At 70.9% G+C, this 57671-nt stretch carries 44 protein-coding genes, 3 pseudogenes and 1 riboswitch (1 of these 48 cut by a window edge); of the genes and pseudogenes, 24 read left to right on the plus strand and 23 right to left on the minus strand.

The window, feature by feature from the left end; genetic code table 11:
• The 5 genes from SH922_RS04100 to SH922_RS04120 all read right to left on the minus strand — a co-directional run.
• Nucleotides 1–192 carry the 5' portion of an FG-GAP repeat protein gene (locus SH922_RS04100; RefSeq protein ID WP_393054756.1) on the minus strand. The gene continues 1302 nt to the left of window position 1, outside the view, so the window shows 192 of its 1494 coding nt (coding positions 1–192); its start codon is at nt 190–192; the stop codon falls past the left edge of the window.
• Between the two features lie 239 nt (nt 193–431).
• Nucleotides 432–1310 (minus strand): transglycosylase SLT domain-containing protein, encoded by an 879-nt coding sequence (locus SH922_RS04105; protein WP_393054758.1) that lies wholly within the window; start codon nt 1308–1310, stop codon nt 432–434.
• Nucleotides 1311–1315: 5 nt separating this feature from the next.
• Nucleotides 1316–1498: riboswitch (cyclic di-AMP (ydaO/yuaA leader) on the minus strand.
• Nucleotides 1499–1794: 296 nt separating this feature from the next.
• Nucleotides 1795–2628, minus strand: coding sequence for an ABC transporter ATP-binding protein (locus SH922_RS04110; RefSeq protein ID WP_393054760.1), 834 nt, complete (start codon nt 2626–2628; stop codon nt 1795–1797).
• 7 nt (nt 2629–2635) lie between these two features.
• Entirely contained in the window at nt 2636–3685 is a 1050-nt protein-coding gene (locus SH922_RS04115; RefSeq protein WP_393054762.1) for a FecCD family ABC transporter permease, read from the minus strand.
• Nucleotides 3682–4764, minus strand: coding sequence for a FecCD family ABC transporter permease (locus tag SH922_RS04120; protein WP_393054764.1), 1083 nt, complete (start codon nt 4762–4764; stop codon nt 3682–3684). The genes SH922_RS04115 and SH922_RS04120 overlap by 4 nt, the downstream gene beginning before the upstream one ends.
• Nucleotides 4765–4924: 160 nt before the next feature.
• Between SH922_RS04120 and SH922_RS04125 the strand changes: the two genes are divergently transcribed.
• The 7 genes and pseudogenes from SH922_RS04125 (at nt 4925) to SH922_RS04155 (ending at nt 14520) form a co-directional block, all read left to right on the plus strand.
• Nucleotides 4925–5920: an ABC transporter substrate-binding protein gene (locus tag SH922_RS04125; protein WP_393054766.1), complete on the plus strand. Its 996-nt coding sequence runs from the start codon at nt 4925–4927 to the stop codon at nt 5918–5920.
• Entirely contained in the window at nt 5917–6714 is a 798-nt protein-coding gene (locus SH922_RS04130; protein ID WP_393054768.1) for a 2,3-dihydro-2,3-dihydroxybenzoate dehydrogenase, read from the plus strand. Before SH922_RS04125 ends, SH922_RS04130 begins: the two co-directional genes overlap by 4 nt.
• 61 nt (nt 6715–6775) lie before the next feature.
• Nucleotides 6776–7993: an isochorismate synthase DhbC gene (dhbC, locus tag SH922_RS04135; protein WP_393054770.1), complete on the plus strand. Its 1218-nt coding sequence runs from the start codon at nt 6776–6778 to the stop codon at nt 7991–7993.
• Nucleotides 7990–9719, plus strand: a pseudogene (locus SH922_RS04140) ((2,3-dihydroxybenzoyl)adenylate synthase). The gene dhbC and the pseudogene SH922_RS04140 overlap by 4 nt, the downstream one beginning before the upstream one ends.
• A 12-nt stretch (nt 9720–9731) precedes the next feature.
• The gene (locus SH922_RS04145) at nt 9732–10364 is read left to right on the plus strand and encodes an isochorismatase family protein (protein ID WP_393054772.1); all 633 of its coding nucleotides are present in this window, start codon (nt 9732–9734) and stop codon (nt 10362–10364) included.
• Nucleotides 10365–10369: 5 nt separating this feature from the next.
• Entirely contained in the window at nt 10370–10597 is a 228-nt protein-coding gene (locus tag SH922_RS04150) for a phosphopantetheine-binding protein (protein ID WP_393054774.1), read from the plus strand.
• Nucleotides 10594–14520, plus strand: a complete 3927-nt coding sequence (locus SH922_RS04155; protein ID WP_393054776.1) for an amino acid adenylation domain-containing protein — start codon at nt 10594–10596, stop codon at nt 14518–14520. Before SH922_RS04150 ends, SH922_RS04155 begins: the two co-directional genes overlap by 4 nt.
• Nucleotides 14521–14548: 28 nt before the next feature.
• Here the strand turns inward: SH922_RS04155 and fes are convergent, their stop codons facing one another.
• Nucleotides 14549–15817: an enterochelin esterase gene (gene fes, locus SH922_RS04160; RefSeq protein ID WP_393054778.1), complete on the minus strand. Its 1269-nt coding sequence runs from the start codon at nt 15815–15817 to the stop codon at nt 14549–14551.
• Between the two features lie 242 nt (nt 15818–16059).
• Between fes and SH922_RS04165 the strand changes: the two genes are divergently transcribed.
• Together SH922_RS04165 and SH922_RS04170 are read left to right on the plus strand one after the other, a co-directional pair.
• Nucleotides 16060–17835, plus strand: a complete 1776-nt coding sequence (locus SH922_RS04165; protein ID WP_393054780.1) for a hypothetical protein — start codon at nt 16060–16062, stop codon at nt 17833–17835.
• A 137-nt stretch (nt 17836–17972) separates the two neighbouring features.
• A complete protein-coding gene (locus SH922_RS04170) occupies nt 17973–19034 on the plus strand; it encodes a YncE family protein (protein WP_393054782.1) in 1062 nt (353 codons plus the stop codon).
• Between the two features lie 206 nt (nt 19035–19240).
• Here the strand turns inward: SH922_RS04170 and SH922_RS04175 are convergent, their stop codons facing one another.
• The 4 genes and pseudogenes from SH922_RS04175 to SH922_RS04190 form a co-directional block, all read right to left on the minus strand.
• Entirely contained in the window at nt 19241–20023 is a 783-nt protein-coding gene (locus tag SH922_RS04175; protein ID WP_393054784.1) for an SGNH/GDSL hydrolase family protein, read from the minus strand.
• A complete protein-coding gene (locus SH922_RS04180) occupies nt 20010–20579 on the minus strand; it encodes a PadR family transcriptional regulator (protein WP_393054786.1) in 570 nt (189 codons plus the stop codon). The genes SH922_RS04175 and SH922_RS04180 overlap by 14 nt, the downstream gene beginning before the upstream one ends.
• A gap of 229 nt (nt 20580–20808) precedes the next feature.
• Nucleotides 20809–20904 (minus strand): annotated as a pseudogene (locus SH922_RS04185) (VOC family protein); the annotation flags it as partial.
• 267 nt (nt 20905–21171) lie between these two features.
• The gene (locus SH922_RS04190) at nt 21172–22038 is read right to left on the minus strand and encodes a peptidoglycan DD-metalloendopeptidase family protein (protein ID WP_393054788.1); all 867 of its coding nucleotides are present in this window, start codon (nt 22036–22038) and stop codon (nt 21172–21174) included.
• 91 nt (nt 22039–22129) lie between these two features.
• Between SH922_RS04190 and SH922_RS04195 the strand changes: the two genes are divergently transcribed.
• Nucleotides 22130–23275 carry a GH25 family lysozyme gene (locus SH922_RS04195; RefSeq protein ID WP_393054790.1) on the plus strand — a complete coding sequence of 382 codons (1146 nt, stop codon included), beginning with the start codon at nt 22130–22132 and terminating at the stop codon, nt 23273–23275.
• Between the two features lie 193 nt (nt 23276–23468).
• A complete protein-coding gene (locus tag SH922_RS04200) occupies nt 23469–25679 on the plus strand; it encodes a HelD family protein (RefSeq protein WP_393063461.1) in 2211 nt (736 codons plus the stop codon).
• Here SH922_RS04200 and SH922_RS04205 read toward each other — a convergent pair.
• Nucleotides 25642–26742, minus strand: coding sequence for an alpha/beta hydrolase (locus SH922_RS04205; RefSeq protein ID WP_393054792.1), 1101 nt, complete (start codon nt 26740–26742; stop codon nt 25642–25644). The two genes, SH922_RS04200 and SH922_RS04205, sit on opposite strands and share 38 nt — an antisense overlap.
• Before the next feature lie 83 nt (nt 26743–26825).
• On the opposite strand from SH922_RS04205, the gene SH922_RS04210 reads away from it, so the two are divergent.
• On the plus strand, nt 26826–27371 hold the full coding sequence (locus SH922_RS04210) for a MarR family winged helix-turn-helix transcriptional regulator (protein WP_393054794.1): 546 nt from the start codon (nt 26826–26828) through the stop codon (nt 27369–27371).
• Between the two features lie 229 nt (nt 27372–27600).
• Here SH922_RS04210 and SH922_RS04215 read toward each other — a convergent pair whose 3' ends face one another.
• The 4 genes from SH922_RS04215 to katG form a co-directional block, all read right to left on the minus strand.
• Nucleotides 27601–28041 (minus strand): hypothetical protein, encoded by a 441-nt coding sequence (locus SH922_RS04215; RefSeq protein ID WP_393054796.1) that lies wholly within the window; start codon nt 28039–28041, stop codon nt 27601–27603.
• A gap of 260 nt (nt 28042–28301) precedes the next feature.
• Nucleotides 28302–28850, minus strand: coding sequence for an FABP family protein (locus SH922_RS04220; protein ID WP_393054798.1), 549 nt, complete (start codon nt 28848–28850; stop codon nt 28302–28304).
• Between the two features lie 282 nt (nt 28851–29132).
• The gene (locus SH922_RS04225) at nt 29133–29627 is read right to left on the minus strand and encodes a DUF6882 domain-containing protein (protein ID WP_393054800.1); all 495 of its coding nucleotides are present in this window, start codon (nt 29625–29627) and stop codon (nt 29133–29135) included.
• A gap of 319 nt (nt 29628–29946) precedes the next feature.
• Nucleotides 29947–32178: a catalase/peroxidase HPI gene (katG, locus tag SH922_RS04230; protein ID WP_393054802.1), complete on the minus strand. Its 2232-nt coding sequence runs from the start codon at nt 32176–32178 to the stop codon at nt 29947–29949.
• 240 nt (nt 32179–32418) lie between these two features.
• Between katG and SH922_RS04235 the strand changes: the two genes are divergently transcribed.
• From SH922_RS04235 to SH922_RS04245, 3 genes are all read left to right on the plus strand, one after another.
• Nucleotides 32419–32835, plus strand: coding sequence for a Fur family transcriptional regulator (locus tag SH922_RS04235; RefSeq protein ID WP_393054804.1), 417 nt, complete (start codon nt 32419–32421; stop codon nt 32833–32835).
• 68 nt (nt 32836–32903) lie between these two features.
• Nucleotides 32904–34955: a DUF4139 domain-containing protein gene (locus tag SH922_RS04240; protein ID WP_393054806.1), complete on the plus strand. Its 2052-nt coding sequence runs from the start codon at nt 32904–32906 to the stop codon at nt 34953–34955.
• A gap of 8 nt (nt 34956–34963) precedes the next feature.
• Nucleotides 34964–36526 carry a mucoidy inhibitor MuiA family protein gene (locus SH922_RS04245; RefSeq protein WP_393054808.1) on the plus strand — a complete coding sequence of 521 codons (1563 nt, stop codon included), beginning with the start codon at nt 34964–34966 and terminating at the stop codon, nt 36524–36526.
• 123 nt (nt 36527–36649) lie between these two features.
• On the opposite strand, the gene SH922_RS04250 is transcribed toward SH922_RS04245, so the two are convergent.
• Nucleotides 36650–37036, minus strand: coding sequence for a VOC family protein (locus SH922_RS04250; protein WP_393054810.1), 387 nt, complete (start codon nt 37034–37036; stop codon nt 36650–36652).
• Nucleotides 37037–37327: 291 nt separating this feature from the next.
• On the opposite strand from SH922_RS04250, the gene SH922_RS04255 reads away from it, so the two are divergent.
• Both SH922_RS04255 and SH922_RS04260 read left to right on the plus strand, forming a co-directional pair.
• The gene (locus SH922_RS04255; RefSeq protein WP_393054812.1) at nt 37328–38566 is read left to right on the plus strand and encodes a cysteine desulfurase-like protein; all 1239 of its coding nucleotides are present in this window, start codon (nt 37328–37330) and stop codon (nt 38564–38566) included.
• 132 nt (nt 38567–38698) lie between these two features.
• On the plus strand, nt 38699–40546 hold the full coding sequence (locus tag SH922_RS04260; protein WP_393054814.1) for a WD40 repeat domain-containing serine/threonine protein kinase: 1848 nt from the start codon (nt 38699–38701) through the stop codon (nt 40544–40546).
• 76 nt (nt 40547–40622) lie between these two features.
• On the opposite strand, the gene SH922_RS04265 is transcribed toward SH922_RS04260, so the two are convergent.
• The 3 genes from SH922_RS04265 to SH922_RS04275 all read right to left on the minus strand — a co-directional run bounded on the left by SH922_RS04265 (nt 40623) and on the right by SH922_RS04275 (nt 44858).
• Nucleotides 40623–42497: a CocE/NonD family hydrolase gene (locus tag SH922_RS04265; RefSeq protein ID WP_393054816.1), complete on the minus strand. Its 1875-nt coding sequence runs from the start codon at nt 42495–42497 to the stop codon at nt 40623–40625.
• 377 nt (nt 42498–42874) lie between these two features.
• The gene (locus tag SH922_RS04270; RefSeq protein ID WP_393054818.1) at nt 42875–43879 is read right to left on the minus strand and encodes an NADP-dependent oxidoreductase; all 1005 of its coding nucleotides are present in this window, start codon (nt 43877–43879) and stop codon (nt 42875–42877) included.
• Between the two features lie 292 nt (nt 43880–44171).
• Nucleotides 44172–44858: an SDR family oxidoreductase gene (locus SH922_RS04275; RefSeq protein WP_393054820.1), complete on the minus strand. Its 687-nt coding sequence runs from the start codon at nt 44856–44858 to the stop codon at nt 44172–44174.
• A gap of 111 nt (nt 44859–44969) precedes the next feature.
• Here SH922_RS04275 and SH922_RS04280 point away from each other — a divergent pair, with 111 nt between their 5' ends.
• The 7 genes and pseudogenes from SH922_RS04280 (at nt 44970) to SH922_RS04310 (ending at nt 54144) form a co-directional block, all read left to right on the plus strand.
• Nucleotides 44970–45530: a TetR/AcrR family transcriptional regulator gene (locus tag SH922_RS04280; protein WP_393054822.1), complete on the plus strand. Its 561-nt coding sequence runs from the start codon at nt 44970–44972 to the stop codon at nt 45528–45530.
• Nucleotides 45531–45616: 86 nt separating this feature from the next.
• A pseudogene (locus tag SH922_RS04285) lies at nt 45617–45822 on the plus strand (helix-turn-helix domain-containing protein); the annotation flags it as partial.
• 458 nt (nt 45823–46280) lie between these two features.
• Nucleotides 46281–47108 (plus strand): molybdate ABC transporter substrate-binding protein, encoded by an 828-nt coding sequence (gene modA / locus SH922_RS04290; protein ID WP_393054824.1) that lies wholly within the window; start codon nt 46281–46283, stop codon nt 47106–47108.
• Nucleotides 47105–47965, plus strand: a complete 861-nt coding sequence (modB, locus tag SH922_RS04295; protein ID WP_393054826.1) for a molybdate ABC transporter permease subunit — start codon at nt 47105–47107, stop codon at nt 47963–47965. Before modA ends, modB begins: the two co-directional genes overlap by 4 nt.
• Nucleotides 47962–49050, plus strand: coding sequence for an ABC transporter ATP-binding protein (locus tag SH922_RS04300; RefSeq protein WP_393054828.1), 1089 nt, complete (start codon nt 47962–47964; stop codon nt 49048–49050). The genes modB and SH922_RS04300 overlap by 4 nt, the downstream gene beginning before the upstream one ends.
• Before the next feature lie 161 nt (nt 49051–49211).
• Nucleotides 49212–49631 (plus strand): molybdopterin-binding protein, encoded by a 420-nt coding sequence (locus tag SH922_RS04305; protein WP_393054830.1) that lies wholly within the window; start codon nt 49212–49214, stop codon nt 49629–49631.
• A gap of 346 nt (nt 49632–49977) precedes the next feature.
• Complete coding sequence (locus SH922_RS04310; RefSeq protein WP_393063462.1) at nt 49978–54144, plus strand: molybdopterin-dependent oxidoreductase; 4167 nt, start codon at nt 49978–49980, stop codon at nt 54142–54144.
• A gap of 123 nt (nt 54145–54267) precedes the next feature.
• Here SH922_RS04310 and SH922_RS04315 read toward each other — a convergent pair whose 3' ends face one another.
• From SH922_RS04315 to SH922_RS04330, 4 genes are all read right to left on the minus strand, one after another.
• Nucleotides 54268–55842 carry a DUF2207 family protein gene (locus SH922_RS04315; protein WP_393054832.1) on the minus strand — a complete coding sequence of 525 codons (1575 nt, stop codon included), beginning with the start codon at nt 55840–55842 and terminating at the stop codon, nt 54268–54270.
• Nucleotides 55839–56462 carry a LemA family protein gene (locus tag SH922_RS04320; protein WP_393054834.1) on the minus strand — a complete coding sequence of 208 codons (624 nt, stop codon included), beginning with the start codon at nt 56460–56462 and terminating at the stop codon, nt 55839–55841. Before SH922_RS04320 ends, SH922_RS04315 begins: the two co-directional genes overlap by 4 nt.
• A 172-nt stretch (nt 56463–56634) precedes the next feature.
• Complete coding sequence (locus tag SH922_RS04325) at nt 56635–57015, minus strand: hypothetical protein (RefSeq protein ID WP_393054836.1); 381 nt, start codon at nt 57013–57015, stop codon at nt 56635–56637.
• A gap of 128 nt (nt 57016–57143) precedes the next feature.
• Entirely contained in the window at nt 57144–57602 is a 459-nt protein-coding gene (locus tag SH922_RS04330; protein ID WP_393054838.1) for an ATP-binding protein, read from the minus strand.
• Nucleotides 57603–57671: the final 69 nt, after the last annotated feature.

Here is a 57671-nt window from a genome sequence, read left to right on the forward strand (position 1 = left end):
CTGGCCGCCGATGGTCCCACCGGGCGCGCCGATGAGCACGTCCTCGTAGCCGTCACCGTTGAAGTCGGTGTTGCGGTCGTCTGCGTGCGTTCCGCCGGGGGTGCCGGCGTAGGCGGAGGGCGCGACGACTGCGGCCCCTGCCATCAGGAGAAATGAGGCCGCGACAACGGCGGCCGAACGGTGGGTGCGCACGAGCGGCTCCTCGGTTCAAGGATGACCGGGCTAGGGCCTGGCGGACCATGATCCGCCGAGCAGGCCCCTGATCTGATCCGGGGGGACGCCGGGAAGAGCCCGTTGTCCTCCTGGCGCCCTGTTGGACCGGCTTCGCGGCGCAAGGGTTGTACGGCATGGCAAAAGGGGTGGAAGGGAGCAGCTCAGCTCCCTTCCACCCCTGTTCACGACTCCGCCCCGGGGGCGGGAACCGCGGTGGGTCAGTAGGCCCCGAAGACGTTGTCGATCGAGCCGTACGTGGCGGCGGCGTAGTTGCACGCCGCGGTGATGTTGGCGACGGGGTCCAGGATGTCCAGCGAGGTGCCGGGCACGTGGTACGCGTCGAACGTGGGCTGGATGACCTGGAGGAGGCCCTTGGACGGAGTGCCGGCGGCGGCGTTCGAGTCCCAGTTGTTGACGATCTGCGGGTTGCCCGAGGACTCGCGGATGACGTTGCGGTAGATGCCGTCGTAGCTGCCGGGGATGCCGTTCTCGGCCATGACGGCGAGGGACTCCTTGATCCAGCCGTCGAGGTCGTCGGTGTACGCCGTCGCGCTCTGCGCGGGGGTGGTCTCGGCGGTCTCCGCGGCGACGGGCGTCGCCGTCCGCTGGGAACGGTCGGCGCGGTCGGTGCTCTCGGCCCGGTCGGCCGACGGCTGCGAGGCGCTGCCGGACGTGTTCTCCGCCTTGAACTCGCTCTTGGTCGCGGCCTTGGGTGCGGCGGCCGCGGACTTGGCGCCGATGGTCAGCTTCAGGCCCGGGTGAATGAGGTCGGGGTTGCCGCCAACCGCACTCCGGTTGTCCTGGTACAGCCGCTCCCAGCCGCCACTGAGGGAATGCCCCCGGGCGATCTTGGAAAGCGAATCACCGGAGACCACGGAATAGGTGGTGGACTCGGCCTTCTGTACGGCAATTTCCTTGCCGGACACGGAAGTCGGGGCCGCGGCCTTTTCCGCTACGACCGCCTGGGCGGGTGCGGCAGAAGCCGATCCGGCAGCGATCAGGGGGAGCGCGAGAACGACTCCGCCCGCGCTCACGGCGATGAAACCGCGGGTCAGGGAGGTGGACTTGGAACGACGGTGCTGACCCTTGAAGGGCATGGCGCTTTTCCTCTCCGCCGCCTGCGAGGTGAGCTGTCGGGTTCGGACTGGAGATGTCCGGCCGCACATGGCGACTTCACCCCTAGCCGCTCCGGATTCCGGACCGGCGGCAAACCTGGGTCCCCCGCTCCTGCCGTACGTGAGTGGTCGGGTTACCGGACGGCGGCAGGATTCGGCGTTCCATCCGGATTGACGGTGACCGTAAGCGAGAAAGGGCAGGCGAAACAAGCCCGGAATTCTTGATCGCAATTAATTCGCAAGATCAATCAAAGGAAATGTGGGACGCCGGTCACATGCGAGCGGGGCAACTTTCTTGGCGCAACAGGGAACCGAAGCCTCCGGTTGTGCGTCAGGAGCGGGAAACGTGACGCTGACCACTGCGCCCGAAAGGGGCGATTTGCTGGATATTCAGAGGTTCTGACCCACGGAAAAGCGACCCCCGTGAGCATTCTTTGCAATTCCGATTTTTCGTACAATTAGGACATTACGGTGCAGGGGTCGGCTGTGCGGCCACGTCTGTACGGCTGCGCGCCACCACGACCGGTGAGCCGTCGCCCGGGGCGCGGAGTATGTCCGCGTCGAGCGCATAGAGCTCCTTCACCAAGGCCTCGTCGACCGTCTCGCGGGGAGCACCCTGCGCGATGACGCGGCCGCCCTTCATCGCGACGAGCAGATCGGCGTAACGGGCCGCGGCGGCGAGGTCGTGCTGGACCATGACGACGGTGCGGCCGGTGGCCGCGACCTCGCGGACGAGTTCCAGGACTTCGACGGCATGCCCGAGGTCGAGGGCGCTGGTCGGTTCGTCGAGCAGGACGACCGGGGTCTGCTGGGCCAGGACCATCGCGAGCCAGCAGCGCTGGCGCTGACCGCCGGACAGCCGGTCGATGCGCTCCCCGGCCAGTGCGGTGGTGCCGGTGGCGTCGAGTGCATCGCGTACCGCCTGCTCGTCTTCGCGCGACCACTGGCGCAGCAGCCCCTGGTGCGGGCTGCGGCCGTAGCGCACCAGACCGGCCACGGTGACCGCCTCGGGGGCGCGCGGCGACTGCGGCAGCAGGGCGACATGGTGGGCGGCCAGGCGCCGGCCGGTCCGCCAGATGTCCGTCCCGCCGATCAGTACCGTGCCGGACTCGGGCCGGTGGAGCCGGGCGACGGTCCGCAGCAGGGTCGACTTCCCGCAGCCGTTGGGGCCCACGATCGCGACGACCTGTCCGGCGGGGACCGTGAGGTGGACGTTCTCGACGACGGGGCGGCCCGGGTATCCGGCGTGCAGGCCACGGACTTCGAGTCCCGCCTTCGCACCGGTCGGATTCTCGGTCATGTGCGGCTCACGCCTTTCCGGCGGCCGGGTCGGGCCGCAGCAGTACCCACAGGAGGAAGGGGCCGCCGAGGACGCTGGTGACGACCCCGACGGGAAGTTCGACCGGAGCGGCGACGCGTCCGATCGCATCGGCCGCGGCGATCAGTGCGGCTCCGGTCAGCGCCGAGCCGGTGACCGGCACGCGGGTGGGACCGGTCAGCCGCTGGGCGAGGATCGGCGCCGCCAGTGCCACGAAGGCGATGGGGCCGCCGACCCCGACCGCCGTGCCCGCCAGCAGCACCGCGAGGACGAGAGCGACGGTACGCACCCGGCGCAGATCGACTCCGAGGGAACTCGCCACCTCGTCGCCGAAGCGCAGCAGTTGGAGGCGGTGCCCGGCCGCCAGCGACAGCGGGACGAGGAACAGCAGGGCCACGGCCAGCGGCACGCCGGCATCCCAGTCGCGCCCGTTGAGGCTGCCGACGGCCCAGAGGAACACGCCGCCCGCCGTGTTGTCGTTCTCGCGCGACATGATCAGATCGCTCACCGCGCCGATGAAGGTGGAGACGCCGATCCCGGCCACCAGCAGCCGGTAGCCGGCACTCCCCGCTCCCCCGGCGCACAGGACGACCAGGGCCGCGGCGGCCACGGCACCGAGCGGCCCGAGCCACCAGTTGCCGACCATGCCGGTGGCGGACCCCGCGGCGGCGGCGACCACGGCAGCGGTGGCGCCCTCGTTGACGCCGACCAGGTCCGGCGTGGCGAGCCGGTTGCCGGCCAGAGTCTGGGTGAGACAGCCCGCGATGCCGAGGGCGGCACCGACCAGCAGGCCGGTGAAGATGCGGGGCAGCCGGAAGTCCCGCACGATCATGACGGTGCCGGCATCGCCCGATCCCAGCAGTCCCGAGAGGGTCTCCGACAGGCTCATGCCGGTCGAACTCGCCATCACCGCCAGGGTGATGAGAAGGGCCAGCAGCGGAAGGAGCAGCGCGGCGGCGAGCGCGCTGCGCCTCGGGAGGAGCCAGGACAGCGTTCCGGTGCGCAGCACGACGCTGTCGGGCGGGGTCACGTCCGTCATGCCGGGACCCCTGCGGTGGACAGCCGGGAGGAGCGGGCGATCCACACGAGCAGGGGGCCGCCGACGAAGGCGAGCAGCACACTGACCGGGGTCTCCCAGGGCCGGATGACGATCCGGGCGAGAACGTCAGCGACGACCATGATGTCGGCCGCGATCAGGGCGGACAGGACGAGCTGGGCGGTCATGCGCGCCCCTGCCAGCGCCCGGGCGGCGTAGGGCGCGAACAGTCCGAGGAAGGCGATGGGCCCGGCCACGGCGACGGCGCATCCGGCGAGCAGGGAGACGGCCCCGGCGACGACGAGGCGGATCCGGCCGGGGTGGTGCCCCAGGGAGCGGGCGCCGTCGTCCCCGAGCCCGAGCGCCGCCAGCGGGCGGGCGCAGCCGAGTGCGGTGAGCAGGCCCACCGCGATGAGGGGCAGCAGGGGCAGCAGGTCGGAGATCTCGATGCCGGCGAGCGAGCCGATCGTCCAGTAGCGGTAGGTGTCGAAGGTGGACTGAGTACCCAGCAGGACGTACGAGGTGAGGCCGTGGAAGGTGGCGCCGAGCGCCGATCCGGCCAGGACGAGCCGCAGCGGGGAGCCGCCGCCGCGTCCGGAAGCGGCGAACAGGAGGACGGCCGCACTGGCGACCATGCCTCCGGCCAGGGCCCACACCAGCAACGAGGCGGGCGAGTCCGCGCCGAAGTAGGTGAGCCCCAGCACCACGGCGAAGGCGGCCCCCGAGTTGACGCCGAGCAGCCCCGTCTCGGCGAGGGGGTTGCGGGTGGCGGCCTGCAGGAGGCACCCGGCCGTCCCCAGACACGCCCCGACCAGCACCGCGGCGAGCGTGCGCGGCAGGCGCACGTCCACGACGGCCAGGCGCAGTTGTGCGTCCGCCCGGGCGGCCGGGTCACCGACGAGGTAGTCCCAGGCGCCGCCCGCCGAACTGGACCCGGTGCCGATGAGCAGGGACAGCAGGACGAGGGCGGGCAGCAGGAGCACGAGACCGGCGGCCGCCCACACGGCCGCGCGTCCCTCCCGTGGCGGGGCTTCGGTGGGGCGGGTTCCGGTTGCGGGCCGTCCCCCTTGCACGATCGACATATGGTTAGCCTAACCTAAGTAAGCCGGGCGGCTGTCGGCGGCCCCAGGGCTCCCCCATGCCCTGAAACGGCGTCAATCGCCCTGCCCTGTCCCCTTTCGGTGCGGCGGAGCAGCCACCCGGACCGACCTCATCACTCGAACGCAACGGAGATTCCAGGCCATGGCCCCGAATTCGACCTTCTCTTCCCGCGGCCTCGTCCGCCCCTCGGTGGCGGCCTCCCTGATCGGCATCTGTGCCCTGGCGCTGACCGCCTGCGGGTCCTCCGAGGCTTCGGAGGGTTCTGGCGATTCGGGCGGGTCCGAGTCCGCGACGACGACTCAGGTGACGGACGCGACCGGGACGTCGGTGAAGGTCCCCTCGGCGCCCGAGCGTGTGGTCGTCCTCAGTGAGATGGACCTGGACGCGGCTCTCGCACTGGGCGTGAAGCCGGTGGGTCTGACCGCCGGCCGCGGACAGAAGGGCGCGCCCGCCTACCTCGCGGACCAGGCGAAGGGCATCCCCGTGGTGGGTGCGGTCACCGGACCGGACATCGAGAAGGTCGTCCAGGCCAAGCCGGACGTGATCCTCGCCGGCCAGCTCGCCGACGAGCAGGTCCTCCAGCAGCTGCGCAAGGTCGCGCCCACGGTCGTCACGATCGACGGCACCAAGGACTGGAAGAAGGCGCTCTCGCTCACCGGGAAGACACTCGGCAAGGGCAACCGGGCCGAGGCGTTCCTCGCCGACTACGGCACCCGGGCCGCCGCCCTGAAGAAGGACCTGGGCGCGGAGGCCGGCAAGAGCGTGTCCGTCGCCCGCTACTCGGCCAAGGGCTCGGCCGTCATGCAGCAGGGCGTGTTCATCAGCGACGTCCTGAAGGACCTGGGCTTCACCCGCCCCGGTATCCAGAACGAGAAGGGCGAGGGCCACTCCACCCCGATCAGTGACGAGAACCTCAAGGAGATCGACGGGGACTGGCTCTTCATCGGCACCCTCACCTCCACCGGATCGGACCAGGACCTCGTGGGCGAGCTGTCCAAGAAGCCTGCGTACAAGCAGCTCAAGGCCGTGAGCAACGATCGTGCGACCGTGATCGACGGCACCAAGTGGACGAGCCTGGGCGGCGCGCAGGCGGCCGTCTCGGTGCTCGACGACATCCGCAAGGCCATGGTCAAGTGAATCCTGCCCCGGAACTCACCGGCCGGATCGCCCTCGTGACGGGGGCGGGCCGCGGGATCGGCGAGGCGGTGGTGCACGCCCTCGTCGAGCGCGGCGCCCGTGTCCTGGCCACCGACGTCACCCCCGACGGCGTCCACGCGCTCGCCCGGAAGTACGGCGAGCAGGTCGCGGCCCGCACTCTCGACGTCACGGACTCCGCAGCCGTGGAGGCACTCGTCGCGGAGGCCGAGGACACGCTCGGCCCGCTGGACATCGCGGTCAACGTCGCCGGAGTACTGCGGTGTTCGGCCGTCGCCGAGCTGACGGACGAGGACTGGGCGGCCACCTTCGCCGTCAACACCAACGGGGTGTTCCACGTCTCGCGGTCCGTCTCGCGCCGGATGGCCGGCCGCGGGACGGGAAGCATCGTCACCGTCGCGTCCAACGCCGCGGGCATCCCCCGCACGGACATGGCCGCGTACGCGGCCTCGAAGGCCGCCGCCGTCATGTTCACCAAGTGCCTCGGCCTCGAACTGGCGCCCCTGGGCATCCGCTGCAACACCGTCTCGCCCGGTTCGACCCTCACCGACATGCAGCGCGGCATGTGGCCGTCCGGCGACGCGCAGGACGAGGAGGCCGCCGCCCGGCGGGTCATCGAAGGGGACGGGGCGAGCTATCGCACGGGCATACCGCTCGGACGGATCGCCGATCCGTCCGACATCGCCGACGCGGTCGCCTTCCTCGTGTCCGACCGTGCGCGCCACATCACCCTGCACGACCTCTACGTCGACGGCGGCGCCACGCTGCGGGCCTGACCCGCCCGCCCGGCACCTTCGACAGCGGATCGCAGCCCTCCCCCACTGGAGACAAGAAGACATGTCTGCCTCACTGCGCGTACCCACCGCCCCGCACCGGGCCGCGCCCCACACCTCCCCTCCCCCCTCCCCCGGTGCGGCCACCGCACTGCTGGACGCCTACCGGCCCGGTACGGACCGCTTCCTGGCCTCGGCGCACCGGACCCTGCTCGCATCCGGCATCGCAGCCGAAGTCCCCTACGACACAAGGCCGTTGGCCTCCCGGGTGCGCGAGGTGCTCGATGCCCGGCGGCGCGCCGGGGACCCGGCACCGATCGTCGTGGGCGCGCTGCCCTTCACTCCGGGCGCCCCCCACTCACTGGCGGTCCCGCAGTCCGTCCGCCGGACATCGGCGCTGTGCGAGGACCCGCTCATCGCACTCCCCGGCCCTCCGGCTGAGCCCGGCACCTGGCAGACCCGGGAGGTCCCCGAGGCCGGCGCGTACACCGCGGCGGTCGCCGCGGCGGTGCGACGGATGCGCGCCGGGGAGTTCGACAAGGTCGTCCTCGCCCGCACCCTGGAACTGACTTCCTCGCACGAACTCGATCTGCCCGCCATGCTGCGCCGGCTCGCGCAGCACGACCCGAAGGGCTACACCTTCGCCGTCCCCAGCGGGCCGGGCCGCACCCTCATAGGCGCCAGTCCCGAACTCCTGGTAGCCCGCGCCGGGAACGTACTCACGGCCAATCCACTGGCCGGCTCCGCTCCGCGCAGCGACGATCTGGCCGAGGACGTACGGCGCGCGGCCGCGCTGCTGGAATCCCCCAAGGACCTGCACGAACACGCCGTCGTCGTCGCCGCCGTGCGGGAGGCCCTCGCCCCGTTCTGCGTGAGCCTCGACGTCCCCGAACACCCCACTCTCGTACGGACTGCGGCCATGTGGCACCTGTCGACGACCGTCACCGGAACGCTCGCGGACCCTGCCACCTCCTCCCTCGACCTCGCTTCGGCTCTGCACCCCACGCCCGCGGTGTGCGGCACCCCGACCGAGACGGCCCGCGCCGTCATCGCGGAGTCGGAACCCTTCGACCGCGGCGCCTACACCGGCATGGTCGGCTGGCAGGACGCGGACGGCGACGGCGAGTGGGTCGTGACGATCCGCTGTGCCGAGGCCGAGGGCCGCTCGCTGCGACTGTTCGCCGGCGCCGGTGTGGTGGCCGCCTCCTCGCCCGAGGCGGAGACCGCGGAGACCGCTGCCAAGTTCCGCACCTTCCTCAGCGCCGTGGGGGCCGCGCTGTGAGCGCCGCCCCGCAGGACGACGCCCCCACCTGGCCCGCCGGCTTCGCCGAGCGATACCGCGCGGCCGGCCACTGGCGCGGCGAGACGTTCACCGGCGTGCTCGGGCGCGCGCCGCTGCTCACCGCGACCGAGTGGCGGTCGTCGACCCCGCGGACGGGCGCCGCGCCTGGACGTACGGCGAACTCGACGAGCGCGCGGCCCGGCTGGCGGCGGGGTTCGTGGCCCGGGGCATCGCCAGGGGCGACCGCGTCGTCGTCCAGCTGCCCAACGTCGCCGAGTTCATCGAGGTCGTCTTCGCCCTCTTCCGGATCGGTGCGCTGCCCGTCTTCGCGCTGCCCGCCCACCGGGAGACGGAGATCGGCTACTTCTGCTCGTTCACCGAGGCCGTCGCCTACGTGATCCCGGACCGGCACGCCGGCTTCGACCACCGTGCGCTGGCGACCTCGGTGAAGGCGCGGACTCCCGGGCTGAAGCATGTGTTCGTCGTCGGTGACCCGGGTGAGCACACCGCGCTGTCCGACGTGCCTTGCGAGGACTCCGGTCCGCTCGACGGTCCCGAACCGCACGATCTGGCCTTCCTCCAGCTTTCGGGCGGAACGACCGGGGTACCGAAACTCATTCCGCGCACGCACGACGACTACATCTACTCGCTGCGCGGCTCCAACGAGATCTGCGGCGTCGACGAGACCACCCGCTTCCTCGTGGTGCTGCCGGCCGCGCACAACTTCCCGATGAGTTCACCGGGCTGGCTCGGCGCGCTGTACGCGGGCGGCACCGTCGTCCTGTGTCCACGACCCGATCCGGCGACGGCTTTCCCGATCGTCGAGCAGGAGCGGGTGACGATGACGGGAATGGTGCCGCCACTCGCCCTGGTGTGGACCGAGGCCGCGGCGGACGCGGCACAGGACCTGTCCGGTCTGGAGCTGGTCCTCGTCGGAGGCGCCAAGTACAGCGAGGCGGCGGCCCGTCGGCTGGAGCCCGCGCTGGGCTGCCGGCTCATGCAGGTCTTCGGCATGGCCGAGGGCCTCGTCAACTACACGCGGCTGGACGACGACCCGGAGACCGTGGTCACCACGCAGGGCCGGCCGATCTCCGAGGACGACGAGATCCGGATCGTGGACGACGCCGGACAGGAGGTCGCCGAGGGGGACTTCGGACATCTGCTCACCCGCGGCCCGTACACGATCCGCGGCTACTGGCGCGCCCCCGAGCACAACCGGACGGCGTTCACCGAGGACGGCTTCTACCGCACGGGCGACATCGTGCGCCGCACCGCGAACGGCAGTCTCGTCGTCGAGGGACGGGCGAAGGACCAGATCAACCGGGGCGGCGAGAAGGTCGCGCCTGAGGAGATCGAGAACATCATCCTCGCCCACCCCTGCGTGCACGACGTTTCGGTGGTCGGTGTCGCCGACGCGTACCTGGGCGAACGCACGCTCGCGTACGTGATCCTGCGCGACGGCGCCGAACCGCTCAAGCCGGTTGCGGTGAAACGGCACGTGCGCGAGCGCGGAGTCGCCGCTTACAAGGTCCCCGACCTCGTCGAGTTCGTCGATGCCTTCCCGCAGACCGGGATCGGCAAGGTCAGCAAGAACGGGCTGCGCTCCGATTCCTCCCCCGGCTCCGGTTCCTCCCCCGGCTCCGGTTCCGCTCCCGGCTCGGGCTCCGCCTCCCACTCCAGCTCCGCTCCCGCCGAACAGCACCGAGTCCGCTCCGCGCGGCACTGAAAGGCCCTCCCCATGGCACTTCCCGCCATCGCCCCCTATCCCCTGCCCGGCGCGGACGAGATTCCCGTGAACCGGGTCGCGTGGACCGTCGACCCTGCGCGCGCCGTGCTGCTCGTCCACGATCTCCAGAACCACTTCCTCGGTGCGTACCGCTCCGGCGAACAGCCGCTGACCGGCATGCTCGGCAACACGGCCCGCATCATCGAGGAGTGCCGCGGCGCCGGCGTCCCGGTGGTCTACTCGGCGCAGCGCGGCGGCCAGACCGCTGAGGAGCGCGGGCTCCAGCTCGACTTCTGGGGCCCCGGCGCGTCCGACGACGCCGAGGCCCTCGCCATGCCGGACTCCGTCGCGCCCGCGGCCGGTGACACGGTGCTCACCAAGTGGAAGTACAGCGCGTTCGTCCGTACCGAACTCGAGTCCCTGATCCGGGAGTCGGGCCGCGACCAGCTGGTGCTCACCGGTGTGTACGCACACATCGGTGTACTCATGAGCGCCGCAGACGCGTGGATGCGGGACATCCAGGCGTTCGTCGTGGCCGATGCCGTCGCCGACTTCTCGCGCGAGGACCACGACATGGCGCTGCGCTGGGCAGCGGGCCGCTGCGCGGTCGTGACCACCACCGACGCCCTCCTGAAGGAGATCTGAGCACCGTGGCCCTCACCCTGGAACAGATCCGCAACGACGTCGCCGAGTCCCTGGGCGAGGACCCCGCGGACATCCCCCTCGACGAGAACCTCCTCGACCACGGCCTCGACTCGGTCCGCATCATGGCGCTGCTCGGACGCTGGCGTCGCGACCACGACGTGCGGGCCGACTTCGCCGACCTCGCCGAACAGCCCTCCATCGAGGCCTGGTGCCCGCTGCTGGGGGTCTCATGACGGTCCTGCTCACCGATGCGACCGGCACCACGACGGACAAGCCGGGCACCGTACTGCCGTTGACGTCTGCACAGTCGGGCATGTGGTACGCGCAGTCGCTGGATCCGCTCAGCCCGGCGCAGAACACCGCGGAGTGCCTGGAGATCGCCGGGCCGCTCGACCCCGAGGTGTTCGCGGCGGCTCTGCGCCGGGTCACCGCGGAGGCGGACGCGCTGCGCGTCCGGATCGAGGAAGGGCCGGAGGGTCCGCGCCAGACCGTCGCGGCCTCGGTCGTCCTCCCGTTCACCGTGCACGACCTGCGGGGCGTGCCCGACGGGGACCGGGAGGCAGAGGCATGGATGTGCGCCGACCTCGCCGAGCCCTGCGATCCGGCGGCCGGACCGCTGTTCCGGCATGCGCTCTTCCGCGTCGGGCAGGAGCGCTGGCTCTGGTACCAGCGGATCCATCACCTCGTCATGGACGGCTTCGGCTACTCGCTGCTCGTCCGGCGCACGGCCGAGATCTACTCGGCACTCGTCCGGGGCGGGGATCCCGGGCCCCGGGCCTTCGGAACGCTCACCGACCTCGTCGCGCAGGACGCCGACTACCGGGCGTCGGAGGCGTTCGCGGCAGACCGCGCCCACTGGTCCGAGGCCTTCGCCGACCGGCCGGAGGTGCCGAGGCTCGCGGGCCGTGGCGCTCTGCCGTCGCGTACGTTCCTGCGCCGCACTGCCCACCTCGGTCCGCAGGCCACGGAGCGGATGCGGGAGCTCGCGACGCAGCTTCGCGCGACCTGGCCCGAGGTGCTGATCGCCGCGCAGGCGCTCTACACCTCCCGGGCCACCGCCCGCTCCGAAGTGGTGCTCGGGCTGCCCATGATGGGCCGGGTGGGATCGGTCGCGCTTCGCGTGCCGGGCATGGTGATGAACGTGCTCCCGCTGCGGCTGACCGTCACTCCGGGCGCAGGTTTCGCCGAGTTGGTGCGCCAGGTCGTTGTGGGCATCCGCGAGGTCCGCCGCCATCAGCGCTACCGCTACGAGGACATCCGCCGCGATCTGCGACTGCTCGCCGAGAGCCGCGGTCTGGTGGGCCCGCTCGTCAATGTGATGCCCTTCGACTACGACGTGGACTTCGCGGGTGTGCCTGCCCGGGCCCGCAACCTGTCCGCGGGCCCGGTGGACGACCTGACCGTCAACATCTACGACCGGGCGGACGGCCGCGGGCTGCGCATCGACCACGACGGCAATCCGGCCCTGTACGACGAGGACACGCTCGCCGCCCATCAGGAGCGCTTCCTGCACCTCGTGGAACGGCTGACCGCGGCGGACCCGCACGCCCCGCTCTCCGCACACGGCATCGCGACCCCTGCCGAGCACGACCTGGTCGTCGAGCGGTTCAACCGCACGGACCGCGTGCTGCCTCCGACGACGCTGATCGGACCGATCGAGGCGCAGGCCGCCCGCACCCCGGGCGCGACCGCGCTGGTGTACGGGAACGTCTCCCTCACGTACGCGGAGCTGAACACCCGCGCCAACCGGCTGGCCCGGCACCTGCGGACCCTCGGCGCCCGGCCGGGTGCCGTGGTGGCGGTGGCGGTGCCGCGCTCGGTGGAGCTGATCGTCTCGCTGCTCGCCGTGCTGAAGGCGGGAGCCGCGTATCTGCCGCTCGACCCGGAGTACCCGGCGGAGCGGATCACGTACATGCTGCGGGACGCGGCACCCGTCTGTGCCGTCACCGACCGTGCCGGCCGCCTCCCCGACGACGCGATGACAACACAGGTGGTCCTGGACGGCCTCGACGTCTCCGGATACCCGTGGTGCGATCCGTCGCGCCCGCTGACGCCCGCGCACCCCGCGTACGTCATCTACACCTCGGGATCCACCGGCCGCCCCAAGGGCGTCGTCGTTTCGCACGGCGCGATCGACAACCGGCTGCGCTGGATGCAGGACGCCTACGGGCTGACGGCGGACGACCGGGTACTGCAGAAGACGCCCTCGTCGTTCGACGTGTCCGTGTGGGAGTTCTTCTGGCCGCTGCGCGAGGGTGCGGCACTGGTCGTCGCAGAGCCGGGCGGCCACAAGGACCCCGCCTGTCTGGCCCGGCTGATCCGCGAACGAACCGTCACCACCTGCCATTTCGTGCCGTCGATGCTCCAGGTCTTCCTCGCGGAGGCCGACCTCGGCGCGTGCGCCGGACTGCGTCGGGTGTTCTGCAGCGGGGAGGCTCTCCCCCGGGAGACCGCGCACGCCTTCGGGCGCAGGCTGCCGCACGTCGAGCTGCACAATCTGTACGGGCCTACGGAGGCCGCCGTCGACGTCACGTTCCACGCGTGCGCGGCGCACGACACCGGGCCCGTGCCGATCGGGCAGCCCGTGTGGAACACCCGCCTGTATGTGCTCGACGCGGCACTGCGGCCCTGTCCCCCGGGGGTTCCCGGCGAGCTGTACCTGGCGGGCCGCCAGCTCGCCGACGGCTATCTGAACCGCCCGGCGCTGACCGCCGCCCGGTTCGTCGCCGACCCCTTCGGGGCCCCGGCTCAGCGGATGTACCGCACGGGGGATCTGGCGCGCTGGACGGAACAGGGCGAGGTCGAGTACCTCGGACGTACGGACCACCAGGTCAAGCTGCGCGGGCAGCGCATCGAGCTGGGCGAGATCGAGGCCGCGCTGGCCGCCCTGCCGCAGGTGGACGGGGCCTGCGCCCTGGTGCGTGAGGACCGGCCCGGCGAACAGCGGCTCGTCGGTTACGTGACGGGAGCCGCCGACCCCTCGGCCGTGCGGGCCGCACTGGCCCGTGAGCTTCCGGAGCACATGGTGCCGTCGGCGGTGGTGGCGCTCGACGCGTTCCCACTGAGCCCCAACGGAAAGCTGGACCGCCGCGAACTGCCCGCCCCCGTCTTCACCGGCGGCGGAGGCCAGCAGCGGGCGATGAGCGCCCGCGAGGAGGCACTGACGCGGCTGTTCGCGGAGGTGCTCGGGGCTGCCGCGGTGGGCCCCGACGACGCGTTCTTCGATCTGGGCGGGACCTCGCTGCTCGCGGTCCGGCTCGTGGGGCGGGTGCGGGAGGAGTTCGGCACCGAGCTGACGATCGGTTCTCTGTTCGAGGCGTCCACCCCTGCCGCGCTCGCCACCCGGATCGACGCTGCGGGAACCACGTCCGGGGACGCCCTGGACGTCGTCCTGCGACTGCGTGGCGGGAACGCGCGGACGCCGCTGTTCGCCATCCACCCGGCGGGAGGCATCGCCTGGTGCTACGCCGGGCTGGCCGCCCGGCTGGGCGCGGATCAGCCGTTGTACGGAATCCAGGCACGCGGCCTGGTCCGCGACGAACCGCTGCCGCGAACGCTGGAGGACGAGGCCGCCGACTACGTCCTGCGCATCCGGGAGGTGCAGGCGCACGGCCCGTACCGTCTGACGGGCTGGTCGGTGGGCGGGGTCCTCGCGCACACGGTGGCGGTGCTGCTCCAGAAGAGCGGCGAGGAAGTCGAACTCCTCGCGCTGCTCGACGCGTTCCCCGCCGAGCAGTGGCGGGAGCGCCCGGCGCCCGAGGAGGGCGACGCTCTCACCGCGGTGCTGCGCATGGCGGGCTTCGAGCGCACCGGCGAACGCACCCGCGAGGACGTGCTCGCCACGCTGCGCCGGGCGGGCAGTCCACTCGCCGGGCTCGAGGACCGGACGCTGTCGAAGATCGTCGACATCGTGCCCAACCATGCCCGCATGATGCGTGAGCACGTGCACGGGGGTTACGACGGCGACCTGTTGTTCTTCACCGCGGCCGCGCCCCGGGCGGAGGACTGGCTCACCCGTGAGGCGTGGCGCGCCCATGTGACGGGCGCCGTCATCAACCACGATCTGGACTGCACACACCCGCAGTTGATGCAGGACCGCTTCCTCGACACCATCGCGGCGGTGCTCGCGGACCGGCTGAAGGAGCTGGACGCCTGACCTGCGCACCGCCTCCGCCCCGCGCAGGTCAGGCGGAGGCGGTGCCCGGCGTCAGCAGGTCCACCAGACCGTCCGCGAGTTCCGTACGCCAGCAGAGGTAGTCGTGGCCGCCGTTGAACTCCCGGTAGGAGGCGTCCTCGTAGCCGGCGGACGCGAGCGTTTCACGCAGTCGGCGCGCAGCGGGAAGAGCGACCCACTCCTGCTCACCGAAGGAGAGCCAGAACCTGACCGGCAGGCGCGGGGATTCAGCGATCCGCGCCGTGAGCCACTCGGCTTCCGGGCCGTCCGGCCACCAGAACGAACCCGACTGCGCCAGCACGTTGCCGAACCGGCCGGGCGCTGTGAGCGCCGCATAGGCGGCGGTGAGCCCGCCCAGGCTCTGGCCGGCGACCACGGTGCGCGCGGGGTCGTCCGTGACCGGCAGGCGCGCAGCCGTCCAGGGCAGCAGTTCGTCGTTGAGGAACGCGACGAAGTCGGGGCTGCAGGCCAGGTCCGACCAGCGGGTGGCCGCATCGACGGACTCCGGCAGCAGGGCCACGAGCGGGGGGATGCGCCCGTCGGCGATGAGGTTGTCCAGCGCATGGGCGAGACCGAGGTGCGGTTGCCAGTGCTCCCCGTCCAGGAGGACGAGCACCGGCAGTTCCGTCGCCCCGCCGGCGCCGGCGGGCCGGTACGTCCACACGCGCCGGCTGCCGCCCAGGCGCTCGGAGGGAACCTCGTGCGTGGAGACCTCTCCCCGGGCGACGCCCGGTCGCGGCAGCCAGTCCCGGGCGCTCGGCGCGGCCGGGAGCTCGGCGTAGGAGACCGGGTCACCAGCCCAACGGCGGGGAAGCGAAAGCCGGTTCAGTGGATCGTGACGGCGCTGGGTGCGCAGCCGTTGCCAGTAGTCGGCCGCCTCGGGGCCGGGGCCCTCGCCCTCGTCGACGTAGAAGTCGTACGTGCCCCTCCAGTCGTGCCGCAGGCGCAGCGTCCAGTGCCAGACATCCGTGCCGGGTACGTGCTCCATCAGGTTGCCCTCGGGGGCCCGGGGGTCACCGAGCTTGTTGGGCAGCACCTGTACGGCGCGGGTGCCGGGGGCGCCGCGCCAGAGGAACGTCACGGCGACGTGGTCGTCGCCGCCCAACGGGTCCGGCCCGACGAGCGGCGTGCCGGATCCGGCCACCCGGGCCCAGAACTCCTCGGCACCGTCCGGGCCCGGCAGGGCGCACACGGGGTCCATGAGCCGGGTCAGGGGGTCCGGCCGCACCGACCTGGGCGGTCGCTTCGGGGCGTCCTGGGGCGGCACAGACGTGATCATGAAAAGTGGCTCCGAATGACGAGGCGTTCGACTTAGGGTCACCTTACCTTCCGGCACCACAGGCCCGCCGCCGGTACGCACCGCCTCGCGACCGCACGCGGACCCCTCAATCCTTTTCTCATATTTTTAGGTTAGGCTCACCTAACTAGACGTCCAACGCGGGCTCGCCCCGCCGTCGTTGACTCCGCCCCCTCAGTCACCCCCTTCCTCCTTCACTCTCCGCCTGCCAGGAGCAGCCCGTCATGAACCCCGACAGACCCTCCCGCACCCCCATGCCCGCGGCCGCTTCCCGCGCCTCTCGCACCGGAATCAGGCGCATGGCCGCGCTGGCCGCCGGTGCGACGCTCGGCCTCGGTGCCCTGGCCGTCCCCCTGGCCACCGCGAGCAGCAGTACGCAGACCGGGAGCGCACTCGCCCTCGTGGACGACACGACCGCACCCACGGTCGTCCTGGGCACGGCCACCGTGAAGCCGGGCGGCGAAGTACCGTTCACCGCCTCCGGATTCCCCTCCGGCGCCACGCTCAGCGTCAAGTTCGACGACAAGACGCTCCTCAAGCAGTTCCCCGTGGGCGACGACGGCACCGTCGTGGGCGCCGTGACCGTGCCGGTCGACGCCGCGGTGGGCGGCGAGCACTGGCTGCGGTTCCTGGCACCGCAGACGAGCGTCAGAAGCGAGAACCTGTCGGTGACGGGCGATGCGCCGTCACCCACACCCACACCGACTTCCACAGCGACGACGAAACCCACACCGAAGCCCACGGCGACCGTGACTCCGCCGGCCGCGAAGCCCACGGTCCGGCTGAGCGGTTCCGAAGCCACGGCGGGCGGCAAGGTCTCCTTCACCCTCTCCGGGTTCGCCGGGGGCCAGAGCGTCACGGTGAAGCTGGACGACAACGAGATCATCGGGCAGTGGACGGGCGCGGTGAGTGCCGCGGGCACGTTCTCCGGCACCGTCACCCTGCCGAAGTCGACTTCGGCAGGGGCGCACTGGCTGCGCTTCCTCGCCCCGAACCCGTCCACGAGCCTGCGCGCCGACCTCTCGGTGAAGACCGCGGGCACGGGCGGCACCGGCAGTTCGGGCGCGGGCGGTGGATCCGGCGGGACGACGGACACCGGCGGCACGACGGGCGGCTCCGGCACCACGGGCGGCTCCGGGAGCAGCGCCTCAGCGTTCGCCTCGATCACGGCGGGCTCACAGGTCGCCACCGGCGGCAAGGTCTCCTTCCGGGTGACCGGCTTTCCGGCCGGCCAACAACTCACCGTCAAGCTCGACGACTCCGAGATCATCGGGCAGTGGCCGGACGGCATCGGCGCCGACGGCACCCTCTCCGGCACCGTGACGGTCCCGGCCTCGGCGACGAAGGGCGCCCACTGGCTGCGCTTCCTCGCCCCGAATCCGTCGACGAGCGTCCGGGCGGACTTCACCGTCACCACCGGTACCTCCGCAGGCTCTTCGGCCACGGACGCCACCAACCCATCCGGCGGCGCGCCCACCCCGGTACCGGCGGCGTCGGGCGCACCGGCGGCCGCCTCCGACTCCCGCGGCGCCAAGGCCGGGATCACCGCCGACCAGGTACAGGCGGGCGGAACACTGCACTTCGCGGTGACGAAGTTCCCGGCCGGCCGGACGGTCACCGTCAAGCTCGACGACGACGCGATCCTGGGCCAGTGGAAGACCGATGCGAAGGGTTCGTACGAGGGTGACGTGACCGTCCCGGCCGGCACCCCGACAGGGGCGCACTGGCTGCGCTTCCTTGCACCGGAGCCGGCCACCACGCTCAAGGTCGACTTCGAGGTGACCGGAGCGGACGGAACCCCCGGCAGCGACCCGGCATCGGCCGATGCCGTACCGGACACCGCGCCCCTCACCACCGCGGCCGCGTCGCTGGAGAGTCCCGTCTCGTACGCGACCATCGCCTGGTCGGCCGCGGCCGCGGCGGTGGGCGGAGCGGCCGGCGCCGCGGGAACCACACTGTTCGTGGTCCGCCGCCGGCGCCCCGTCTCCGACCAGGGCTGACGCCGCCCGAACACCCCTCGCATTCCGTCGAGTTGTTAGCCAGATCACACACCTGAAAGAGCGTTACTTAGGTAAGGCTAAGCTAAGTTTCAGGTGTACGAATCCCCATGAAACACCCCCAGGGAGTTGACCCCAGCATGACCTCACCCACCCGCAGCCTGCGTCGCACCGGAACCAGTGCGGCCATCGCCGTCGTGCTCGCCGCAGGCAGCACCGCGGCACTGACGGGCACCGCGACCGCGCAGAGCCGGCCGGCTACTTCGGCGGTCACCACCGCACCTGTCGCCACCGGCCTCTACCAGTCCTCCTACTCGGAGCGGAACCACGTCCTGTGGACCACCTCTTCGGTGGGACGGCCCCCGGTGACGAACTCCGCCCTGACGAAGGTGGACCCGCTGACGCTCAAGGTGAAGGCGACCTACACGCCGCCGGTCACCGACGCGGCCACCGGCGCGGTCGAGGCGGTCTACGGGGTGGCGGTCGACGACGAGCACAACACCGTCTGGACCACCAACACCCGCAACAACTCGGTCGCCGTGTACAGCCAGCGCACCGGCGAGCACCTCGCCACGCTCCCCAACGTGGCCCACGCCCGGGAGATCGTCGTCGACGAGCGCCACGACACCGTGTGGGCGAGCTCCTACGGGGACGGCACGCTCGTCGCCTTCGACAGCCGCACCCTCAAGGAGAAGAAGCGCGTCACGGTCGAGGGTTCGGGCCCGGCCGGTCTGGCCGTGGACGAGAAGTCCGGCACCGTCTACGCCGCCGACCTCACCAACGACCAGATCATCCAGGTCACCACCCGCTCCACGACGCCGCGGCTCATCCCCACCGGTGACGGCCCGATCTCCGTCTCCCTGTCCAAGGACGGCCGCACCGCCTACACCGCCAACCAGACCGGCGGGGACGTCTCGGTCGTGGACCTCCGCAAGGGCCTCGTCACCAAGTCCGTCGCCACCGGCTCGGGTCCGCTGTCCGTGGCCACGGACTCCCGCTCGGGCAACGTGCTCGTGGCCAACCGCACGGACGCCACCGTCTCGGTCGTCGACCCCCGCAAGGGCAGCGTCGTGAAGACCGTCGCCACCGGCGCCAACCCCAACCACATCGAGGTCGCCGGCGGCTCCGCGTACGTCGTCGACAAGTCCGGCGCGGGCGCCGACGGCAAGGACCAGCTGCACCGCATCCGCCTCGCACGCTGATACCTCCGCACCCTCCGAAGGGGTCCGGCCCACCGTGTCACGCGGTGGGCCGGACCCCTTCGGCGCCATCGGGCGTCACCTCCGGCCCTCAGTCGGCCGGCAGCGCTTCCGGAGCCGGCGCGGCGTCCGGGTGCCCGCACCGGCAGAGCCATGAACCTGGCGGACGGACGGCTTCCGCCTCACCCGCGGTTACGCGCCCCGGGCCATCAGGAACCGACGCTCAGGGGCAGGAGCTGCGGGCGCTTGGCGGCACGCCCGTCGCCGGACGACCGACCGCGCAGCCGGCGTCCGAGCCAGGGGCCGAGGAAGGCGGCCGCCCACCGCAGTTCGGCTCCTGCTGACCGCAGCCCCTTGGGGAGCGCCTGGGGCGGAAGGGGGTGTGTCCAGGCGTCGTCGCTTCCTGGCAGGCCGACGGCCTGGGCGACGGCAGCAGCGATCCGAGCGTGACCGACAGGGCTGGTGTGGAGCCGGTCCACGCTCCACAGGCGCGCATCGGTGGCCACCGGGTGCAGGTCGATCTCGGCGACCGCGACCCCGTGGCGGGCCGCCGCGGCACGGATATGGGTGTTGAGGTCCGCCACCCGGGACCTGAGGGGCCGGGCCGCAGGCGCGACCTTCCCCACATCGGGGAAGGTCAGGGTTGCCACCTGGGCCCCGGCGGCCGTCAGCGCGGCGAACATCTCCTCCATGTGCCCGACCACCTCCCCGGCGTCGAACCGCGGCCGGAGCACGTCATTGACCCCGGCGACGACGGTGGCCAGGTCGGGGCGCAGGGCCAGCGCAGGTCCCAGCTGCTCCCTGTGGACCTGACCGGCGACACGTCCTCGAACGGCCAGATTCGCGTACTGAAGACCGGGGCTGGACACCGCGACATGCTCGGCGAACCGATCCGCCCAGCCCCGCAGGCCCACGATGTCGTCCCCGTCACCGATCCCTTCGGTCTGGCTGTCGCCCAGCGCGACGTACCGCAGGTACTCACCGCTCGGCATGGGTTGCCTGCCTCTCCCGCAGCACGGCCGTGGTCCGCAGGCACCAGTCCCGGTGGCCCTGCTCGAAGGCCACGCCGCGCAGACACGTCAGGTACGGCCCGATCCGATCGCCGTGGCGGAGGAACTCCGCCTCGTCCGCATCCCCGCGCATCTGCCGCAGCAGCTTGTCGAGAAGCTCGATCTTCGCCTCGGCCGCGGACACGCGCTCTTCGAGCTGTTCGATCACCTGCGCGGTGCCGATGCGGTCGGCGGACTGGACCTTGACGAGGAGGTCGTCGCGGATGAACGACGGCTTCGACGGAGTTGCGGCGAACTTCTCCAGCTCGTCACGACCGGCGTCGGTGACGTGGAAGAGCCGTTTGTTGGGCCGGGTCTCCTGAACCACCTGCCGCCCCGCGACCAGCCCTTCCTTCTCCAGCCTGGCCAGCTCCGTGTACAGCTGCTGGGGCAGGGCATGCCAGAAGTTCGCGACGCCGACGTCGAAGGCCTTCGCCAGTTGGTAGCCGCTGTACTCGCCGTCCAGCAGCGCCGCCAGCACGGCATGTCGCAAGGCCATCGAAGCAGCCCCTCCTTCTCCTCGCCGGTCAGCCCGGTGGCACAGGGCACGGTGCACCGTGCTCAAGAATATGACTAGTCAACTCGTTGAGTACCCGTTTCGCAAACTTGGCTCTTGACGGAATGCGGGGAACGGCACGTCACGGCTGCTGCGCACCGGCGGAGCCGCAGCAGCCTGCGGCAGGGGACACGGGCCGCGCGAGGGCGGTGAGAGGGGAGCGGAAGTGGCCCTACGACTCCGTGGAAGTCACTTCGTGACTTCCGTACGGGCGCGTGATGATTTCCATGCCGTGACCAGCGGGATCCATGAAGTACAGCCCGCGCCCGTGAAGGGGTCCCGCGCGCACCATCGACCGCGGTTCGCCAGGTCCAGCCGATAGTGGGCGGGATGCGCTGAATGACCGCCAGGACTGCGCGAGTCCGCTCCCCTGCCCCCAAGGACCTGAACGTCAGAACGGCGTCGTTCTCACCGACGCCGCTCTGACATCACATGAGGATCGCACCCCACCTCCAGGTCACCGCCCGCACCCATGCGGCGGCAACGACCGGGCGAGGAAAGGGGCGTTCATGGAGCGGCGTGCTGTGGGTCGGTCTCAGTCCCATTGGTCCTGGTTGATGAAGTGGCTGAAGCCTCGCCATGAGTTGGGGCCCATCACACCGTCGATGGGTCCGGTGTAGCCGTGGGCTGCGGCCAGTCGTTGGACCGCGGCCCAGGTGTTGGTTCCGGGTACGCCGTCGAGGGGTCCGGTGTAGCCCCAGTTGCGCATGTTCAGCTGGAGCGCGGCGTACGTGTTCGGGCCCGGGACGCCGTCGATGGGTCCGGTGTACCCGGACTGGATCCGCAGCCAGTTCTGCGTCCGTTGCCACATCACCGGCCCCGGAACACCGTCCTGCTCCGTCGACGTCTTCGGCAACCCACCACCGCCCCCCAGGTAGTTCAGCGGGTTGACGCGCGTGCCGCCCGGGGTGATCAGATGCCAGTGCACGTGCGGTCCGGTGGAGCTTCCGGAACCGGGCGCGCCGACGGCGCCTCCGGAGCGGCCGACGATTCCGCCCTTGCCGACCGAGGTGCCGTTGGCCAGCAGGAACTGCGACAGATGCATGTACTGCGTCCGGTACCCGTCGCTGTGGGTGATGGTCACCGTGTGTCCGCCGGTGCCGTTGTCCGGAATGTTGGTGACGACTCCGGCGCCCGCCGCCGGCAGTGCGGTGCCGACTCCCATCCCGTAGTCGATTCCACCCAGGGAGCCGTCGTTGAGGTGGTCCTGCCAGGTGCCGGTGATCTGATAGCCGCTGAACGGGTTGTAGATGTCCAGCGCCTGGGCGGGGTTGCCCGAGAAGAGCACGCCACCGGCCGCCAGGCCGAGCGTGGTGACCGAGCCCCGCAGTAGGGTGCGCCTGCTTATCTCGAGCCGCGACCGAATCTCCCGGCCGTCTTCGGATCCATGCTTCTCACTCACGTCAACTCCCTTGTGAATGCTGCGACTTGACCTGGCAGAGGGGTGCGGGGCCAAGGTAACCTACGCGCATAGATTTTGATAAGCACATGACATGTCCACCCCCTGGCGCATCCGCGCCAGGGCCCAGGATCCCCGCCCCACCGGAGGAGACATGCGCAGGAGAACGCTGATTCGAGGAGCCGTGGCGACGGCGCTGACCCCGGCCGGAATCGTCCTGGCCACCGGCGCCGCGGGTGCCGACGGTCCGGCCCGCACCCGGGCGGCGGACCTGGAAGGCGTGGACGTCTCGAACTACCAGCAGGGCATCGACTACGCCCGGGCTGCCGCGGAGGGCCGGCGCTTCGCCATCGCCAAGGCCGGGGGCTGCCAGCTCAGCGAGGGCCCCTACACCTCGTCCTCCTACCCCGGCCATGTCGACGGAGCCCGCGCCGCCGGACTGCGGGTGGGGCACTACTGGTTGTCGGGGGACTTCCTCGCCCCGGCCGCCGCCGCCGACTACTTCGTGGACCATCTGCACGACTACCGGGTCGGCGACGTGCTCGCGCTGGATGTCGAGGTGCTGGACGACTCGACCCGCCTGTGGGGCGACACGGATGTGTCCGCCTGGTTCAACCGCGTACGGGAGCGGGTCGGCAGCTACGTGCCCTGGTTCTACATCAGCACCGGCGCGCTGCGGTCCGGCACCTGGAGCCGCACCATCGCCGCCGGCGCCCACCTGTGGGCAGCCTCGTGGGGGCCGAACGACGGCACCTGGCCCGGTGCGCCCGACCTCGGCGGCCGCTACCCCGACTGGGCGGCCCACCAGTACACCTCCGTGGGATCTGCCGGCGGCGCCTCCCCGGTCGACCTCAACCTCGCCCGCTCCTGGGCGTTCGACCTCACCGAGGCGACCGACCCGCCGCCGACCGGTGGTGGGTTGCCGAAGACGTCGACGGAGCAGGACGGTGTTCCGGGGCCGGTGATGTGGCAACGGACGCAGAACTGGCTGCGGATCCAGTCCGGGTACACCGGACCCATCGACGGCGTTCCGGGCCCGAACACGTACGCCGCGCTCCAGCTGAACATGCGCAACTGGGGCTACACCGGACCCCTCGACGGCGTACCCGGAACCAACACCTGGGCCGCGGTCCAACGACTGGCCGCAGCCCACGGCTACACCGGACCCATCGACGGTGTGATGGGCCCCAACTCATGGCGAGGCTTCAGCCACTTCATCAACCAGGACCAATGGGACTGAGACCGACCCACAGCACGGTCGACTTCTCCCGACAAGCGGCACAGAAAACCCCCGGCCCACAATTGTGGACCGGGGGTTTTCCCGGGTATATTGATTCTTTCTGTGCGCCCACAGAAAAGGCCCCTCAATGGGGGCCACTAAGCAACACCATATCTGGCAGGGAGCGACTTTGTCAACTCGGGAAATCGATGAATTGCAGAAGGAGCAGGAATTCATCGACCGGCTCTACGACCGTATCGACGTGCTGCGCGGAGTCGCCGCTCAGCACGTCGAGGACGCGGTGACGCCGGTCGGCAACGGGCTGCAGGCCCGTCTCGAGCGCGATGTGCTCGTCGCCGAACGCTCGGGTCTGCTGGCTGCCCTGAATGCGGTGGACGGCTCGCTGTGTTTCGGTCGCATCGATCTCTCCGACGGCACCGCGCACCATATCGGCCGCATCGGAATCCGCGAGGACGACACCGCGCATACACCGCTGCTGATCGACTGGCGTGCGCCGGTCGCCCGCCCCTTCTACCTCGCCACCGGTCACACACCCATGGGGCTGCGCCGGCGCAGGCACATCACCACCGAGGGCCGCGCCGTCACCGAGCTGCACGACGAGATCCTCGACGTCGGGGACCGGCAGCGCACCGGATTCGAGGACCCGAGCGGCGACACCGTGCTCCTCGCCGCGGTGAACTCGGCCCGGACCGGCCGCATGGGCGACATCGTGCGGACCATCCAGGCGGAGCAGGACCGCATCATCCGTGCCCCGCACCGCGGTGTGCTCGTCGTCGAGGGCGGGCCCGGTACCGGAAAGACGGCGGTGGCACTGCACCGGGCGGCCTTCCTCCTGTACGAACACCGTGAGCTGCTCGCCAAGCGCGCCGTCCTGATCGTGGGGCCCAACTCGGCCTTCCTGAGCTACATCGGCGAGGTGCTGCCCGCACTCGGCGAGACCGGGGTGCTGCTCGCCACGCAGTCCGAGCTCTTCCCCGGTGTTCACGCCCACGGGACCGACACGCCCCGCGCCGCCGCCGTCAAGGGCGGTGAGCCGATGGCGGAGGCGCTCGCCATGGCCGTACGCGACAGGCAACTGCTGCCCGAGCCCGGGGCCCCGGTGATCATCCAGCACGACGACGGGGACCTGATCCTCGACTGGGAGATCGCCTACGAGGCCCGGCAGGCGGCCCGCGAGACCCTGTTGCCGCACAACCTCGCCCGCCCGCACTTCGCGTTCCGGATCATCGACGCCCTCACCGCACAGCTCACGGAGCGCATCGGGGCCGACCCGTACGGCGGTCCCAACTTCCTGGGCGCCGACGACATCGCCCAGCTCGGCAAGGGTGTCGCCGTGAGCAAGGCGGTGCACGGCGCCATCGACGAGCTGTGGCCGCCGCTCACTCCGGAGGGGTTCCTCAGCGACTACCTGGCCGACCCCGTCTACGTCCCGGCCGAGGACGCCGAGGCGATCCGGCGCGCGCCCGGCGACGGACGGTGGACCCCCGCCGACGTGCCGCTGCTCGACGAGGCGGCGGAGCTGCTCGGGGTCGACGACAGCGCCGAGCGGGCGGCCGCGGAGGCCGAGCGTCAGGAGCGGATCGCGTACGCGCAGGGCGTACTGGAGCTGTCGAGGGGCTCGGAGTCGTTCGAGTTCGAGGACGAGGAGTCCGAGGTCCTGGCCGCCCACGACATCATCGACGCCGAGCGGATGGCGGAGCGGCAGGAGGAGGCCGATCACCGCAGCGCGGCCGAGCGCGCCGCCGCCGACCGCACCTGGGCTTTCGGGCACATCATCGTCGACGAGGCCCAGGAGCTGTCGCCGATGGCGTGGCGGCTGCTGATGCGCCGCTCGCCGACCCGCGCGATGACCCTGGTGGGCGACCCCGCGCAGACCTCGGAGGAGGCCGGCGTCGGCTCGTGGGAGAAGATCCTCCAGCCGTACGTCGGCGACCGCTTCGAGCACGTCGCGCTCAAGGTCAACTACCGTACGCCCGCCGAGATCATGGAGCTGGCAGCCAGGGTGCTGCGCGCCGACGCCCCCTCCTTCGAGCCGCCCGCCTCGGTGCGGTCCACCGGCGAGGTGCCGTGGGTGCGCGAGGCCGGGGACGACCTGGCGGGCGCGGTGGCCCGGGCGGTCCTGGAGCTGACGCCCGAGGAGGGACGCCTCGCCGTGATCGCGCCGCGGGCACTCCACGAGGAGATCAGTGCCCCGCTGGAGGGAGTCACGGCCGGCACCGAGCCCGATCTGACCCACCCGGTGGTCCTGCTCGATCCGCGGCAGGCCAAGGGGCTCGAATTCGACCATGTGCTGGTCGTGGAACCCGCTCTGTTCGGGACCAGTGACCTGTACGTGGCGCTGACCCGGGCCACGCAGCGCCTGGGCATCATCCACCGGAAGGAACTGCCCGAGGCATTGCGCTGAAACCACCAGGGCGGCAGGCCGGGGCGTCCCGGACCGGTTCGGCCATCCGCCGGGAGAGCCAGGCGAGCGCGGGCGGCATCCTGTACTCCACGGCGTGGTGACCCGCGTCGAACAGTTCGAAGCGTATGACGTCCTCGTCGACCCCTGCCTCGACGAGGACGTCACGGAAGGCCTGCGCACCCAGGTCGAGGAACCATTCGTCACGGGTGCCCGCGTCGATCCAGATCGCCCGCTGGGACCTCAGCGCCCCGGCGTACCGCGGGGCCATCCGCACCGGGTCCCACTCCAGCCAGCGCTGCCAGATCTCCGGCAGCAGGGCGCCGGTGCGCGGGTCGAAGGGCAGTTGGGGCGTGCCGTCCGGTGCGGGCGAGAAACAGGCCGAGACACCGAGCAGTTCGAGCAGCCGCAGGTCCTCGTCCTTGGTGAAGGCCACCCGTGAGCGGAAGTCGTCCCACCAGCGGCGGATGTCGCCGTCGTATGCCCTCAAGTGGCGTGCAGCCATGAGGAAGTGCGGGATGTACTGGGCCTCCGACAGGGAGTCGCCCGAGTGCGTCGCGAACGCTCCGAACAGATCGGGCCTGAGCATGGGCGTGATCATCGCCCCGAGTCCGCCGCTCGACTTCCCGGCCAGCGCCCGGTGGTCGCGGTCGGCGAGCGTCCGGTAGTGGGCGTCGACCCACGGCACGATCTCCTCGCAGAGGTAGGAGTGGTAGCGGCCGGTTCCCGGTGAGTCGACGAACTGGCTGCCGCCGTAGGTGGTCCAGGCGTCGACGAACACCAGGAGCATCGGGGGCGCCTCGCCCCGGGCGAAGATTCCGTCGGCCGTTTCGGGTACGGGCCGGCGGTAGGGCGTGCGGTTGCGCCAGACCGGAAGCGTGCCGGCGTAGCCCAGCAGGAGATAGGTGACGGGGTAGCGGCATGAGCGGTCGGCGTCGTAACCGGGCGGGGTGTAGACCCACAACGGCCTTGCCGCCGGGTCCCCCAACGGGTTGTCGCGCAGCAGGGCGCTTTCGATGACGTGCTCGTCGATGCGGCCTGCGAGCGCGGTGGGCCATGCGTCCATCGGAACCTCCTCGGAAGCGGGGCCCCGACAGTACTACGATTTCAAAATATATGAATCGAGAATGTTGCGCGTATGCTGACGGGATGGACACGACGCACGATCCGGCTCCGGCAGGGGACTCGATCGACCGGCACATCGCCCGCTGGGAGCAGGAGGTACCCGGCCTGGACCCGAGGGTCGAGGGTGCCGTCACCCGGATGCAGATGCTCGTGCGGCACCTGCAGCGCCGCAAGGAGGCCGGGCTCGCCCGGCGCAGGCTGAAGATGTGGGAATACGAGATCCTCTGGCGGCTGCGCTCGGCCGGCGAGCCGTACCGGATGACGCCGACTCGGCTGGCGGAGGGCCTGGACACCCACCCGGCGACGCTGACGAACCGTCTGGACCGACTGGCGAAGGCGGGATACGTGACTCGGGAGCACGACCCGGCGGACCGCCGCAGCCTGCTCGTGGCCTTGACCAGGAAGGGACACGAGGCATGGTCGTCCACGATCGGCGACCAGATGGCGACCGAACACGCCCTGTTGGCCCCGCTGTCCGAGGCCGAGCGGGAGCAGCTCGTGGTCCTGCTGCGCAAGGTCGCACGTGCGGCGGAGTCGGAAGGCTCCCCTCTGATGCCTTCCGTCGACTGATCCTGGAGTGAGCTCCCATGTGCAGCCGACTCGTCGTTCCAGCCGTCCGGATCTGCGTCCGGATCTGCGTCCGGATCTCGCCATGACTCAGGCGTTCGTCAGGAAGCGGTGACGGAACACCGGCGGGACGAGCCGGCGGCGGGAAGTTGGTCCGAAGCCTCCGCTCCCTCCGGTGACCCGTTTCGACCACGCCACGCCGCGTCGGTGGCGGACGCAGCAGCCTGCGGGGTCAGGCCAGAGCAGGATCGGTCAGGTCGAGGCGCAGCTGGTTTCTCCAGTCATTGGTGAAAACGGCGCTCGCTCCCTCAAAGCGCACCCCCACGAAGGGGTTGGAGTTCCACATGACAGCCACCCACCGCAAGGAACGGTCGATGCCGAGACGGGCGAGGTAGCCGACGTTGCCCATCCCGCTGCCGCCGCCGCACATCCATCCCGATCCGTCCGGCAGCAGGCTCTCGAAGTGGGGGTTCACCTCGGTGGTACCGCTCACCTCGATGAGCCGGGCCACATCGACCGGCCCTCCGAGGCGGAACGGGATCGACTGGCCGGCGTCCGGGTGGTAGGCCCCGGGGCCATCCACATGCACCTCCAAGCCGGTGTCGTCCGGCCGGTACAGCGCGTCCTCGTAGGGCATCTCTCCAGCCGCCCACAGCCGCACGACCAATCCCACGGGCCCGCCCCCTCCGACTTCGTACTCCCGTGCACACGCCACGAGTCCGTTGAGTCCCAACAGCACATCAGGTGCCCGAACAGCGGCACTCCAGCCATCCGGCGGTTGTTCACCGCGTCGTCCGGAGCACAGCCATCGCTGAGGAAGCAACACTGATGCGTCCCCGCTGCGGACACGACTCGGCGGCCAGCCAGCCGGATGCCGTCCTGAGAAGCGCAGGGTGATTCCGACGAACGCAGCCGAGCAGCCGAAAAGACAGGCTACTCGCGGCCTGCGCGGCGGAGCTGAGCCGAGAGGTGGTGCTGGAGCGGCCGGCCGACCGCCGCGAGGTCGTGCACGAAGTCGAGCGTGTCGTCGTCCGTCAGCGTGTAGCGCCGGCGGGTGGCGTCGACCTTCTTGGCAGTGGGCGCGAGGGCGACTTGGTGGGTGGCGAGGTCCGCCGCGCCGTCGACCGCACGGCCGGTCATGATCTCCGCGACACCGGTGGGCTGAGTGATCAGCGCCTCCACGCGCCCTTCCGACTGCATCCGCCACCAGCCGCTCTCGCGCGCCGAGGGCCGCAGCGGCTCGCCGTCCGCGTCCAGCAGCCAGGCGCGCGCCTCGTAGTGGAGGAACGGCCGCCCGTCATGGCTGAAGGTGACTTCCTGACCATAGTCGAATTCCTCGGCAAGGGTCGGATACCCACCACGCCCCCCGCCGGTCCAGCTGCCCAGGAAACCGAGCAGGGGCTCCAACAGGGGGTGCGGTGCGGGCAATTCGTCCGGCCGAAGGGCATCGCGATACGGGTGCTTCCGGGCGGGGTCGAACATGAGGTGCACTCCTGGGTCGGGGCCGTTGCCGGTTGGCAGCCTAAGGGCTTTCCACGTAATCCCTCGTGGATCAGCGCGCGGCATCAGATGCGGGCATCGCAAGGCGGAGGAGCGTCCGAATAGGTGAGCAACACCAACAAGAACGGAAGGCGGCCTCGCAGGGGCGTCCGGCCGCCAGTTCATGGACCGGCGGCTGTCCTGTTGAAGGCGAGGCACCGGTCCTTGACGACTCCGCGTCGTCGATTCCGCCAAGGGCTGTCCCGCAATTCCTGGCGGGCGCTCTTAGTCGGTATTGATACTGAAGGTGGACGTACTGCCATCGGCATCGGCCAAGGTGACCGGCCCGAACGTGATGACCGCGACGGAGTTGGCTCCCGGGCCCCGATAGAAGCCGGTGGCCTTGGTGATCCGGACGGCCAGAGCCGCGAGGGTCGCCGCCGCCTGCTCGTCGACATCGGCCTTCGGCCGGGTCAGCGAGTGGTGGCCATGTGCTTCTGCCCAGTCCCGAACGCCCCGGGCGTCGCGACTCATCTCCGGAAGGATGCTCTCGTTCGCCCAGGCCCACAGCCACGAGCCCGACGACGGGCTGAAGCTGGCCAGGATCTGCGCGGGCGCCGTCGCGGTCTTGTCGGGGAAGGACCATGTGATGAGACCGGTCCTCTGATCCAGGCCCCAGCGGTCCGCCGAGCCCAGCCCCCAGGACGTGTGAGCGCGAGCCAGCTGGTCGATCATGTCTTCGCCCTGCAGCAACAGTGTGCTCAGGTCAGCCGGATCCACACCCTGAGCAGGGCTCTCCGGCCTACCGGCCCGCTTGAACAATCCCATGCGGTGAAGTCTGCCAGAGGCTGCTGACCAGCTGACAGCACCTATATGCCCAGACACCGTGCCGACCGACACATGGGGGAACTGCGTGAACGTACGCCTGGAGAAGTGCAGCCTCTGTCCGCTCCCAGGCGATGGCGTCCACCCCGCAGGCGCCGGGCAGCGCGCAGCACGCACCGCGAACGGTTCCCTGCGATCCGGCGAAGCACCCGCCGGGAGCCGGTGGCCCGGCGGCGGTCCGGGCCGGCCCTCGCGGGCCGGCCCGGACTCACGCTCAGACGAGGTCGAAACGGTCCAGGTTCATCACCTTGTCCCACGCGGCGACGAAGTCCTTGACGAACTTCTCCTTCGCGTCGTCGCTCGCGTAGACCTCCGCGACCGCGCGCAGTTCGGAGTTCGAACCGAAGACGAGGTCGGCGCGACTGCCGGTCCACTTGACCTGCCCGGTGGCGGCGTCGCGGCCCTCGAACGTGCTCGCGTCGTCGGACGTGGCCTTCCACGTCGTGCCCAGGTCGAGCAGGTTGACGAAGAAGTCGTTGGTCAGGGCCCCAGGGGTCTCGGTGAGGACACCGAGCGAGGACTGCTGGTAGTTGGCGCCCAGGACACGCAGACCACCGACGAGGACCGTCAGCTCGGGGGCGCTCAGGTTCAGCAGGTTCGCCCGGTCGAGCAGCAGGTACTCGGCGGGCAGCCGGTTGCCCTTGCCGAGGTAGTTGCGGAATCCGTCGGAGGACGGCTCCAGCTCGACGAACGACTCCACGTCCGTCTGCTCCTGCGACGCGTCGACGCGGCCCGGGGCGACGGGGACCTCGATGTCGAAGCCGGCGTCCCCGGCCGCCTTCTCGACGGCCGCGGCGCCGGCGATCACGATGAGGTCGGCGAGCGAGACCTGCTTCCCGCCCGACTGGGCGGAGTTGAAGGCCTCCTGGATGCCCTGGAGGGTGCGCAGCACCGTCGCCAGCCGGTCCGGGTCGTTGACCTCCCAGCCGTTCTGCGGTTCGAGGCGGATGCGTGCGCCGTTGGCGCCGCCCCTCTTGTCACTGCCGCGGAAGGACGAGGCGGACGCCCACGCGGTGGAGACGAGCTCGGACACGGACAGGTCCGAGGCGAGGATCTGCGCCTTGAGGGCGGCGATGTCCCCCGCCTCGACGAGCTCGTACGTCCGGGCGGGAAGCGGGTCCTGCCACACCAGGGTCTCCGCCGGGACCTCCGGACCGAGGTAGCGGACGACCGGGCCCATGTCACGGTGCGTCAGCTTGAACCACGCGCGGGCGAAGGCGTCGGCGAACTGGTCCGGGTTCTGGTGGAAGCGCCGCGAGATCTCCTCGTAGGCGGGGTCGATCCGGAGCGAGAGGTCCGTCGTCAGCATCGTCGGCGCGTGGGTCTTCGACGGGTCGTGCGCGTCGGGGACCGTACCTGCGCCGGCGCCCTCCTTCGGCCGCCACTGGTGGGCGCCCGCAGGGCTCTTGAACAGCTCCCACTCGTAGCCGAAGAGGATGTCGAAGAAGCTGTTGTCCCAGGTGGTCGGGGTGTCGGTCCAGATGCCCTCGAGACCGCTGGTGATGGTGTCGGCGCCCTTCCCGGTGCCGTACGTGCTCTGCCAGCCGAGGCCCTGCTGCTCCATCGGGGCGGCCTCGGGGTCGGGGCCGACGTTGTCCGCCGGTCCCGCACCGTGGGTCTTGCCGAAGGTGTGGCCGCCCGCGATCAGGGCGACCGTCTCCTCGTCGTTCATCGCCATGCGGCGGAACGTCTCACGGATGTCGCGGGCTGCGGCGATCGGGTCCGGAGTGCCGTTGGGGCCCTCGGGATTGACGTAGATGAGGCCCATCTGCACCGCACCGAGAGGGTTCTCGAGCTCCCGGTCACCGGTGTAACGCTCATCGCCCAGCCAGGTGGTCTCGGGGCCCCAGTAGACGTCCTCGTCGGGCTCCCACACATCCGCCCGGCCCCCGCCGAAGCCGAAGGTCTTGAAGCCCATCGTCTCCAGGGCGACGTTCCCGGTGAGGACGATCAGGTCGGCCCACGAGAGGTTCTTGCCGTACTTCTTCTTGACCGGCCACAGCAGTCGGCGGGCCTTGTCGAGACTCGCGTTGTCCGGCCAGCTGTTGAGCGGGGCGAAGCGCTGCTGACCGGCTCCGGCGCCGCCGCGCCCGTCGCTGATCCGGTAGGTGCCGGCGCTGTGCCAGGCCATCCGGACCATGAACGGGCCGTAGTTGCCGAAGTCGGCGGGCCACCAGTCCTGCGATGTCGTCAGCACCTCGGCGATGTCCCGCTTCACGGCCGGAAGGTCGAGGCTATTGAACGCCTCGGCGTAGTCGAACTCCTCACCGAGCGGATTGGCCACGGCAGGGTTCTTGGCGAGGATCTTCAGGTTGAGCCGCTCCGGCCACCACTGGCGGTTGCCGCCGCCCTGGGTCGGGTGCGGCGCGCGACCGTGCGCGACCGGGCAGCCACCGGCCTCCTCTGCCTTCGGGTCGGTGACGATCGCGTCGTGGTTCTCAGTCATGGAAATCCTTCCGGACGGGGCGGATCACGGTGCTGAGGAACTACGGACGGTGGAAAGGCCGGGCCCGGGTGGCGGGGCGAGCGGGCCCCGTCTCCTGAAGTCACCTGCTTTTCCGCGCTGCTGTCCTGTCCCTTGGCTGTTAGCCGGAACCGATCCTACGATGGACATAGTCCAAGTCAATACGAACGACAGGCGTGTACGGTTCCATTCGTCCGACAATGCACAGTTAGGCTGGTGGGCATGAGTGACCTGCTGCAACGGCTTCGCGCACGTGGCTGGCGGATGACAGCTCAGCGCAGGGTGGTCGCCGAGGTACTCGCCGGTGAACACGTCCACTTCACCGCGGACGAGGTGCTCGCACGCGCCGTTTCCCGGCTGCCGGAGATATCCCGCGCCACCGTCTACAACACCCTCGGCGAGCTCGTCGCGCTGGGCGAGGTGATCGAGTTGGCCACCGACGGCCGCGCCAAGCGCTACGACCCGAACGCCCACCACCCCCACCAGCACCTGATGTGCTCAGGCTGCGGCGCCATCCGGGACGTCCACCCCGTCGGCGATCTCCTGGCGGAACTCCCGGAGTCGGAACGGTTCGGCTTCACCGTCTCCAAGGCCGAGGTGACCTACCGGGGCCTGTGCCCGGGCTGCGGCCCCGCCTGACCCACCCGGACAAGCAGACCCCCCGGGCGTAAGATTCGTTCACCATGGACGCGGCGGGGGCGGAGCGCATGACGGCTGAGTCGGCACAGAGGTGGGGATCGACCCTCGATTCCGTCGTGGTGTACGCGCAGGGCGCGCTGTGCCGCCGCCTGGCCCGGGGCAGTGCGCCGTCCGACGGCCGGGTGCGGGTGACGGGGCTGCCTCGCTCACTGGACCCGGGATCGTTGCGGGTCAGGGTCCTGGGCACTCCCGGGGCACGTGTCACCGAGGCCAGGGTGGAAGTCGAGGCCGAGTTGCCGGAGGCGGACGCGCCGGACACGTTGCGGCGCGAGTACGAGCGGCTGAGCGACGCGTACGCCGCGGCGCGGGGGCGCCGGGACCGGCAGCTGAGCGTGATCGAGGAGGTCAGGGCTCTTCACCCGGTCCCGCCTGCGCGCAAGCGCGAGGACCCGCACCGCCGCACCCCGGTCGACGCGTGGCTGGAGCTCGCCGACTTCGTCGACGAGCGGCTGACGGGGCTGCACGACCGCCTCGCCGAGCTGGAGGAGTCGCTGCGCAACGTCGAGCACGATCTCGCGGTCGCCACGGAGAAGCTCGAGCGCCGATCCACCGACGCACCGTCAGCACACGTGGAGGCCACGGTCTGTGCGCTCCTGACCCTCGACGGCGCGGGCGACGCCGACGTGGAGCTGGAGCTGGAGTACGGGGTGCCAGGCGCTGTCTGGGTGCCGGCATACCGCCTCACTTACCGTCAGGGCGACGGCAGCGGGAACCTGGTGCTGCGCGCCTCGGTCGCCCAGCGGACCGGCGAGGACTGGACCGGCGTACGCATCGCCCTGGCCACCGCCGACCTTCGGCGCCGCACCGACCTGCCGAGGCTCCGTTCGGTGCGGATCGGACGCAGTCAGCCCGCCCCCGCGCCCTCCGGCTGGCGCGAACCCCCGGCCGGACTCGTCGACCTGTTCAACGGATACGACGCGGCAGGCCCCGGCCCGGAGAGGACCACCGGACCCGTGGCTGTCGGGGCCGGAGCCGCACCCATGGGCGCTGCGGGCGAATCCGCGTACCGCCCCGTTCCGCCGCCTCCCCCGCCGTCGCCGGCGGCACCGGGCAGCGCGGGCGGCGCTCCCCCGGAGACATTCGGCAGCGGGATGCCCGCTCTCGCGCAGCCGGTGACGGGCCTGCCGCGCAACAGGACACGATCCGGCGGCAGGCCCGTCGGGGCCGCCCCCGCACCCCCAGCTCCCGGTATGGCCGCGCCGCCTCCGGCGCCGGTGGCCGGTCCGCCGCAGCCGAGCGGCGCCGAGCTCGACTATGCCGCCCTCGCACTGTGCGGCGCGGACGAGCAGGGCGGTCGCAGGGGCCGGCTGTTCCCCGGCACCGCCTTCGACCCGGTGGCGGCCGAGTACCGCCGCCGCGCCGAAGCCGTGGCCGCACTGCCGTTGCCCGGACAGGCCGTGCGGCCCCGCGAGTCGGCAGGATCCTTCGACCACCGCTTCGATGCCACCGCCCGCGCCGACATTCCGTCGGACGGCACCTGGCACACCGTCACCGTCGGCGAGATCCCGGTCGGGCTGCGCACCGAGTACCTCTGCGTGCCCTCCGTGGAGCAGGTCGTGTACGCCACGCTGCTGCTCTCCAACGCCACCGACCAGGCTCTGCTGGCCGGCCCGGTGGAGGTCACCGTCGACGACGAGTTCCTGCTGACCGCCGCGCTGCCCACACTGGCCCCCGGCGGGGTCCGCCGGGTGGGGCTCGGGCCTGCCGAGGGCATCCGGGTGACGCACCGTACGAACGTGCACGAGTCGACCTCGGGTCTGCGCAACAACACCACCGTGCTCGACCACCGCGTCCACGTGGAGCTGTCCAACCGGCTCGCGAGGCCAGTCACCGTGGAAGTCCACGAGCGGGTGCCGGTCACCTCCGAACCGGACGTCAGGATCGAGGAACGGGCGGACTGGACGGCACCCGACGACGGCGCGGGACCGGATCGGCACACCCCTGGCACCCGGGTCTGGCGACTGGTTCTGCCCGCAGGCGCCACCACCGCTCTCGACGGCGGCTACGAGATCCGCATCCCGACCGGCAAGGCCCTGGCCGGCGGCAACCGCAGGAGCTGACACACCCCATGTCCACGGACCCGAAGCCGAACCCGGTCGCCCTTCCCGTCACCGCCGTCACCTGCCTCGAGGATCGCGCCCACATCGAGCGTGCCGTCGTACTCGACCTGAAGGCCGGCGTCCAGCGGCTGCGTCTGGGGCCGGTCAGTGCGCTGGCAGTCGACCGGACCCTCCATACCGAGCTGACCTCCGATCACCCCGCGACGGTGCTCGACGTGCGGATCGTCCGCAGTTGGACGCCGCGTGAGCCGTCCACGGCCGACGACTCCGCCCTGCGCCACCGCGTGCACACCCTCGAAGAGGAGCAACTGGCCCTGGGACAGCGTCGCGACCGGCTCCACGCCCGCCTCGGCCTGCTCGGTCGCCTCGCCACCGATCTACTGCGGGAGATCGGCGAAGGCGCCGGCTCCGGGGAGACGGAGCGGGTCCGCTGGGCCCGCGAGCTGGACCGGGTCGATACCGAGCGCGACACGCACGGTGAGGAACTCCGGACCGTGGAGGCCCGGTTGGCCTCACTCATTGCCGAACTCACCGACCTCCAGCGAGCGCTGCACCTCTCGGAGGAGGAACCAGCCGAGCTGGTAGGCCATGTCGAGCTGACCGTGGATGCCGCAGTCGCCGGGCCCGTCGGGCTGCGCCTGAGTCACCTCACCCCGTGCGCGCTGTGGCGCCCCGCCTACCGGGCCGTGCTCGACGGCGACTCGCTGACGCTGGAGACCGACGCGATGGTCTGGCAGCGCACCGGTGAGGACTGGTCCGGCGTACGGCTGACCTTGTCAACGGCCCGCTCGGCACTGGCCACCGAACCGCCCCGGCTGGACGAGGACCGGCTGACGCTCAAGGACCGCTCCGCAGCGGAGCGCCGCACAGTCGACGTCGAGCTGCGCGAGGAGGAGATCGGAGCCCTCGGGCCGGCCCCGGTGCTCGGCCTGCCGGGAGTGGACGACGGCGGCGAGGCGCGGGTGCTGAGGTCCCCCACGCCGGTCTCGGTACCCGGTGACGGCCGCGCCCACCGGGTGCGTCTCTCCGCATTCACGGCGCCCGCGCCCAGTGAGTACGCCTGTTCACCGGAGCTGTCCCCCCTGGTCACCCAAGTGGTGCGGTTCGACAACCTGTCCGGCCACGCGCTGCTCGCCGGACCCGTGGACCTGGTCCGCGGAAACGGATTCGGCGGCCGCGGCACGCTGGACTTCACCGCTCCCGGCGCAACTGCCGAACTGGCCTTCGGCAGTTGCGACGACTACAGGGTTGTCCGCCGTGCGGAGGAGTCCCGCGACTCCGCCACCCTCAGCCAGCGGACCGTGATCACCCGCACGGTCCGGCTGCACCTGTCCCGGTTCTCCGCCCCCGGCGAGCACGACGACCGGGTGGTCGCCCTTCGGGAGCGCATTCCCGTCTCCGAAGTCGCGGCGGTGACCATACGCGTACACAAGGACTCCTGCTCCCCGCCGCCCGACATGATCGACGCCGAGGGCATCGCCCGCTGGGACGTCACCCTCCCGCCCGGCAGCCGTCGCACGGTGACCCTGGTCTACGAACTGTCGGCGAGCGCCAAGGTCACCGGGCTCTGAGGCCGGCAGGCCGCTGCGCCCGGCACAGCGGCCATCGCCCGGTCCGTGCCCTCGCCGCGCCGCGTCATCCCTCGCAGCGCGGCGGGGGCTGCCGAGGAGGCCGGCGGCCCCCTCCCGGCCGCCTCAGGATGGCGGCGTCGCAGCCCGTTCGGCCTCGCTGCGGAGAACGCAGAACTCATTGCCCTCAGGATCCGCGAGGACCGCCCAGCCTGCGCCGCCGGGTTCCCGGCGATCGGTGACGAGGGTGGCACCGAGGCTCAGCAGCCGCTCGACCTCCTCCTCGCGTGAGGTCGTCGGTCGCAGGCACAGATGCATCCTGTTCTTGATCGTCTTCGGCTCCGGCACCTGGTTGAAGTGCAGCAACGGGCCCACCGGCAGCATCACATCGGTCTCCGGGTCTCCCGGTTCGTCCTCCGGATGCAGCGGGCACCCCACCACCTCGCTCCAGAATCGAGCCAGGGCATAGGCATCCGCACAGTCGATCGCCACGTTCTGCACCACCGAGTTCATGTGGACGAGACTGCCCCAGGCACCGCCGGGTGCACCACCAAAACGCGTCCGGACCCCGCTCGTGGCTTCGGCGCACGCGGCGTCCGCCCCTACGTCGCGGGCTCCGTCTCCGGCCGTCCGGCGGCCACGTCGAACGTGGACGGCGCGCCTCCGTCGAAGCGGGCGACGCCGCAGCACGCGACCCGGCCCGCGTGCCCCGTACACACACAGGGCAGGATCGACTTCCGGGGGCCGCTGCCGCGAGCCGCCCCGGGCCGTCCAGGTCCGCCCCGCTCATGTCCAGGAGAACGCATGCCGCTCGACGTCCCCGCGCTCCGCGCGCAGATTCCGGCCCTGACGGCGGGGTCGGCCCGCTTCGACGCGCCCGGTGGCACCCAGACCCCGCAGCCGGTGATCGACGCGGTCGTGGACGCTCTGTCCCGGCCGCTCGCCGTGCGGGGCACGCAGAACGAGGGCGAGCGGAACGCGGAGGCGATCGTGGCCGGGGCGCGGTCGGCGCTCGCGGACCTGGTGGGTGCGGAGCCTCGTGGCATCGTGTTCGGCCGCAGTTCCACCCAGCTGACCTACGACCTGGCGCGGACCCTGGCCAAGACCTGGGGGCCGGGCGACGAAGTGGTGGTCAGCCGGCTCGACCACGACGCCAACATCCGCCCCTGGGTGCAGGCAGCCGAGGCCGTCGGCGCGACGGTCCGGTGGGTCGACTTCGAGCCGGACAGCGGGGAGCTGCCGACCGCCGGGTTCGCCGAGGTACTGTCCGCGCGGACCCGCCTGGTCGCTGTCACCGGGGCGTCCAACCTCATCGGCACCCGTCCCGACCTGCCCGGCATCGCCGAGCTCGTCCACCGGGCAGGTGCCCTGCTGCACGTGGATGCCGTGCACCTGGCGGCCCACGCGTCCGTCCGGCTGGACACGCTCGGCGCCGACTTCCTCGTCTGCTCGCCGTACAAGTTCCTCGGCCCGCACATGGGCGTACTGGCGAGCCGCCCCGAACTGTTGGAGACCCTGCGGCCCGACAAGCTGCTGCCGTCGACCGACGCGGTCCCGGAGCGGCTGGAGCTGGGCACCCTGCCGTACGAGTTCCTGGCCGCGGCCCGGGCCGCGGTGGACTTCCTCGCCTCGCTCGCTCCGGGCGTCGACGGCACCCGCCGGGAACGGCTGGCCGTGGCCTTCGAGGAGATCGAGGCCCACGAGGACGCGCTGCGGGTCCGTGTCGAGAAGGGTCTGTCCGCTCTCGACGGCGTCGTCGTGCACTCGCGCGCGGCCGTGCGCACCCCGACGCTGCTGGTCACCTTCCCGGGCCGGTCGGCGGCGGACGCCTCGCGGTTCCTGGCGGAGTACGGTGTCGACGCGCCCGCCGGCTCGTTCTACGCCCTGGAAGCCTCGCGCCACCTGGGGCTGGGCGACGCGGGAGGGCTGCGGATCGGCCTGGCCCCGTACAACAGCGAGGAGGACGCCGACCGGCTGCTGGAGGGTGTGGCCGCCTTCCTCACGCAGACCACGGCGACGTCCTTCGCCGGGTCGAGGGCGTAGCCCCGATCCGCGCTCCCGGCGTGATTCGCTCCTCTCGACCTGCCGGACGTCACACGCTTGGATGGTCACCGGTCGAAAGGCCGGTCCCGCACGATGTCCGAGTTGCACGAAGCCAGCGAAACGGAGCCGACGGTGGAGTCTGGGATGGCGGCGGGGGTGATCCTTGCCGACCGGTACACGCTTCGACGGCTGCTGGGGCGCGGTGGCATGGGAGAGGTGTGGCTGGGCCGGGACTCGGTACTGGGGCGCGAGGTCGCGGTCAAGGTGATGCCCGTCGCGCGGGACACCGTGTCGGAGCGGCGCTTCCGGCGGGAGGCCGAGATCCTTGCCGGGCTGCGGCACCCGGGGATCACGGTGGTGCACGACGCCGGCCGCCACGACACGCACCACTTCATCGTCATGGAGCTGCTGATCGGCCACGACCTGGCCCGGCTGCTGGACGAGCACCCCGGGCACCTGCCCTTCAGCCGTGTGGTGGACCTGACGAGCCAGACCGTCGACGCCGTCGCTGCGGCCCACCAGCACGGGGTCGTCCACCGCGACCTGAAGCCGGCCAACCTGTTCGTTCAGGCGGGCGACCGGATGAAGGTCTGCGACTTCGGCATCGCCCGCGTCGCCGACACGTCCGGGACGCTCACCTCGGCCGGTCCGGTACTCGGTACTCCGGCGTACATGTCGCCCGAGCAGCACCAGGGGCGGACTGCGGACGCGCGCACCGACCTCTACTCCCTGGGCGTCGTGATGTTCGAAATGCTCACGGGCGCCCTCCCGTTCCCCGTCGACCAGCCCCTCTACGCGTTGATGCGCCAGCACGTGGAAGTCGCCCCGCCACGCCCCGGCGCCTTCCGCCCCGGTATACCGCGCGAGTTGGAGAAGCTGGTCATGCGGCTGCTGGCCAAGGATCCCGCACGGCGGCCGGACACCCGGGAAGTGGCCGCGGAACTGGCGGAGCTGACCAGCCGGGACTCCCTGCCGACCGCGGCGGCCGGTTCAGTGCGCAACTCCCGGCACGACCGCGGCCGGCGGCCCCGGACGCCCACGCTCGCGAAGAACCCGGCACAGGAAGACTCCGCGGGCCTCGCGTTCGGCCTGCTCCGCACCCTGAGGAGCACATCCGGCGGTTGCGTCGACGCGTTGGCGTTCAGCCCCGACGGGCGGGCCCTCGCCACCAGCCACAGCCACTCGGGCGTCCGTCTGGTGGACCCGCGCACGGGCAAGGTGCTCCACCGCCTCGCCGGGACCGAAAACCGCGTCCACTCCCTGGCGTTCACACCCGACGGCCGCACACTCGCCACGGGGGGCGAAGGTCCGGTGGTACGCCTTTGGGACGGCCGTACGGACGCGCTCAGGGCCCAGCTCACCGGGCACAGCGGAACCGTCACGACCGTGGTGTTCGCTCCGGACGGTCACACCCTCGCCGTCGGCAGCTACGCGGCGCTGCGTCTCTGGGACGCGGACACTGCGAAGCATGTGACCGACTTGCCGGGCGCCACGGGCCCGGCGGCGTTCAGCCCCGACGGCCGCCTCCTCGTGTCGGGCGGCACCGAAGGTCACGTGCGCCGCTGGAACCCGCTTTCCGGCAAATCGCACCGCCCCCGGTCCATCAGACCGAACGGGCGGGTCCGTCTCCTCGCGTTCAGCCCGGACGGACACGGCATCGCTGCCGTCTGCTCACCGCTCGCCCCGGAGGACAAGGGGCTGGTCAACGTGCTGGACGCGCGAACCCGACGGGGACCCCGCCGGCTCACCGGCCACACCGACGACGTGGCGGCGCTGGCATACAGCCCGGACGGCAGGCTGCTCGTGTCCGGCGACCACGGGGGCACCGTCATCGTCCGCGACGCCCGCTCCGGCGCGCAGCTCCTCATCCTGCCCGAACGGTCGGAGAGGGTCCGCGCGTTGGCTTTCAGCCCGGACGGCGGAACGCTCGCCGTGGGCTGCTTCGACGGGAGCATCCGCCTCTGGGCGACCCGTACCTGAGCTGTTCGGACCGGTCCGGCACGGCGGGCGGGGCTTCGAACTGTGCCCCGCCCACCGTGCCGGTCTCCGTCTCAGCTCACTGGGAGCGTCCGGGCGTCAGCCGGAACGAACCCTTTGCGAACGGAAGTTGAACCGTGTACTGGCGCAGATAGGTGTCCAGGAACGGCGAGCGGGCGCCGGCCGTCGCGATGTCGTTCGCCGGGTCGTCCAGTGCCAGTGCGAGCCGGGCGTCCCTCACCTCGACCGTCCCGCCCGAGGGGGTGTCCCGCCAGGAGCCCGTCTGGATGGAGCCGATCTCCACGGCCAGGACGTGTCCGGCGGCCAGCGTCCAGTCGGTGGCCTTGAGGTCGACCGTCAGCCGGCCCGTGTCCACCAGGGACACCTGCTCGTCGAACATGACGGCCCTGCCGTCCGGGGCGACGTCGTACAGCTTCACCATGACGTTGCCCTCGCCCTTCGCGGTCAGGGACAGCCGAGGGGTGCCGGTGACGCGGACCGCCCGGGCGGCCGGTTCGGACCGGACGAAGAAGCTGGACGTCACCTCGCCCGCGGCCTGAAGCCCGGCCGCGCCCGCGGCCAGTGTCTTGGGTGCGGCCGGGTCCAGGGAGGGGGCGTTCTCCAGGTCCCACTCACCGGTCGGCTGCGCGGAGGGCCGCAGCGCCGGGGCGCCGTCCTCGGCCGCCGCCCCGCGTGCCGACGCTCCCCCGTCGTCCACGTACGCACCGCTGCCGAGCGCGACGTTCACCTTCCGGGACTCGCCGGGCCAGGTGCGCTGGGCACGCCAGGCCCCGGTGGAGTCCTCGACGGAGTAGGCCGGGTACGAGACCGTGGGCCGCTTGCCCTTGAGGTACTGGTCGTAGAAGGAGAGGGTCTCGTCGTACCACCCTTCGCGGCCCATGGAGAGGCGGCCGTCCGAGGTGCGGTCGCCGCCGCGGACGTGTTCCCACTGGCCGAGCCAGCCCCGCTCGGGGCCTTTGTGGTTGTCGAGGTACTCCTCCATCTCCTCGGGCTTGGTGTTGTTCTCGATGAATCCCTGGGTGACGAAGAGCGGGGTGTCGGTGCCCTTGGCCTTCCGCGCCAGGTCGCGGGAGGTCCAGTACGGGCTCTGCCGGTCGGTCGTCCGGTAGCCCGCGGCGTTCTGGGTGAGGCACTCCGGGTGGGTCTGCTCGTAGGCCGCGTTGACCTGGTACCGGGAATCGTCGTCCGCCAACGGGGCCATCGTGGCTATGGAGTTGTAGGCGTTGGCGGTGCCGGTGACGTTGGGGCGGGGCACCCCGTTGGAGTAGATGTACTGGTACATGTCCCACACCGGCTCCTGAGCGACGACCGCCTTCAGCTCCCGCTGGTCGAGGTCGTTGCCGATGAGGCCGGTCGAGGCGTCGTAGGACTTTCCGTACATGCCGACGGCGCCGCTGGACCACGACCGGTCCGCCGCCCAGTCGATGGCCGCCCGGACGTCCGCCTGTTCACCGGGGCCCGCCCAGTCGAGGCAGCCGGTGGAGCCGCCGAAGCCGCGCAGGTCCACCATGACGAAGGCGTAGCCGCGGGCGAACAGGTCCGCCCCCTCGATGAAGTCCTGGAAGCGGGACGAGGGGCCGGTGTGGCTCCAGCCCTCTGGGTCGGTCTGCCCGGAGTGCCCGAAGTAGGGGCCGACCGAAAGGATGACGGGGACGCGCGCGCCCTTCGGCAGCCCTTCGGGCAGCAGGACGTCGGCGTGCAGTTCGGTGCCGGAGTGGTCCGACGAGGGAAAGTAGTGCTGTGTCCAGACGGCGCCCTCGGGAACGCGGTCGTTCTCCTCGTGGGTGACGGGATCGGCCGGGGCAGCGGCACCGACGGCTGCAGCCGGCTCCGCCGCGACGGCAATGGTGACGGGGCCGGCGAGGGCGCCGGTCAGGGCGAGGGTGGTGACGAGGACCGATGCGGCCAGGGCTGCCGCGCGACGTGCTCTCACATGCTCCTCCGGTGGGTGGTGAGCCAAGGTGCAAGTGGTGCCGATCTTGTCGGCCCGCGGCCCCGCCGGGGTTGCGTCACGGAGCGCGGCACACGTCCACATTTGGACACGAACATGTCAACAGGCCGACGCTGAGCGAGCTTAGGATCATCGCGTTCGCGGATCAACGCCTGCGCGTGTACGCCTTGTTACGGCGACGACCAGGTCCCCCTGCATCGCCCGGGCGCCGCCGGCCCCATAGGAACGAGCGCGTTCTCACCGGCCACCATCCGGGCGCTCTCGCTGCTTGCGTTCACTACGGGCCCACGAAGGAGGGGGTGCGGCATCTCTCGTTGCCTGAGACGCTTTTACACCGGTCGTCCGGCGAGGGCCCGCCCTCACGTCATCGCGACGACGACCTTGCCGGCCTTCGAGCGGCCCTTCTCGACGTACTCCATGGCCTCCCGGGTCTCATCGAACGGGAAGACACGGTCGACGACGGGACGGATCTTCCCGGCCTCGATGAGCGGCGTGAGTTCACGCAGCTGCCCGCCGCCGGCCCTCATGAACAGGAACGAGTACGTCACGTTGCGGCGCTTGGCGCGGCGCCGCATCCTGAAGCTCAGCGCGCTCATCACGAGTCGGAGGATCGCGTTCAGGCCCAGCTCGCGGGCGAAGGCCGCGTCGGGAGGCCCTGCGACGCTGATGACCGTTCCCCCGGGCCTGAGTACCTGCAAGGACTTCTCGAGCGTCTCTCCGCCGAGGGAGTCCAGCACGACGTCGTAGCCGTCGAGGACCGTCGCGAAATCCTGCTGCTTGTAGTCGACGACCACGTCCGCACCGAGCTCTTTCACCACGTCGACCTTGGCCGTGCTCACGGTGGTGGCCACGTGCGCGCCCAGTTCCTTGGCCAGTTGGACGGCGATGGTACCGAGACCGCCGGCCCCGGCGTGGATCAGAACCCTCTGGCCGGGCCGCACCTGCGCCCGCTCAACCAGCGCCTGCCACGAGGTCAGGGCCACGAGCGGGAGGGAAGCGGCCTCCTCCATGGTGAGCGTGGCCGGTTTGATCGCCACGTCGTCCTGATGGACGGCGATGAATTCGGCAAAGGTGCCGATGCGGTCCTTGTCCGGCCGGGCGTAGACCTCGTCACCCACCGCGAACCGCGTGACGGCCGATCCTGTCCGGACGACCACCCCGGCGAAGTCGTTGCCCAGGATCAGCGGGAGCCGGTACGGGAGGAACGCCTTGAAGGCCCCGTCGCGGAGCCTCAGGTCGAGCGGGTTGACACTCGCGGCGTGGATCCGGACCAGGACGTCGCCGGCACCCACCTCCGGTTCGGGCATCTCACCGGCGCGCACTCCGGTCCTGTCGCCGTACCGCTCGATCATGAAGGCCTTCATCGTCAACTCCGTTACCCGTCCGCGAAGGGACGGGATCTGTGTCCGTCCTGGGCTTCTCCCAGTACGGGGACTCCGTGGTGCGTGCTCGGCCTCTTGGGGCGCCTCGGGGTTGCGCGCCGACACCCGGGCGGGCGTGAGGCCGGTCTCCTCGGCGACGGCCAGGACGACATCGATGACAGCGTTCTTCCGGCCGTCGTCTCCGTGTGGACGACCGCCCCCAGGTCACCGAGGCTCCCCTCGGTGACCTGGGTGCGGTGTCTCCCGGTGAGCGGCCGGAACGGCGGGACGCGCCTCAGGCCGCACTCGGTGAAGATGCCAAGCCCTGCCTGACGTACCGGGTGGCGTCGTCGGCGAGGATCTCGGGCAAGCCCGTCTCGATGCCGTGCAGGGCCTGGGCGGCGACATCGGCGGGGTCGGTCTTCTGGTCGTCGGGAACGCCCGCGGCCATGTCGGTGTCCATGTATCCGACGTGCAGCGCCGAGACGGTGATGCCACGGGGCGCCAGTTCCTCCCGGGCTGCGTTCGTCTGCGCCCATGCCGCGGCCTTGGCCGCGGCGTAGGCACCGAGGCCGGCGGGGTGCAGCCAGGACAGGACGGACAGGACGTTGAGTACGGTGCCGCCTCCGTTGCCCTCGACGACTGGGGCGAAGGCCCGTGTCACGGCAAGCGGGCCGAAGAAGTTCGTCTCCATCTCCAGGCGCACCCCGTCCAGGCTCCCCGCGATCAACGGCGTGGCCGTGGAGATGCCCGCGTTGTTCACCAGCAGCGTCACGTCGGATGCGATGAGTACCGCGGCCCTGATCGACTCCTCGTCCGTTACGTCCAACCGCAGCGGGATGACGCCCGGCAGGTCCACCGTCTCGGGGCGGCGTGCCGCCGCATACACCTTCGCGCCGCGCTCCACGAGCTGACCGGCCAGATGCCGCCCGAGCCCCCGGTTGGCGCCGGTGACCACTGCGACCGCGTCCTTCAGTTCCATGACTACTCCCAGCGTCACGGGCAACGAACAGCCCGCAGAAATTAGATTACGACTACAATCTAAAGCACAGTCTAGAATAGATTGCAATCGACATCCAACGGGAGGTGGCTGATGGGCCGCGTATCGCAGGCGCAGGCCGAGGAGAACCGCCGACGGGTCGTGGAGACCGCCTCCCGGCTGTTCCGGGAGCAAGGCACCCACGTCAGCGTCGCCGACCTCATGAAGGCCTCCGGCATGACGCACGGCGGCTTCTACAAGCAGTTCGCCTCCAAAGAGGCACTCGTCGACGAAGCCACGGCCAACGCGTTCGACGAACTCACCCAGCGCCACAAGGACGGCCTCAGGCAGTACTCCGGGCAGCGCGATGCCGCCCAGCAGGCGCTGATCGACACCTATCTCTCCGTCGAGCACCGCGACAGCGCGGCAGACGGATGCCCCGTCGCCGCACTCGCCGGCGACATGGCGCGCGACTCCGGAGATCGCGAGGCCCGGCGCGTCTACACCGAGGGAGTGAGCGACTTCGCCGAGTGGCTCGCCACCGAGGACCAGGACGGCATCACCCGGCTGTGCACCATGGTCGGCGCGCTCGTCCTGGCCCGAGCCACCAAGGGCTCCCCGCTCTCCGAGGACATCCTCACCGCCGCGCAGGCAGCCCTGAAGGCAGCCAGCTGATCAGGTACGGAACCACGCACGCTCCCCGCCCGAAGGCACATGGCCGCTCACGAGCGGTTCGGGCCTGATCGCGCATGTTGGCGCGTATGCGGCCCTGCGCAATCGGCCAGGCGGCGCGTCTGCTCGGAGTCAGTCCGGACACCGCTCGGCGCTGGGGGGATGCCGGTCGGGTGGTCACCCACCGGGACGGGGCGGTCGGCGTCTCATCGACGGGGAGGATCTGGCAGCGTTCTCCGTCGAGTTGGCCAGGAGCGGCAACGGCGAAGGCGACGCCTCGTACACCTCCGTCCGTCCGCAACGCCGTCCGGCACCGTACCGGCAGCCGAGAGGGACTCACTCACGGACCACCACCTCCCGGGTGACCGTACCCGGACCCGCACCCCGTACAAACGCACATACCAACTACAGCAATCACGATTCCGACTCATGCGAAGCAACAGGAGACTTTTCCCTCGCACCTGCGGCATTATCATCAGCGCATGCACACCTACCGGATCGGGGACTCTGCCGCCTTGCCCGGTGTCAGCGCCGACACCGTGAGGCACCTGGTCGGCGGCGGGAGGCTCATCGCCGATCGCGCTGAGCCGGGCCACCGGTCAGCCGCCGGTCGGTTGAGGGGGTGAAGCCGGAGCCCGGCGCTCCGCCGGTTGTCGTGATCGATTCGACCGACGTGGTCGTCGAGAGACCGTAGGCGGTCCGCCAGGACCACAGGTGATTGTGTCCGTCAGGACAAGAGGGAGCAGACCCGTGATGACCCGTACCGCACGCCGGACCCGCCGCACGCTTCAGGTGGCCGGTGCAGGCGCTGCCGCACTGCTGGCTCTGAGCGCCTGTTCGTCGTCCGACGACTCCTCGTCGGCAGCGGCGGCGGGCTCCTCCGCATCCACCTCGTCGGAGAAGCTGTCCGGGACGGTTACCGTGTTCGCCGCCGCCTCCCTCAAGGAGAGCTTCACGGCCCTGGGCAAGGAGTTCGAGCAGGAGCACCCCGGCACGAAGGTCACCTTCAGCTTCGGCGGCAGCGACTCCCTCGCCGCGAGCATCACCGGCGGCGCCCCGGCCGACGTCTTCGCCTCAGCGAGTCCCAAGACGATGAAGATCGTCACCGACGCGGGGAACGCCTCCGGCACACCTGCGACCTTCGTCCGCAACCAGCTGGAGATCGCCACTCTGCCGGGCAACCCCGACAGGATCTCCTCCCTGAAGGACCTCACCGAGTCCGACCTCAAGGTGGTCCTCTGCGACAAGGAGGTGCCCTGCGGCGCCGCCGCCCAGAAGGCCCTCGACGCCGGCAAGCTCAAGCTCACCCCCGTCTCCTACGAGCAGGACGTCAAGTCGGCCCTGACCAAGGTCGAGCTCAAGGAAGCCGACGCGGCCGTCGTCTACAAGACCGATGTGCACGCGGCGGGTGACAAGGTGGAGGGCGTGGACTTCCCCGAATCCGCCGACGCCATCAACGACTACCCGATCGTCCGGCTCAAGGACACGAGGAACGCCGACGCCGCCAAGGCGTTCATCGCCCTGGTGCAGTCCTCCGACGGCCAGAAGGTCCTGACCGGGGCCGGGTTCCTGAAGCCGTGACGAGGCCCGACAAGTCCGCCGCCGCGACCAGCACCCTCCCGGGTGGGTCGCGGCGCCGGCGCGTCCGGAGGGGCGGCGGCCGGGGTGTGCCGTTGCCGCTCCTGGTGCCCGCGCTGCTCGGTCTGGCGTTCCTGATCGTGCCGCTGATCGCATTGCTCGTACGAGCCCCCTGGACCAGCCTGCCCGAGCTGCTGACCAGCGCCGAGGTCTGGCAGGCGCTCCAGCTGTCGCTGGTCTGCGCCACGGCCGCCACCGCGGTGAGCCTGGTCATCGGCGTGCCGCTTGCCTGGCTGCTGGCCCGCGTCGAGTTCCCCGGCCGCGGACTCGTACGGGCCCTGGTCACCCTGCCACTCGTCCTCCCTCCCGTGGTCGGAGGTGTGGCACTGCTGATGGCACTCGGCCGCAACGGCATCGTCGGGAAGGCACTGGACGACTGGTTCGGGATCACCCTGCCGTTCACCACGGCGGGAGTCGTGATCGCGGAGGCGTTCGTCGCGATGCCGTTCCTCGTCATCAGCGTCGAGGGCACCCTGCGCGCTGCCGACCCGCGCTTCGAGGAGGCTGCCGCCACGCTCGGCGCCTCCCGCTTCACCGCGTTCCGCCGGGTCACGCTGCCGATCATCGCGCCTGGTATCGCCGCTGGCGCTGTGCTGGCCTGGGCCCGTGCACTGGGCGAGTTCGGTGCGACGATCACCTTCGCCGGCAACTTCCCCGGCCGTACCCAGACCATGCCGCTGGCCGTGTATCTGGCGCTGCAGAGCGATCCGGAGGCGGCCATCGCCCTCAGCCTGGTCCTGCTCGCCGTGTCCGTAGCAGTGCTGGCGGGCCTGCGCGACCGTTGGATGACAGCAGGATGACCCAGAGCCCCGATTCCGCCCGCAACGCCCACTCCGACGAATCCGAAGAGGGCCTCGACGCCCACCTGGTCGTCGAGCGCGGCGCCTTCCGTCTCGACGTGACGCTGGCCGTCGCACCCGGCGAAGTCGTCGCCCTGCTCGGCCCCAACGGCGCCGGCAAGACCACCGCCCTGCGCGCCCTCGCCGGCCTGACACCGCTCACCGGTGGCCATCTGCGGCTGGACGGAACGGCGTTGGATCGTACGCCGCCCGAATCCCGCCCGGTCGGCGTCGTCTTCCAGGACTACCTGCTCTTCCCGCACCTCACCGCCCTGGACAACGTGGCCTTCGGACCGCGCTGCCACGGCGCGACCAGAACGGCGGCCCGGGCCCAGGCCGCCGAGTGGCTCGACCGTCTGGGTCTCGCGGACCACGCCGGCGCCAGGCCACGCAAGCTGTCCGGCGGCCAGGCCCAGCGCGTCGCCCTGGCTCGCGCGCTGGCCACCCGCCCACGCCTGTTGCTCCTGGACGAGCCGTTGGCGGCGCTCGACGCCCGCACCCGCCTGGAGGTCAGGTCGCAACTCCGGCGACACCTGGCCGAGTTCGAGGCCGTCGCCGTCCTGGTCACACACGATCCACTGGACGCCATGGTGCTGGCCGACCGCCTGGTCGTGGTCGAGGACGGCCAGGTCGTACAGGAGGGCGCACCGTCCCACATCGCCCGCCACCCCCGTACGGACTACATCGCTCAGCTGGTCGGCCTGAACCTCTACCGGGGCACAGCCGACGGCCACACCGTCCGCCTCGACGCCGGCCCTCCCATCACCACCACGGAGGCCCTGTCCGGCCCGGTCTTCGTGGCCTTCCCGCCGAACGCGGTCACCCTCCACCGCGACCGGCCTGCCGGCGCAAGCGCCCGCAACCTCTGGCACTGCGAGATCGCGGGCCTGGAGACCCACGCGGACCAGATCCGCGCCGACCTCACCGGAGAGCTCCCTCTCACCGCCGACCTCACCACAGTGGCCGCCGCCGAACTCGACCTGCACCCGGGCGCGGCGGTCTGGGCGACGGTGAAGGCGACGCAGACCCACGCCTACCCCGTCTGAGGACGCGCGGGCGGGAACACATTCACGGTCTGCGAGGCATCACCCGCCCCACCCGTCGCACATGCGAAGGAGTCGACGCGGTCCCTGCCCTCCCTTGACTACACTGGTCACACCAGGACAGAAAGCAACAAACAGCCCCCGTCTCCCAGGGTGTCTTCTTCATGAGCCTGAGCATCCGCAACCAGATCCCCGGCACCGTCACCGCCATCGCGCCGGGCGGAACGATGGCGACAGTCAGGATCCGACTCGACGGCGGCCAGTACCTCACCGCTGCCATCACGCTGGAATCCGTCAAGGACCTCGGTCTCACCGAAGGCTCCGCTGTCCGCGGGCTGGTGAAGTCGACAGATGTCGCCCTGGCCACCGGCCCGTCGGAGGGCCTGTCCATCCGCAACCAGTGGCCCGGCACAGTCACCGCCGTCGCCACCGGTGGCGCCATGGCCTCCGTCGGAATCACGGTCGACGGCAACGAACTGACCGCCGCGATCACCGCGGAAGCCGTCACCGACCTCGGTCTGGCGGCAGGGACGCCCGTGGTCGTGCTGGTGAAGTCGACCGCGGTCTCGCTCTCCATCGTGTGAGAAGGCACCGCCTGCTCGGGCCGCAGGTCAGGCCAGGTCCAGCAACTCCTCGTAGAGGCCGCCGCCGAGGCGCTCCGTGCGCGAGGGCCGCAGCGGCGAGATGACCCGGCGACCTCACATGCCGGCGCCAGGTCGTGTGCGTGAGGTGTAATCCCGGGCGCTCCCAGTGCGTGACGGAGCGGAAACCCGATCTTTCTACGGTGCTGTTCATGGGATCGGCTCCAGCAGACTGCACGGGCCCCCTCGAACGGTACGCAGGCCGGAAAGTGGAGGTTCGGTGCCAGCTGGCTCGGAGAAGGACAGTGTCCGTACGGTCTGTTCGTACTGCGGGGTCGGCTGCGGAATCATGCTCGACATCACACGGAATCCCGCCGACGGCCGACGCCGCGCGTCCAGGGCTTCCGGGGACAAGGCTCATCCCTCCAACTTCGGCCGTTTGTGCACCAAGGGCTCGACAAGCGCGGACATGATGGCCGCGCCCGGGCGTGCGGCCAGGGCTCTGGTGCGCACAGAGCGAGGCGCCCAGCCGGCCGAGACGCATGTGGACGAGGCGATAGCGTCGGTGGCCGGCAGTCTGCGGGCGATCCTGGACGAGCACGGGCCTGACTCCTTGTCCTTCTACGTGTCCGGGCAGATGTCCCTGGAGGCGCAGTACCTGGCGAACAAGCTGGCCAAGGGCTTCGTCCGGACGAAGCGGATCGAGTCGAACTCCCGGTTGTGCATGGCCTCCGCCGGAACCGGCTACAAGCTGTCGCTGGGCTCGGACGGCCCGCCCGGCTCCTACCAGGACTTCGACCACGCGGACGCGTTCTTCGTGATCGGCGCCAACATGGCCGACTGCCACCCGATTCTCTTCCTGCGCATGATGGACCGGATCAAGTCGGCCGGGGCCAGACTGATCGTCGTCGACCCGCGCCGCAACGCCACCGCCGACAAAGCCGATCTCTTCCTCCAGATCAAGCCCGGCACCGACCTCGCCCTGCTCAACGGCCTGCTGCACCTGCTCGTCGCGAACGGTCACACCGACGAGGCGTTCGTCGCCGAGTTCACGGAGGGCTGGGAGGAGATGCCTGTCTTCCTCGAGGACTACCCGCCCGAGAAGGTCGCGGAGATCACCGGCATCCCCGAGAGCGACATCCGGCTGGCCGCGCAGTGGATCGGTGAGGCGGGTGAGTGGATGAGCTGCTGGACGATGGGCCTGAACCAGTCCACGCACGGCACCTGGAACACCAACGCCCTGGTCAACCTGCACCTCGCCACCGGCGCCATCTGCCGCCCGGGCTCCGGGCCCCTCTCCCTCACCGGCCAGCCCAACGCCATGGGTGGCCGGGAAATGGGTTACATGGGTCCCGGCCTGCCCGGCCAGCGCTCCGTCCTGGTCGCGGCCGAGCGCGCCTTCATCGAGAACCTGTGGAGCATCCCCGAGGGCTCCCTGCGTACCGAGGTCGGTCACGGCACTGTCGAGATGTTCGAGCAGATGGCAGCCGGTGACATCAAGGCGTGCTGGATCATCTGCACCAACCCCGTCGCCTCGGTCGCCAACCGCAAGACCGTCATCGCCGGCTTGGAGGCGGCCGAACTCGTCATCGCCCAGGACGTTTTCGCCGAGACCGAGACCAACGCCTACGCCGATGTCGTACTGCCCGCGACGCTGTGGGCGGAGTCCGACGGCATCATGATCAACTCCGAGCGGAACCTCACCCTCGTACAGGGCGTCGTCGACCCCCCTGAGCAGGCGCTGCCCGACTGGCAGCTGATCGCCCGGGTCGCCTGCGAGATGGGTTTCGCCGAAGCGTTCACCTACACCTGCGCCGAGGAGGTGTTCGAGGAACTCAAGCAGGCGTGGAACCCCAGGACAGGATGGGACCTGCGCGGCGTGACCTACGAGCGGCTGCGCACCACACCGGTCCAGTGGCCGGCTCCGGCCGCCGACGGCCCTGACCGCAACCCCATCCGCTACCTCAACGACGGCGTCAGCCAGGCCCTGCTGGAGCGCGAGGACGGTACCCGCCCCCGTCTGGCCTTCCCGACCGCGAGCGGACGCGCGCAGTTCTTCGCCCGCCCGCACCTCCCGGCTGCGGAACTCCCCGACGACGACTACCCGTTCGTCCTCAACACCGGCCGCCTGCAACACCAGTGGCACACGATGACCAAGACCGGCAAGGTCGCCAGGCTCAACAAGCTCGACCCCGGTCCCTTCGTGGAGGTCCACCCCGAGGACGCCGACGCCCTTGGGGTCGCGGAGGGCGATCACCTGGAGGTTGCCTCCCGCCGAGGGCGCGCCGTACTCCCCGCCGTGGTCACCGACCGGGTACGTCCTGGCAACTGTTTCGCGCCGTTCCACTGGAACGATCTGTTCGGCGAATACCTCAGCATCAATGCCGTCACCAACGACGCCGTCGACCCGGTCTCCTTCCAGCCCGAGTTCAAGGTCTGCGCCGTCACTCTCGCCAGGACAGCCGCCCCCGTACCGGCTGCCCACCCGAACACCCAGCCGGAGACCACCCCCGTGCCCCCCGCCCCAGTGCCGGCAGCGGCCGCCGCAGACTCCCCCGTCCACGCGCTCGCCACTCTGTTCGGCACCACCGGCCTCGCCCCCGCACCCCTGGCCGAGCACGAACGCCACTACCTGTCCGGCTATCTCTCCGGTCTCGCCCTGACACCGCCCGACGGACGCGTTCCCGTCCTGCCGCCGGGCGCCCCCTTCGACCCGGGCCACGCCCTGTGGGTCGACGGGGTCCTCGCCGGCATGTTCTCCCGCACCACCATGCCCGCCACCACGGCTCCCGCCCCCGTGCCCGCACAGGCCGGCACCCCGGCCGCCGACACGGCCGCGCCGACCCGCCGCCTGGTCATCCTGTGGGCGTCGCAGACCGGCAACGCCGAGGACTTCACCGAAGGCGCCGCCGCCCGCCTCACCCAGGCAGGCCATGCCCCCGAACTGCTCCCCATGGCCGACGCGTCGCCTGCACACCTCACCGCCGACACGGATCTGCTCCTTGTCACCAGCACCTTCGGTGACGGCGACGCCCCCGACAACGGGGCCGCCTTCTGGCAGGCGCTGTCCGGCCCGGATGCCGGACGGATGGACGGAATCCGGTACGCGGTCCTCGCGTTCGGCGACTCCAACTACGCCGACTTCTGCGGCCACGGCCGCCGGCTCGACGAACGGTTCGACGCCCTCGGGGCCACCAGGCTGATCCCCCGCTTCGACTGCGAGCCGGACTTCGAAGAGGCCGCCGAGCAGTGGCTCGACCAGGTCGTCACCGCCCTGACAGCAGCAGCCGACCGACAGCCCGTCCCAGCAGGCGCCGACGGAACGACCGTCTCCGGACCCACAGGCACAACAACCCGTACCGTCGCCACGCCGCCACCCGCCCCCGCACCGGTCTGCTACTCCAAGGCATCGCCATTCGCCACCCTGCTCGTCGGCAACAGGCTCCTGAGCCTGCCCGGTTCCGGGAAGGAGGTCCGGCAGTTCGCCCTCGACACCCGCGACGGCCGACTCGCCTACGACGCCGGGGATGCTCTCGGCGTCCGGCCGACCAACGGCACCCCGCTCGTCGCCGAATGGCTCGCCCTCACCGGGCTCGACGCCGCCGAGCCGGTCGACCTCGGCGACAGCTCGCCCATCCCCCTCGAAGAAGCGCTGCGCACCCGCCTGGACATCTCCCGCATCACCACCGATCTGCTCAAGTTCACAGCGGAGCGCACCGGAAGTCACGAACTGAAGCGTCTGCTGCGTCCCGACAACAAGGACGCCCTCGCGAAGTGGAGCTGGAGCCGCCAGGCCGCCGACGTCGTCGCGGCATTCCCCGTCCGGGCTTCGGCGGCGGAGTGGGCGGGGGCCCTCAGGCGCCTCCAGCCCCGTCTGTACTCCATCTCCTCCAGCCCGCTCGCCCACCCCAGCGAGGTCCGCCTCACGGTTTCCGTCGTGCGCTACACCAACGACCTCGGCCGGAACCGTAAAGGGGTGTGCTCCACCTACCTCGCCGACTGTGCGGACGACGGGCCGGTCCAGGTCTTCGTGCAGCGTTCCCCGCACTTTCGCCCACCCGCCGACCCCGCCACCCCCATGATCATGGTCGGGCCCGGAACCGGCGTGGCCCCCTTCATCGGCTTCCTCGAAGACCGCCGGGCCCGCGGCCACACCGGCCCCAACTGGCTCTTCTTCGGCGAACAGCGCCAGGCCACCGACTTCTACTACCGCCAGGAACTGGAGGCGTACCAGGCATCCGGCCATCTCGACCGCCTCGACCTCGCCTTCTCCCGCGACCAGCGCAACAAGATCTACGTCCAGGACCGGATGCGCGAACACGGCCCGCGCCTGTGGCAGTGGCTCCAGAACGGCGCCCACTTCTACGTCTGCGGCGATGCGGCACGCATGGCCAAGGACGTCGACCAAGCGCTCGCGGGCATCGTCGCCACCCACGGCGGCATGGAGAACGACGAGGCCGCCGCCTACGTCAGGCGCCTGGCCGCGGACAAACGCTACGTCCGCGACGTCTACTGACGGCGCATCCCCGTTCGGTTCGCGGCGCAGCATCCCAGGCTGCCGGAGATCCTGGCCGCGGTGAGCACGTGGGCAGGTTTCCGGAGCGCCTCGCCGCGGAGGCGCTCCGGGGCAGCCTCTTCCTCAAGAGGCGTCCTGCTTTGCGGGCTTCACCCGGTCGCCTTCCGGCATCGCGGCCCTCACCAGCTCCGCGGAGCGGATGGTGCGGGTGCCCCGCGAGACTCTCAGCCGCACCTTGGCTCCCGTCGCGATGCCCTGCGAGGCCGCGGGCAGCGCCCAGGCGGTGGTCAGGTCCGTGTTCCCCTCGTCCAGCACCAGGAACCGGGCCACTCCCTTGCCCTTGCGCGACTCCATCCGCAGCACCTCACCGGTGATCGTGTCGGGTTCCCGCCGCTCCAGGCAGGCGAGTACCAGAAAGTACGTCGCCAGCGCGCCGAAGGCCACGGTCGCCGTCAACTCGACCAGCAGGGGCCCCTCGTGGGCCGCTGCGTCGACGAACCAGCCGTGACTGCCGCTGGTGAAGTTTCCGGGCATCATCGCCAGAAACGCAACGAGCAGCGTCCAGCGGCTGAACTTGCCGGCCACCACAACGCCGAGCAGTGCGCTGCCCACCCAGCCGGCACTCAGCACCAGTCCCGGTCGGCGCAGCGCGTCGTCGGTGTGCCCGTCGACCGGGATCGCCCAGTCGGGCTGCCGCAGCACCGCGAAGGCACACAGCCCCACCGCGACCACGCCCGCCGCGGCCGCCAGCTGCAGCAGCCGGCTCGTCGAGCCACCGAAGCCGGGGCGCAGCCGCGGGTAGCGGATCCGCACCGGGCGCCAGGTCCCTCCGTACGAGGACCAGACGCGTCGTCGGTCTCCGGAGTCGAAGCCGAGGAGCCGACTGCTCAGGCTGGTGACGCCGAGCGCGGTCCCGTACGCGAGATAGCGGTCCCAGACGGTCACGGATGCGGGCGGCAACTTGGCGAAGTCCTCGTGCGCCGTCAGCCAGGCTCGCAGTCCGGCCCAATGCCCGGCGCGTTCAAGGCCCTTCGGCGTCGCCCGCTCGCGCAGCGACTTGCCGAGCATGAACGCCAGCACGACCCCAGGCGCCACGCCGACGGCGAACGCGGCACGCAGGTTGTGCCCTCCCATGACCGCGGCCACAGTGAACAGCGCACCGGGCACGAAGGCGCAGAACAGCAATGCGCTGCCGAGCCACCGCGTGAACCGGAACCGGGACAGGCCGCGCAGCCGGGCCTCGGCGATGATCTCCTGGCGCAGCGCCGAGTTCCATGAGGCGGCGCGCTTGTCGTCACGGAAGGCGATCGCCCCGATGGGTGTGCCGCCGTTCGCCGCACGGGCGGTGACGCGGGCCAGTACCCGCTGTTCGTACGGCATCAGCCCCGGGGCTGCCCGGCCGGCCTCGGTGACGTGAACGGTGCTGCGGGCCGGGTCGTCGCCCGGCTGTCGCAGTTCGACGAACCCGCGGGCCGCGAGGTCCAGCAGCGTGGCCGCGGCGGCATGTTCCACGCCTCGCCATTGATTGCCGAGCAGGCTGACCACGGCCGGCGGTTCGGGGTCGTCCCCGAACTCCTGGGTCGCGGGCCCCGGCGTGACCACGCCGTTCCGGGTGGCGACGAGCGCAAACACGAAGGCGACGAGCCAGAGCAGGATCAGGCCGGCGCCGCCCCAGTAGAGCTGTTCGATGAGCGTCACGCGAATCTCACCTGGACAACGTCCTGCGCCGCACCGACGGCCTCGAAGTACTCGCGCCGCTCGTGCGCGCCGCCCAGACCCGCCACGACATTCCCGGGGAAGCTCTCGAGAGCGGTGTGGTAGCTCTGCACCGCGCTGTTGTAGAACTGCCGCGCGTACGCGATCTTGTCCTCCGCCGAACTCAACTCGGCCTGCACCGTGCTGAAGTGCCGATCCGCCTTGAGCTCCGGATAGCTCTCCCCGAGCGCGAACAGCCTCCCCAGCGTGGCGGTGAGCGCGTCCTCCGCGGCCGCCCGTTCCGTCACACCGAGCGCACCGCTCACGGCTGCCCCGCGCGCGGCGGTGACCGCTTCGAAGGTGCCGCGCTCGTGAGCGGCGTAGCCGCGCGCTCCCTCGACGAGATTCGGTATCAGCTCGTGCCGCCGCTTCAACTGCACATCGATCTGTGCCCACGAAGCCTGCGTCTGATTCCGGAGCCGAATGAGCCGGTTGTAGGTCCGAACGACCCACCACCCGGCCACAACGACAAGTACCGCAACAATCGCACCCACTATGACACCCACGGCGTCGCCCCCAGAGGCCCTGAAAGATCCGCCCCCCTGGCCGATCGACGTGATCATATTCCTGCCGTCAAGGCCCGCACGACCGAGGGCGCTCACCCCTGGGATTCCGCGCGGTCACGCCGGTGATCTGGGGCGATTCAGTGTCGTGTCCGTGCTGCGCAGGCCGAGATCGACGCAAGCGAAGCGGCGACCGGCGTCGGAACCTGCATCCGGACATCGCCGAGTGCGATCACCGGGCCTCGACGCCCCTCGCTGACAGAGGTGCCCAGGTGTATCGGACGCGGACGCCCCGGTCGCGGAGCCAGGCGGCCTCGCGATGGCGGAGTTCTCGCGCGGACTCCGGGGCGATGGCACTGGGCCAGCGGACGAGTACCGCGGTGACGTGGCCCGTCTGTGCCAGCTGCCTCACACGCCGCCACCCTCTGCGCCTGGCCGGGTCGGGCTCACCGTACGTGTCGGTGACGACCTCGGCGATCGTCAGTCCGCGTTCCCGGGCGAACGCCTGGCCTTCTGTCTGCGCGCGCTGCGTGGCCTCGCCGGGCGCACCGCGGGCCCGGTCGGCGCACACGTACAGCACGACGGGAGAAGCGGTTTCGCTGTGGGGGGTCATGGGCGCCTTCTGTGGAGGATCGAGGAGGTGGGGGTTCCTCGCCGTGCGAAGGGGACGCAGCGAGCCCTTGCGGTCGCTGCCGGTAAAGGCACCGTGTTCGGGTGCGGTGCCGTCCGGTGCCCACGACATCAGGGGTGGGCTGTCAACTCTGCCCAGACGACCTTTCCTTCGGCCCGTGTCGAGCGTGCGGAGCCCCAGCTGTCCGCGAGTTGCTGGACGAGAAGCAGCCCTCGCCCGCTCTCCTCGTCGGGGCCGGCGCGGTGCTCGGGCGGGTGGACGGGAGTGCTGCACTCGTCATGGAGCTCGATGCGCAGGCGCCGCTCGTCGCTGGTCAGCGTGAGGCCGCAGAGGACATGAGCGCTGCCGGTGTGGAGTACGGCGTTCGTCGTCAGCTCGGAGACCAGCAGCACCGCGTCGCAGCATGTGTCGCCCGGCAGCTCCCAGTAACGGAGCCGGTCGCGCACGGTGTCGCGGGCGGATCTCGCGCTGGCAGGCAGGGCGGGCAGGCCGAACCAGTACTCCCGGCGGCGCACCGTCCCGGCTAAGGCGGGGGCCGAAGCCGATGCTGAGGGCGTGGACAGAGTCACGGACGTCGCCTTCCAGCGCCTGCCGGGGGACGGGCGCGGTGAGGGGATGCGGGCTGCAACGCGAACGGT

The sequence above is a fragment of the Streptomyces sp. LN549 genome (assembly GCF_043203805.1).
Classification (GTDB): Bacteria; Actinomycetota; Actinomycetes; order Streptomycetales; family Streptomycetaceae; genus Streptomyces.

Coding starts and splice junctions, on each gene's coding strand:
- SH922_RS04105 (WP_393054758.1), bottom strand. CDS start 1,310: ATGCCCTTCAAGGGTCAGCACCGTCGTTCCAAGTCCACCTCCCTGACC.
- SH922_RS04110 (WP_393054760.1), bottom strand. CDS start 2,628: ATGACCGAGAATCCGACCGGTGCGAAGGCGGGACTCGAAGTCCGTGGC.
- SH922_RS04115 (WP_393054762.1), bottom strand. CDS start 3,685: ATGACGGACGTGACCCCGCCCGACAGCGTCGTGCTGCGCACCGGAACG.
- SH922_RS04120 (WP_393054764.1), bottom strand. CDS start 4,764: ATGTCGATCGTGCAAGGGGGACGGCCCGCAACCGGAACCCGCCCCACC.
- SH922_RS04125 (WP_393054766.1), top strand. CDS start 4,925: ATGGCCCCGAATTCGACCTTCTCTTCCCGCGGCCTCGTCCGCCCCTCG.
- dhbC (WP_393054770.1), top strand. CDS start 6,776: ATGTCTGCCTCACTGCGCGTACCCACCGCCCCGCACCGGGCCGCGCCC.
- SH922_RS04145 (WP_393054772.1), top strand. CDS start 9,732: ATGGCACTTCCCGCCATCGCCCCCTATCCCCTGCCCGGCGCGGACGAG.
- SH922_RS04155 (WP_393054776.1), top strand. CDS start 10,594: ATGACGGTCCTGCTCACCGATGCGACCGGCACCACGACGGACAAGCCG.
- fes (WP_393054778.1), bottom strand. CDS start 15,817: ATGATCACGTCTGTGCCGCCCCAGGACGCCCCGAAGCGACCGCCCAGG.
- SH922_RS04165 (WP_393054780.1), top strand. CDS start 16,060: ATGAACCCCGACAGACCCTCCCGCACCCCCATGCCCGCGGCCGCTTCC.
- SH922_RS04170 (WP_393054782.1), top strand. CDS start 17,973: ATGACCTCACCCACCCGCAGCCTGCGTCGCACCGGAACCAGTGCGGCC.
- SH922_RS04175 (WP_393054784.1), bottom strand. CDS start 20,023: ATGCCGAGCGGTGAGTACCTGCGGTACGTCGCGCTGGGCGACAGCCAG.
- SH922_RS04180 (WP_393054786.1), bottom strand. CDS start 20,579: ATGGCCTTGCGACATGCCGTGCTGGCGGCGCTGCTGGACGGCGAGTAC.
- SH922_RS04195 (WP_393054790.1), top strand. CDS start 22,130: ATGTCCACCCCCTGGCGCATCCGCGCCAGGGCCCAGGATCCCCGCCCC.
- SH922_RS04205 (WP_393054792.1), bottom strand. CDS start 26,742: ATGGACGCATGGCCCACCGCGCTCGCAGGCCGCATCGACGAGCACGTC.
- SH922_RS04210 (WP_393054794.1), top strand. CDS start 26,826: ATGGACACGACGCACGATCCGGCTCCGGCAGGGGACTCGATCGACCGG.
- SH922_RS04220 (WP_393054798.1), bottom strand. CDS start 28,850: ATGTTCGACCCCGCCCGGAAGCACCCGTATCGCGATGCCCTTCGGCCG.
- katG (WP_393054802.1), bottom strand. CDS start 32,178: ATGACTGAGAACCACGACGCGATCGTCACCGACCCGAAGGCAGAGGAG.
- SH922_RS04235 (WP_393054804.1), top strand. CDS start 32,419: ATGAGTGACCTGCTGCAACGGCTTCGCGCACGTGGCTGGCGGATGACA.
- SH922_RS04240 (WP_393054806.1), top strand. CDS start 32,904: ATGACGGCTGAGTCGGCACAGAGGTGGGGATCGACCCTCGATTCCGTC.
- SH922_RS04245 (WP_393054808.1), top strand. CDS start 34,964: ATGTCCACGGACCCGAAGCCGAACCCGGTCGCCCTTCCCGTCACCGCC.
- SH922_RS04250 (WP_393054810.1), bottom strand. CDS start 37,036: ATGAACTCGGTGGTGCAGAACGTGGCGATCGACTGTGCGGATGCCTAT.
- SH922_RS04255 (WP_393054812.1), top strand. CDS start 37,328: ATGCCGCTCGACGTCCCCGCGCTCCGCGCGCAGATTCCGGCCCTGACG.
- SH922_RS04270 (WP_393054818.1), bottom strand. CDS start 43,879: ATGAAGGCCTTCATGATCGAGCGGTACGGCGACAGGACCGGAGTGCGC.
- SH922_RS04275 (WP_393054820.1), bottom strand. CDS start 44,858: ATGGAACTGAAGGACGCGGTCGCAGTGGTCACCGGCGCCAACCGGGGG.
- SH922_RS04280 (WP_393054822.1), top strand. CDS start 44,970: ATGGGCCGCGTATCGCAGGCGCAGGCCGAGGAGAACCGCCGACGGGTC.
- modA (WP_393054824.1), top strand. CDS start 46,281: ATGACCCGTACCGCACGCCGGACCCGCCGCACGCTTCAGGTGGCCGGT.
- SH922_RS04300 (WP_393054828.1), top strand. CDS start 47,962: ATGACCCAGAGCCCCGATTCCGCCCGCAACGCCCACTCCGACGAATCC.
- SH922_RS04305 (WP_393054830.1), top strand. CDS start 49,212: ATGAGCCTGAGCATCCGCAACCAGATCCCCGGCACCGTCACCGCCATC.
- SH922_RS04310 (WP_393063462.1), top strand. CDS start 49,978: ATGCTCGACATCACACGGAATCCCGCCGACGGCCGACGCCGCGCGTCC.
- SH922_RS04320 (WP_393054834.1), bottom strand. CDS start 56,462: ATGATCACGTCGATCGGCCAGGGGGGCGGATCTTTCAGGGCCTCTGGG.
- SH922_RS04325 (WP_393054836.1), bottom strand. CDS start 57,015: ATGACCCCCCACAGCGAAACCGCTTCTCCCGTCGTGCTGTACGTGTGC.